The organism is Lacinutrix sp. Bg11-31, assembly GCF_002831665.1.
Classification (GTDB): domain Bacteria; phylum Bacteroidota; class Bacteroidia; order Flavobacteriales; family Flavobacteriaceae; genus Lacinutrix.
In genome coordinates this window covers 2133847-2191517 of the sequence record NZ_CP025118.1, presented here as the reverse complement: position 1 = coordinate 2191517, position 57671 = coordinate 2133847, and the positions used below count along the sequence as shown (strand labels likewise).

The following is a 57671-nucleotide window of genomic DNA, read 5'->3' as shown; positions in this document are numbered from 1 at the left end:
TATCGATTCAAAATTCAGAATTGCTTTAAATCAAACAAAGGATGATTATTTGATTTATGATGCAGACGACGAGGTGATAAATAACTGGTTAAGTGAGAATACTATTCAATCAACATTATTGCCATTTTCATTAGTGAAAAAAATCGAAAATGGTGCGTATTTAGACAAGGAAAATATAAAAATAACAATAGATAATAATCAAATAATTATGCCAACAAAAAATCTAGCTTTAGAGGGGAAACACAATGTTAAAAATGCAATGGCTGCATCAACTGTAGCGCATTTGCTAAAAATTAGAAAGCAAACCATTCGTGAAAGTTTAGAGAATTTTCATGGTGTAGAGCATCGTTTAGAGCAAGTGCTTAAAATTAACAAAGTGCAATATATAAACGATTCTAAGGCTACGAATGTAAATGCGACTTATTACGCATTAGAAAGCATGGATTCGCCAACAGTTTGGATTGTTGGTGGAGTAGATAAAGGAAATGATTATACAGGATTGTTTCCATTTATAAACGAAAAAGTGAAGGCTATTATTTGTTTAGGCATAGACAATGAAAAGCTAATAGAGAGCTTTGGGAATATGGTTGATATTATTGTTGAAACTCAATTTATGAGTGAAGCTGTAAAGATTGCTTATAAAGTTGCTGAAGCAGGTGATAATGTGTTGCTGTCTCCAGCTTGTGCAAGTTTCGATTTGTTCGAAAACTATGAAGATAGAGGAAGGCAATTTAAAGAAGCAGTAAGAAATTTGTAATAAATTATGTCATTCCGAGGAGCTTTTCGCGACGTGGGAATCTCTTGATTTGAAGGAATAGCTAAATAAAAAAATAAAGAAGCATATTGTCACGCCAAAAATAGGCTCGCAATAACGAAATATTTAAAACCAAAAAGTGCAACAAGTATTTAAAAACATAAAAGGAGATCGATTAATCTGGGCAATAGCTGCTTTACTGGCTATTTTCTCATTCCTTCCTGTGTATAGTGCTGCTAGTAATTTGGTAAATATTGGTGGAAACTCTAATACGTTTTCATACTTTATAAAACACTTTATGCATTTGTTTTTAGGATTTTCGATTATGTATGGTGTGCATAAAGTTCCATATCGTTATTTCCGTGGTTTGTCTATGGTCATGATACCAATTGTATTGGTGCTATTAGTGGTTACAATACTTCAGGGCACAACAATTGAAGGTGCAAATGCTAGTCGATGGATTCGTATTCCGTTTGTAAATATGTCTTTTCAAACATCAACGTTGGCATCAGTAGTATTAATGGTTTATGTGGCAAGGTATATGTCGAAAACAAAAGATGAAGAAGTTTCTTTTAAAGAGTCAGTTTTACCGCTTTGGATTCCTGTATTTCTAGTTTTAGCCTTAATTTTGCCTTCTAATTTTTCAACTACAGCATTGATTTTTTTAATGGTTGTAATTTTAGTGTTTTTAGGTGGTTATCCCATTAGGTATTTGGCGGTTATAATAGGTTCAGGGATTTTAGCATTAGTCATGTTTATTTTGGTTGCCAAAGCATTTCCAGATGCTATGCCAAATCGTGTAGATACTTGGATGAATAGAATCGAGAATTTTTCTGGTGAAGGAGATTCCGATGGAGATTATCAAATAGAAAAAGCAAAAATCGCAATAGCCTCGGGAGAATTTTGGGGAGTTGGACCAGGGAAAAGTACACAAAAAAACTTTTTACCTCAATCGTCCTCCGATTTTATTTTCGCAATTATTATTGAGGAATATGGACTTGTTGGAGGTCTGCTTTTATTAGTATTATATATGTGGTTGTTGTTTAGAATTGTAATAGTGGCGCAGAAATCGGATACCATTTTTGGGAAACTGTTAGTGCTTGGTGTTGGGATTCCAATTGTATTTCAGGCCATGATAAATATGGCAGTTGCAGTAGAGTTGTTTCCTGTTACAGGTCAAACTTTACCGTTAATTAGTAGTGGTGGAACATCTATTTGGATGACTTGTTTAGCAATAGGAATTATATTAAGCGTAAGCGCAAAAAGAGAAGAAATAAAAGGTAAAGAAAACGAAGAAGGCGTGGAGCAAAATCCATTAGAAATTCTTTCGGAAGCTATATAAATGAGTCATTATAAAATTATATTATCAGGTGGTGGTACAGGTGGACATATCTATCCTGCAATTGCTATTGCGAACGAGTTAAAAACACGTTACCCAGATGCAGAGTTCCTTTTTGTAGGAGCAAATGATCGTATGGAAATGGAGAAAGTTCCTCAAGCTGGTTATAAAATTAAAGGTTTGTGGATAACTGGAATAGAAAGAAAACTATCACTTAAAAATTTAATGTTTCCATTTAAGCTTGTAAATAGTTTGTGGAATGCAAGAAAAATTGTTAATCAGTTTAAGCCAGATGTTGTAATAGGAACTGGAGGCTTTGCTAGTGGACCATTATTGCAAATGGCCGTTTTTAAAGGAATACCTAGTTTAATACAAGAACAGAATTCGTATCCAGGAATTACAAATAAACTACTGTCTAAAAAAGCGCAAAAAATATGTGTTGCTTATGATGGTTTAGAGCGGTTTTTTCCGAAGAATAAAATGTTAAAAACAGGAAACCCTGTACGTCAAGATTTGTTAGATATTGCATCTAAAAGAGATGAAGCCATAAAATATTTTGGTTTAGTTGAGGGTAAGAAAACACTTTTAGTTTTAGGCGGAAGTTTGGGTGCAAAAGCAATAAACGAATTACTGAAAAGAGAGTTGGATTTTTTACAAACACAACAGGTACAAATTATCTGGCAAACAGGAAAATTGTATTATAAAGATTATAGAATTAATGGAGATATAAAACATGTACAAGTACATGAATATATAAATAATATGGATTTAGCTTACGCAGCTGCAGATATTATTATCTCAAGAGCAGGAGCAGGATCTGTGTCAGAGTTGTGTATTGTTGGAAAGCCTGTGGTTTTTGTGCCTTCACCTTATGTGGCAGAAGATCATCAAACTAAAAACGCAAAAGCAATTGTAGATGAAAATGCTGCTTTAATGATTGCTCAAGAAGATTTGAAAGTTGATTTTAAAAATAAGTTTTCTCAATTGGTGGCTTCAGCTGAAAAGCAAAAACAACTAAGTGATAATATTAAAAAATTAGCATTAGTAAATGCGACAAAAGAAATAGTAGATGAAGTTGAAAAACTTTTGAAGCAATAAGTAGTAAATATAAAATAGTATATGGTCGAGCGCAGTCGAGACCTTGGAGGAATAATAATTATAAAATAGATTTCTGCCTTCGCAGGAATGACAAATGAATTTAAACAACATACATAACATCTACTTTGTGGGTATTGGAGGAATTGGAATGAGTGCTATTGCACGCTATTTCAATGCTACCAATAAGCATGTTGCTGGCTACGATAAAACGAAGACAGTAATAACTGATAGTCTTGATGAGCTAGGTGTTGAAGTGAATTTTGAAGATAGTATTGAGGCAATAGGTAGTTCGTTTTTAGATTCTAAAGAAACACTTGTTGTTTATACACCAGCAATCCCTAAAGATAATAAACAGCTTAATTATTTTAGAAATAATGGATTCGAGGTTTTAAAACGTTCAGAGATATTAGGCTTAATTACAGAAAACACATTTTGTTTAGCTGTTGCAGGAACGCATGGAAAAACGACAACAACGAGTATTTTGGGTCATATTATGATGGAATGTAATGTTCCGTTAACTGCTTTTTTAGGCGGTATTAGCGAGAATTATAATTCTAACTTAATATTAAATGGAGATGAAGTAAGTGTTGTGGAGGCGGATGAGTTTGATCGCTCTTTTTTAACCTTATCTCCAGATTTAGCATGTATTACTTCAATGGATGCAGATCATTTAGATATTTATGGAGATGCTTCAGAGTTAATAAAAACGTTTGAAGATTTTTCGAAAAAATTAAAACCAAACGGAAAACTGTTTATTAAAAATGGTTTGCCTTTAAAAGGAATTACTTACGGGATTGAAGATGATTCAGATTATTCCGCTCAAAATATAAAAATAGAAAATGGCGCTTATGTGTTTGATGTTAAAACACCAAATACAGTGCTAAAACAAGTTCAATTTAACCTACCTGGTAGACATAATTTGTCGAATGCATTAATAGCTTTAGCGATGGCTGTAGAATATGGTGTCCCTACACCGCAGCTCGTTAAAGCATTGGCATCTTACAAAGGTGTGAAACGTCGTTTTACGTATCAAATAAAAACTGATGAGCTTGTTTTTATAGATGATTATGCGCATCACCCAGAAGAAATTAATGCTGTGCATCAGGCGGTTAGAGAAATGTATCCAAAAGATAAAGTATTGGCGATTTTTCAGCCACATTTATTTTCTAGAACTAAAGATTTTGGAGCAGAGTTTGCACAGAGTCTTTCGCAATTCGACGAAGTACTTTTGTTGGATATTTATCCAGCAAGAGAATTGCCAATAGAAGGTGTAACATCTCAATGGTTATTAAGTCAAATAGATAATCCTAAAAAGGAATTAATTAATAAATCTGAAATTATTCAGAAAATAAAAGAAAGTAAAGCTAAGATTATTCTCACTATTGGTGCAGGAGATATTGGTACAGAGGTGATTAAGATTAAAGAAGCTTTGAGTTATGAAAATTAATTGGAACTACATAAAAGGTGCTGTGCTGCTTAGTTTGGTAATGTTTTTGTTTGCTTTTTCATCTGCAAGAAATGGTAGTAGAAAGGTGTTGAAAACAACGATTGAATTTGTAGAAGAAAAGAAGCCATTTATCACGCATGAGACTGTTAGTAAATTGTTAATACAAAATCATGAGCCGCTTACGAGTGTGCCTAAAGAAACTTTAGATTTGAATGTATTAGAATCTGCCCTGAATGCTAATGCAATGATTGAGAAAGCTGAGGTTTTCTTAGATGTAAATGGTGATTTTTTAGCTAAAATTAAACAGAAAGAACCTATAGCAAGAGTCTTGAGTTCAGACTCTTATTACATAGATAATAAAGGTGGTTATATGCCGTTGTCGTCTAATTTTACTGCGCGAGTACCTATGGTAACTGGCGAAGTGTCAAAGAAAAATTTAAATAACGTTTTTGCTATAGCTAGCAGGATTGTTAGTGATGAATTCTTGAAAAAGAACGTTGTCGAAATTATTCAGAATAAAAATATGTCTATTGATTTAAAGTTAAGGCAATGCAACTTTATAGTTAAAATTGGAAAACTTGAACATTTAGATAAAAAAGTAAACAATCTTAAAGCTTTTTTTAAAAAAGCAATTAAAGATAAAAGTTTAGATAAGTATAGTAAAGTGAATTTGCAATTTGAAAATCAAGTTGTTTGCACTAAAGTATAAATTATGGAACAGAATTTAGCAGTTGGATTAGACCTTGGAACCACAAAAATTGTGGCGATGATTGGGCGTAAAAACGAATATGGTAAGGTAGAAATTTTAGGCATTGGTAAGTCTAAAAGTTTGGGCATACATCGTGGTGTTGTAAATAATATTACACAAACAATTCAATCGATTCAATTGGCTGTTCAGGAAGCAGAAGCTGCAGCAGCTACAAAAATTGATGGCGTAACCGTTGGTATTGCAGGACAGCATATTCGTAGTTTGCAGCATAGTGATTATATTACCAGAGCAGATGCGGAAACTGTAATTGATGAAGATGATATTGAGCGCTTAATTAACCAAGTACATAAACTTGTTATGTTGCCTGGCGAAGAAATTATTCATGTTTTACCGCAAGAATATAAAGTTGATGGACAGGCAGAAATAAAAGAACCTATAGGAATGTATGGTGGAAGATTAGAGGCCAATTTTCATGTAGTTGTTGGTCAAGTGTCTTCTATTAGAAATATTGGACGCTGCGTTAAGAGTGCAGGTTTAGAATTAGAAGGGATAACACTTGAGCCTTTAGCATCTGCAAATGCAGTATTAAGTCAAGAAGAAAAAGAAGCTGGTGTTGCATTAATTGATATAGGAGGAGGGACAACGGATTTAGCCATTTTTAGAGATGGAATTATTCGTCATACTGCAGTAATTCCTTTTGGAGGAAATGTAATAACAGAAGATATAAAAGAAGGCTGTTCTATTATAGAAAAGCAAGCCGAATTATTGAAAATAAAGTTCGGTTCTGCATGGCCAGGAGAAAATAAGGATAATGAAATTGTGTCTATTCCAGGTTTACGAGGAAGGGAGCCAAAAGAAATTACACTTAAAAATCTGTCCAAAATTATTCATGCAAGAGTCGTTGAAATAGTGGAACAAGTGTATGTAGAGATTAAAAACTACGGTCACGAAGAACAAAAGAAAAAACTAATTGCAGGTATTGTTTTAACTGGTGGAGGAGCACAATTAAAACATCTAAAACAACTAGTAGAATATATTACAGGAATGGATACTAGGGTTGGTTATCCAAACGAGCATTTAGCTGGAGATAGTGACGATGCTATTACAAGTCCATTGTTTGCTACAGCTGTTGGTTTAGTAATGGATGGTTTAAAACGCCAAGAACGTGTTAAAGCAGAGACAATAGTAGAAGACGTAATAGAAAATGAAGTAGACGAAATTGTTGAAGAAGAAGAAATGCAAGAACCTGTAATAAAACCAAAACGTTCTTTTTTAGATGCGTTAACAGAGCGTGTAAAAGATTTTTTAGACAACGCAGAGTAGAGATGTAGCAATGCTACCTCTGAAGAAACAGACAAAGAAGATGCAAAGCAGCATCTAAACAATAATAAAAATAAAGAAAACCAGAGCCGTAGTATTACTGCGTCTCGACAAAACAGAATTTTATGAGCAACAAAGAATTCGAAAGTATCGCCTTTGATTTACCTAAAAATCAATCTAACGTCATCAAGGTTATTGGTGTTGGAGGAGGTGGTAGCAACGCTATTAACCACATGTTCCAACAAGGTATTAAGGGAGTAGATTTTGTAATCTGTAATACAGATGCGCAAGCTCTTCAAAACAGTGGTGTACCAAATAAAATCCAATTAGGCCTTAACCTTACCGAAGGATTAGGAGCAGGAGCAAACCCAGAAGTTGGTATGCAATCTGCAGTAGAAAGTTTTTCGGAAATTCAGCAAATGCTTGGAACGAATACTAAAATGGTATTCATTACTGCAGGAATGGGTGGAGGAACTGGAACTGGAGCAGCACCTATTATTGCCAAGATGGCCAAAGAAATGGACATTTTAACAGTAGGTATTGTAACCATGCCTTTTCAGTTTGAAGGAAAAATGCGTAACGAACAAGCGCAAATAGGTATCGAAAAATTACGTGCAGAAGTAGATTCGTTAATCGTAATTAATAATAATAAATTAAGAGAAGTTTACGGTAATCTTGGATTTAAAGCCGGATTCTCAAAAGCTGATGAAGTCTTGGCTACAGCATCTCGTGGTATTGCAGAAGTAATTACACATCACTATACACAAAACATTGATTTACGTGACGCAAAAACGGTACTAAGTAATAGTGGAACAGCAATAATGGGTTCTTCTACATCTTCAGGACAAAACCGCGCACACGAAGCCATTTCTAAAGCATTAGATTCACCACTATTAAACGATAATAAGATTACAGGAGCTAAAAACGTATTGTTGCTAATCGTTTCTGGTTCTCAAGAAATTACTATAGATGAAATTGGTGAAATTAACGATCACATTCAAGTAGAAGCTGGACATGGAGCTAACATTATTATGGGTGTTGGTGAAGACGAGTCTTTAGAGGAATCTATTGCAGTAACTATTATTGCTACTGGTTTTAATATAGAACAGCAAGACGAGATCTCTAACACAGAAACTAAAAAGGTTATTCATGCTTTAGAAGAAGACCAAAGTATTGAAAAAGATTTAACGCCTCCAGCTATTATTACGCCAGAAGTTATTTTACAAAAACCAGAACCACCTAAAGTTGTAAAACATACTTTGAATCTAGATGAAGATACCGAAGATTCATTAAGTGTAATGGAAATGAATTTGGTGAACAAGCAGAGAAGTGTTTCTTTAGAAGCGTTAGGTTTAATTCCAACTTCTGAAGTTATCAAAAACATTGATGTTGTTTACGATGAAGTTTTAGCTACTTTTAATACTGAAGAAGAGTTTATTATTACTTCAACCGAAAATAATACTAATAATTTTGTAGCTATCGAAATTGAAGAAGAGGAAGAAAAGAAACAAATTACTTTAAGTTTCGATTTGCCAATAAATGAAGAAAGTGTAGAGGTAGAATTAGAAGCAGAGGAGAGTATCGTTTTCGATTTAAACGAGATAGAAGTAAAGGATCATGTTGAGCTAGTTCCAGTTACCCAAGTCCTTGAAAACGAAGAGGTTCGTTATGTTCTTGATGATTATGACGATAGTCCTGCTATAAATACTAAAAAAGAAGAAGTAAAAGTAGAAGAGATAGTAGATACAGAAGTTGTTTTCGAAAAGAAAGTAATTACTCAAGAAGAAGTTGTTGAAACTCCAGAAGAGGATTTAGATCCAATGAACAGTTCTATTTCAGATATTTTAAAAGATAGAGCAGATGACAGAAGGCTAAAAATGAAGTCTTTCAATCATAAATTTAATGCTTCTAAAATTGATGATATCGAAAAAATACCAGCTTACAAACGTCAAGGTTTAAGTTTGGATGAAGCGCGACATTCATCATCTGAAACTAATGTGTCTAAAACAACATTAAGCATAGATGATAATGACGATATTCAATTAAGAAATAACAATTCATTCTTACACGATAACGTAGATTAAATAGTATTGATTAATAGCATAACAAGATATTTAATCCTTTTAAACCCAAAACGTCCCTCAGCGTTTTGGGTTTTGTTTTTTTAATACCTAGAGGCCTGATCTAATTTCTTACTTTTTCCTATCTTCGTAATCCAAAAACAATAATATTATGAGTTTATCAGTAAATATAATGACAGCCTTAAAAGTGGCTATGAAAAGCAAGAATACAGTTGCATTAACCGCTTTAAGAGCCGTGAAATCTGCAATACTATTAGCACAAACAGAAAGTGGAGCTAAAGAAGAATTAACCGAAGAGCAAGAGCTTAAAATATTACAAAAACAAGTTAAGCAGCGAAAGGATAGTGCAGCTATTTTTCTAGAACAAGGTAGAGAAGATTTGGCAACACCAGAACTAGAAGAAGCAGAAGTTATTTCTCAGTTTTTACCAGAAGCTATGAGCGAAGCCGAAGTAGGGAAGCTGGTAGAAGATGCTATTACAAAAACAGGAGCGCAAGGCATGAAAGATATGGGAAAAGTAATGGGAATAGTTAACCAAGTAGTAGCTGGACGAGCAGATGGTAAAATAATTTCTACAATTGTAAAAAGTAAATTATCATAACATCACATTAACTGGCTGTGTAGCTCAATTGGATAGAGTATTGGATTTCGGCTCCAACGGTTGTAGGTTCGAATCCTATCACAGTCACGAAAAAAGCTGTAATTTATTTAAAGCTTTGTTTTTAATTAACAAGTAAATATAATGAATACCCTTTTTAAAAAAACAAATAATGTAAATTACGTAATTATTTTTTTGTATTTAATAACTCTATTTGTGCCATCACTAGGTGCTTTTGATTTTGCTGCTACTCAGTGGTTTTATATAGGGACATTAAATGTTGTAGTTTTTTTGTATTATTTACTTACACCAGGATATTTGTCTTTTGCTTTTCCAAAATATGTAAAATTATTTTTTGGAATTCAAATATTGACTTTTATTGTGTCTTGTTTATCTATGACTCAGTCAATTATTATTGACGAAAGTATAGTTTATATATCAAGAATATTCACTTTTATATTTTGTATTTTTAATTTATATATAGTTTTTAGGGATAAGAATTCTTTTAGTTATTTAGGATTTAGTCTATTAATTAGTTCAGTTTTATTTATAGAATCTTTTGAGGTTGTATATTATTTTTTTACTAAATCAAGTGCACTAAGAACAACAGAACTATTACAAGGGATTCCTCATCGATATGGTAATCGAAATATTCTTGCTGCAGCAATAGTAATAAAATTACCATTCTTATTATATGTTTTTCAACAATTAAAAGGTTTAAAAAGAATCCTTCCTTTAATAGCTATATTCTTTATAATTGCAAGTCTTTTTCTAATTGGTACACGAACGGCTGCTTTAATTATGGCAATTGTTTTGGTTGTTTTTTCAATCGCCTATTTTATTATTTCAAAATATTCTATTAAGAAAAGTTTTAAAACCATTATGCCGCTACTTATTGTTGCATTAATGGCTTTGGGCTTTTCTATATCTATAAATAAAATTTATAATAATAAAATAAATTCTTACGTAGACTTGTTTTCTACTAAACTAGAAAAGGATTTATATAACCCAAAAGGAAAGTCGAATTTAGTTAATGGCTCAGGAAGAAAAGATATTTGGAACTCTGCTATTAAAGATTTTAAAAAATCACCAATTATTGGTGTAGGGATAGGTAATTGGAGACATAACTCGAGAGCAGATTTAGCAATAAATAGGAGTAATAAACAAGTTATCTTTTCGACACACGTTCATAATGATTATTTACAAGCTTTAGCTGAAACAGGTATTATAGGATTTCTATTATATTTAAGTGTCTACATAATAAGCTTCGTGTTGTTAGTTATCTTTTTTAGAAGTTTAAAAACTAATTTAGACAGGTTTTTCACTATTACCATAGCTCTAGCTTTAATAGGCTACATGATTGATGCCTTTTTTAATTTCCCTCACGACAGAGCACCAATTCAAATTGTGCTCGCATTTATATTGGCAATTATTTTAGGATTCTCAAGTAAAGATAGTCAAGTTAAAGAGAGCCTTGAAATTACTAAAAGAACTAAGGTAATTGGGTTTTCTATAGCTTTTATAATGTTATTGAATGCTGTTAATCTTTATAGAGATTATAGTGCATCAAAAGTTCAGTTTACATTAATGAAAGAATTAAAGACTAAAGATGCCTTTACTCAAAAATATAAATATTCATACAAACAGGTGGTTGCTATGCTACCCGATTACCCATATGTAAATCAAATAGGCACAACAAATGATGACATTAAGGCAATGTTTGCTATTAATAATAAAAAGTATGATATAGCATTAAAGCATTTGGACGCTTCTATTTCAAGAGTTGAGAACGATATGTGGCCACGAACTTTAAAAGCAATGACGTATAATGTTCTTAAAAAGGAGGATAGTGCATTCGTTTATTCTAAAGAAGTTTTTGATGCAGTACCAAGTGTCGAATCTAATTTTTTTATTCTAAAGGGCATATATAAAAAACGTAAAGATACCGTAGCATTGTTCAATTTATATGATAGGCATTTTAAAGTTAGACCTCAAAATATTACAGCATGGCTACATATGTGTAATGATATAAGAAACTATTATAGAGACGATTCTTTAGCTTTAAGTAAAGTTAATTATGCCTTAGAAAGTTATCCATACGACAAAGAGCTTATAAGTTTTAAAAGTGAACTTGTTAAAATAATGTCTACAAAACCTAAGTATGATGCTATAGGAAGTAAGCTAGATAAGAGTGTTGTTGATGAAATGACAGAATACTTTAAAGCAGCTAATAATTATTTTAATCAAAAAGATTATGCTAAAGCAAGAATTCAATTTCTTAAAGTTTTAGAACTAGAACCAAATAACTTGCCTACGCACTTTAAATTAGGTTTATTAGAGAACCTAATAAAAAATTATAAAGATGCAATTCCTTACTTCACTAAAGTGATTAACGATAAGTATTTAAATAATGGGAGACCAGAATACAGTAGAGGAGTTTCTTACTTAAAGCTAAATGATAATAGTAATGCTAAAAAAGATTTTTTAATAAGTAGAAATAAGAAATGGCCAGCAGCTTTAAAGCTTAGTGATGCTTTTTTTAAATAGTGAATAGTGTATAAGAAATCGACGCTAATTAATTTCACTATTAAGATAATCTACATTAAATATTACATTTTACTTTCTAAATTTTTATAGGTTATAAAAAACATAAATGAACAATATTTTAATAAAAATTGCTTTTCTATTTCAAGAAAAGGAAGAGCTATTAATATTTAAAATAGTTATTATAACTTTAAGTGTAATAACGGCTTTACTTGTACTTTTTACCATTCTTCGTGGCTTGTTTCTTTTCTTTGAAATGGCCTTTGTTGAGTATTTTAAAAAGAAACAGTTTTTTACTCATTTTTATTTTAAAAGAAATAAGCTTTCTAAACCTTATAAATTAATACTTAAACAAGAATTTTCTTTTTACAATAAACTAGATCTTGTAGAAAAAAAGAATTTCGATCATCGTATTCAATACTTTATTAAAAACTGGGAGTTTGTTGGTAAAGAAATAGATGTAAATAATGTTATGAAAGTTAAGATTGCAGCTACTGCTACAAAATTAACTTTTGGTTTTAGAAATTACAAGATAGATGTCCTTGATAAAATAATTATATACCCTAACGCTTATTATTCTACAGTTAACAAGCAAATGCATAAAGGCGAATTTAATATGGCTTATAATGCGTTAATTTTCTCTTGGGAAGATTTTGAAGAAGGATACACTATAGAAAACGACAACTTAAATTTGGGAGTCCATGAGTGTATTCATGCCATACATGTTACATTTTTAAAATCCAGAAAATATAGTACAAGTGCAGCTATATTTTTAGATTCATTTCAAGAGCTTACTACGTATTTAGACGCAAATCTGGCATTAAAACAAAGGCTTATTTCCTCTGGGTATTTTAGGGATTACGCTTTCGAAAATCATTTTGAGTTTATCTCTGTTTTAGTCGAGAATTTTATAGAAACTCCCGTAGAGTTTCAATCTCATTTTCCAAAAATATACGAGAAAGTAAAGCAAATGCTCAATTTCAATTTTGCAGGCTATTAACTATTTGCTAAAGTTTTTAAATTCTTAATAGTAGCTGCTTGATCACTACTTTTAAAAACATGACTTCCAGCTACAAAAACATCAGCACCTGCCTCTACTAGTTTTTCTATGTTTTTATCTGTTACACCACCATCAATTTCAATTTTAGTGTCTAAACCTTGTTCAGTTATCATTTTGCGTAATTTCTTTACACGTTGATACGTAATATCTTCAAATTTCTGACCACCAAAACCAGGGTTAATAGACATTAATAAAACCATATAGCATTCTGGTAGAATATCTTCTAAAACAGAAACAGGAGTTGTTAAATTTAAAACAATACCAGCTTTACAGCCAGCATCTTTAATTTGTCTTAATGTTCTATGTAAATGTACTGTAGATTCATGGTGTACAGTAATAATATCTGCGCCAACCTTTGCAAATTCCTCAATATAACGTTCAGGCTTTTCTATCATTAAATGCACGTCTAAAGGTTTTGTAGCGTGTTTTTTAATAGCAGCAATAATTGGCATTCCGTAAGAAATGTTTGGAACAAAGTGTCCATCCATTACGTCAATATGAAACCAATCGGCATCACTATTGTTAACCATTTCTGTATCACGTTGTAAGTTGCCAAAATCGGCAGCAAGCATTGAAGGAGCAATTAGTTTATTAGCCATTATGTAAAATTTTAGTTGTGTTAAACAAAACTAATACTTTTATAGCTCAACACTAAATAGATTTGATATTATCTCCATAAAATATTTTTTTTCAGGTAAATCTTCAGATTCCATGTAGTTGTGGTATTCTTGAAGCCCAAATATGGTATCTAAATCTTCTACATGAGAATAGCCCGTTGTAAAATTATTAAATGTAAAATCACCTATTCTCTGGTTTACTAACTCTTTAATATCCTTATGTCTTTTATCTCCTTTTAATTTAGAAAATAAAGAGTCAATACATTGCTCATCTCCTTCAATTATTTGAAAATAATTAGTATTAGACTTAAACAATAGGCCTTTTATATTAAGGGAGTCGTTGTTTTTTTTACAATTATCAAACAGGGATTCTGTTTCAAGAATAGAAAGCTCCTTGTTTAAGGTGCTTCTATAGCAAATAGATTTTAACATAAAATAGTAGGATTTGGGTATTACCAAATTTGATAAAATTCACTTAAAGCGGACTATCTACACCCTTTATACTATGTTTAATCGATAAAGAGCAGGTATTAACGGTTAAAAGACCATTTTTGCTAAGTTTATTGATTTGTTGTATTAGGTAAGTTTATAAAAAGTGAAACCACGGTAATCAGCCGTGGTTTCTTTCATCAATCAAAAAACGAACAGTTATGAATAACTGTTTGTTACTGTAAAATTCCTTCCAAAATTTTGGGTTCAATAACTAAATCCCAAAAATTACTTTTTGAGATTTAGTTATTGTTTAGGAATTTAAAATTTATCCTAAGTAAGTTTTTAATATTTTACTTCTAGATGTATGTTTTAATCTTCTAATAGCTTTTTCTTTAATTTGTCTTACACGTTCACGTGTTAAGTCAAAAGTTTCGCCAATTTCTTCAAGAGTCATTGGGTGTTGGTTTCCTAAACCAAAGTACAATCTAATAACATCTGCTTCACGAGGCGTTAAAGTTTCAAGAGCACGTTCAATCTCAGTACGTAAAGACTCATGTAATAAGTTACGATCAGGATTTGGCGACTCGCCAGAATTTAATACATCGTATAAGTTAGAATCCTCACCTTCAACTAAAGGAGCATCCATACTTACGTGACGCCCAGAATTCTTCATAGATTCCTTAACGTCGTTAATAGTCATATCTAACTCTTTTGCAATTTCTTCAGCACTTGGAGGTCTCTCGTGTGCTTGCTCTAAAAAGGCAAAAGTTTTGTTTATTTTATTAATAGAACCAATCTTGTTTAACGGTAAACGTACAATACGAGACTGCTCTGCTAACGCTTGTAAAATAGATTGTCTAATCCACCATACAGCATAAGAGATAAATTTAAAACCACGCGTTTCATCAAAACGTTGTGCAGCTTTAATTAAACCTAAATTACCTTCGTTAATTAAATCTGGTAACGTTAAACCTTGGTTTTGGTATTGCTTAGCTACCGATACTACGAAACGTAAATTAGCTTTCGTCAATTTCTCAAGAGCTAACTGGTCGCCAGCCTTAATACGTTGTGCTAATTCTACTTCTTCGTCTGCGGTAATTAAGTCAACTTTTCCAATTTCTTGTAAGTATTTGTCTAATGATGCGGTCTCACGGTTGGTTACCTGCTTGGTAATTTTAAGTTGTCTCATGTATGTAAGTTGAAATTAATTCCTAGTAAATAGGAGTGAATAAATTGCTATCAATAGTTATACGCACAAAAGATACATTTTGTTACAAAAAACTTTAATTATTTTTTTTTGGCGTTCCCTTTTTAAGCCAAAAAAGCTTAAAAACGTCAGGCTGTACATTATATCTTTTTTTAAGAAAAATAAAAAAAGGATGCCATTCCCATCCTTAACGCGCTTACTCATATGGCTTACTCAAAATCTAAAACTTGAGTGGCTTCAATTAAATTATGTAATGCATTAATTTTAGCATAGATTTTATTAAAAAAAGTATTGCGTTCTTTTTCGCCAACAGTATTTAATAGCTTAGAATTCTGTAGCTGTTTGTTTAAAAAAGTTTCTGCTTCATTACAAGTATGTTTATCGCTAGTCTTATAACAAGAGAGTAATGTAAAAGGTGCATTAGCATTTGCGCATTTGGCGTGTTTACCAATACATTATTATTCATTAAGTGTAGTTCGTTGTAATAGAGTTTAAACTCTAAATTCGTATTTCATAGTTTAACAGCAATGGCTTTAATTAGTTTTTTTAATAAGTCGCAAAGCAGTAAAGCTGTTACAGTAGAAATCTGTCCTGCTTGGTAGTATAAATGAATCTGTTTTAAAGTACTATTTATAGAAGGTATATGCCAAATCTCTGTAGTTTATTTTCGTTTAATATTTACGATAATGCCGATGTTAATTTAGATAGAACAGTTCGTTATCAAGGTTCTGTAAATGATTCTAATACAATAAAGGATATTATATTATCACATCCTGATAATACATCAAACAGTAATTTGTTTTCTCTTTCAGAGCAATTACCAGAGAATTAATTTAATTTTAGAATAAATCAGGTAGATTATTTAATACAAAAAAGCCCATCAAATTTTGATGGGCTTTCAAATATATAAGCTAAAAAGAATTAATCTTCTTTTCTTGGAGCTCTAGGTTTTCTGTCATCACGACGGTTGTCTCTACCTCTGTTATCACGTCCACCAGAACGATTGTCATCTCTTGGTGGTCTTGCTACATAACCTTCAGGCTTTTCTAACAATGCTTTACGAGATACTTTTTCTTTACGAGTTCTTGGGTCAAGTCCAAAATACTTCACATTGAAAACGTCACCCATATTAACAACGTCTGTTACACTTTCTGTACGTTCCCATGCTAATTCACTTACGTGTAATAACACTTCGTTTCCTGGAGCATCCATATATTCAACAACAGCACCAAAATCTAACATTTTTATAACTTTGACTTCGTATGTTTCACCTACTTTCGGCTTAAATAAGATAGCATCTATTTTTGCCATAACAGCATCAATACCTGCGCTACCAACACCTAATATCTCTACAATACCTTCTTCAGTTACTGGATCTTCGTTAATAACGATAGTTGTCTCAGTCTCTTTTTGCATCTCTTGGATTACTTTTCCTCCAGGTCCAATTAAAGCACCAATAAATTCGTTTGGTACTCTACGTGTAACCATTGTAGGAGCGTGTTCCTTAACTTCTGCGTTAGGAGTATCAATAGTATCTGTTAATTTACCTAAGATATGTAAACGACCATCTCTAGCTTGTTTTAGTGCATTCACTAAAATCTCGTAGCTTAATCCTTTTACTTTAATATCCATTTGGCAAGCAGTAATACCTTCTGAAGTACCTGTTACTTTAAAATCCATATCTCCTAAGTGATCTTCATCACCTAAAATATCAGATAATACAGCGTACTTTCCAGATTCTGCATCAGAAATTAATCCCATTGCAATACCAGAAACTGGTCTTATCATTTGTACACCAGCATCCATTAATGCCATTGTTCCAGCACAAACTGTTGCCATAGAAGAAGAACCGTTAGATTCTAAAACTTCAGATACAACACGTACTGTGTAAGGGCAATCTTCAGGAATCATTCCTTTTAAACCACGTTGTGCTAAATTACCATGTCCAACTTCTCTACGAGACGTTCCACGAATTGGTCTAGCTTCACCTGTACAAAAAGGAGGGAAGTTATAATGTAAATAGAAATTCTCCTCACCTTCGTAAGATGGCATATCTATTTTGTTTGCATCTCTAGATGTTCCTAAAGTAACTGTTGCTAATGCTTGAGTTTCTCCACGAGTAAATATTGAAGAACCATGTGTTGATGGTAAGTAATCTACCTCACACCAGATTGGTCTAATTTCATCTGTCTTTCTACCATCTAAACGTAAACCTTCATCTAAGGTTAAATCTCTAATGGCAGCTTTTTCAGCTTTACGGTAATAATCAGAAATTAATCCGCCATAATCTGCTGTTTCTTCTTCAGAAAAAGACGCTTTAATATCTTCTTTTATTTCTTTAAATGCAGCAGTTCTTTCATGTTTAGAAGATCCAGCTTTTGCTATAGCATAAACTTTATCATAAGCCATGTCATGAATTTTCTTAGCTAAATCTGCTTCTTCTCTTTCTCCTTCGTATTCACGAACTGGTTTCTTTCCAAATGCTTCAGCTAATCTTAACTGGGCAGCACATTGTACTTTAATAGCTTCGTGTGCAAACTTAATAGCATCTGCCATTTCGTCTTCAGAAATTTCATCCATTTCACCTTCAACCATCATTACAGAATCAGCACTTGCTCCAATCATCATATCGATGTCAGACTCTGCTAATTGAGCTCTAGTTGGGTTGATAATAAATTCTCCATTTATACGTCCAACTCTTGCTTCAGAGATAGCACATTCAAAAGGAAAATCTGATAATTGAATAGCTGCTGATGCTGCTAATCCAGCCATTGCATCTGGCATAACGTTTTCGTCATGAGACATTAACTGTATCATTACTTGCGTTTCTGCTGTGTAATCTTTTGGAAATAATGGACGTAAAACTCTATCCACTAATCGCATTGTTAACACTTCTCCATCACTTGGTCTTGCTTCTCTTTTGAAGAAACCACCAGGATAACGACCTGCAGCTGCAAATTTCTCTCTGTAATCTACCGTTAATGGTAAAAAACCAAGATCTTTTTGTTCGTAATTGGAAACAACTGTACATAACATCATACATTTTCCCGATGTAACAACAACAGAACCGTGTGCCTGTTTTGCTAATTTTCCGGTTTCGATGGTAATTTCTCTTCCATCACCTAGGTCAATGACCTCTTTAAAAACTTTTGGAATCATAAATAAGTTTTAATTCTAATACCGATGATTAGTTTCTCAATCGGAATTTTGGTTAAACATTGGTAGTTGTGTTGTGTAGTAGTAGTGTCCAATGAAAAACTATAATTAGCTTCTTCAATTTTGGTGTTTATACTCTTCCAAATCGAGTTGTTAGATACTAAAAAACCACGCTGTTAGGCGTGGTCTATATATTGAGATTATTTTCTTAATCCTAATTCTTTTACTATAGCACGATATCTTAAGACATCTTTCTTAGTTAAGTAATCTAGTAAGCTTCTTCTTTTTCCTACTAACATTACTAACGAACGCTCTGTATTATAATCTTTACGATTACTTTTTAAGTGTTGTGTTAAGTGCTCAATTCTTTGTGTAAATATTGCAATCTGTCCTTCTGCAGAACCAGTGTCTTTTGCGTCTTTACCGTGTTTCTTAAAGAGTTTCTCTTTTTCTTCTTTTGTTAAATACATTCTAATATTATTGTAAATGATTGTTATGTAAACGAAAGCTTGTCTTTCGAGCCGCAAATATAATAAATAATAATTATTTTAAGTTGTATTTAAGTGAATAACATTTAAAAAAATATTTATGTTATTTAAAATAAGTAGGAGTTATTTCATACTCTTTAGAAGAGTATAAAACGATTTTTTATTAAATGAGGGATATATTATAGATTCAAATCTTTTATTCAATATGCCTAAAGCATAGTTATCATGGAATTGCTATTGTAGGATTGGATGGTAAATGGATATTGGTAAGCAAAAGTATATGTGATATGCTAGGATGCAATGAGGCTGAATTATTGGAAATGACCTTTCAAGAAATTATAATTAAAGAAGATTTAGCTCTTGATTTATATGAATTTAATAATCCTAAATATTTTATTTCCCAGTTACAAGATATTACGGATAGAATTAATGCAATTGAAGCTCAAAAAGTACTTGTAGAAATAATAAAAGAAAAAATGAGTTAACTTCTCTAATATTGTTACGCATAACTTAAGAACCCATTCAGGTGATTTAAAAACGTTGTTAACTTTTGTAGAAGAAGATATTGTTAATTTTAAGTCTTATGAAAATGTTCCAATGCTTTAAGAGGCATTGGATAACTTAGAAAAAACCGTTAACCATTTAAAAGAAATATCTAATGAGACTTGGTATGATAAGTCTAAGTTAAAAGCTATTAATCTTAATAGTTTTGTAAAAAGTGCACTACACAATGTTAGTGTTTTAGCTAAATACTACTTTTAACATTATAGAAAATAAAGTCGATGAATCTCTTTTAGTTATTGGTATCCTGCTTAATTTTCTAACAAATTGTAGAAAGTATAAATCTGATGAAAGACAGTACAAAATAACTCTAAGTGAAAAAGTTAAAAACGAGTTTGTATTATTAACTATTACAGATAGTGGCTTAGGTATAGATCTAGAATTATATGAAGATAGATTGTTTTCTTTATATGAAACATTCCATAACCATATTGATTCTAAGGGTCTAGGTTTGTTTATTACCAAAAATCAAATAGAATCTTTAGGTGGAAAAGTAACAGTTAAAAGTGTGCTTAATCAAGGCACTTCTTTTAATGTTTATTTAAAAGAGGCATAAAAAAACCTCACAAATTTTTTTAAGCTTGTGAGGTTTGTACTTTTTTAATAAATTCTAAGCTCTTAAAGGCTGATTCGTTATTAAATCGATATATAAATTAACTCTATTTTTTAAGTCTTTACGAAGTGTAATAAAATCTAGGAAGCCATGTTCTAATAAAAATTCAGATGTTTGGAATCCTTCTGGTAATTCTTTTCCTGTAGTATCTCTAACAATTCTAGGTCCTGCAAATCCAATTAATGCACCAGGTTCTGCAATATTTATATCTCCTAACATTGCAAAAGAAGCTGTAGTTCCTCCGGTAGTTGGGTCTGTAGAAAGCGAAATGTATGGTAAACCAGCATCTGCAAGTTGTGCTAATTTAACAGATGTTTTTGCTAATTGCATTAAAGACAAAGCTGCTTCCATCATTCTTGCGCCTCCAGATTTTGAAATAATCATGAAAGGTAATTTGTTTTTTAAAGCGTAATCTGCAGCACGAGCAATTTTTTCTCCTACAACAGAGCCCATAGAGCCACCAATAAACGCAAAATCCATAGCTGCAATAACTAAGTCTTTACCTTTAGATTTGCCAACAGCACATCGTACCGCATCTGTTAGTTTAGTTTTTTCTTGAGCCGCTTTTAAACGGTCTGGATATTTTTTGGTGTCCACAAATTTTAAAGGGTCTTTAGAAGACAAATCTTTGTCTAACTCTTTAAATTTGTTGTCGTCAAATAATATTTCGAAGTACTCTTTGCTTCCAATTCTTACGTGGTAGCCATCTTCTGGACTTACGTAGAAATTTTTTGCTAATTCTTCAGAATCTACAACTTTTCCAGTAGGAGACTTATACCATAATCCTTTTGGTATGTCTTTTTTGTCTTCAGTAGAAGTTTGTATTCCTTTATCTTTTCTTTTAAACCAAGCCATATTGATTTACTTTTTTTTAGTTTGTAATTCTAGAATAAACTAGAATAGTTGCTATTAGTTAGTTTTCGGGTTTTGTGATAACACAAGATGACAAAATTACTATTTTTATTGATACAACTCAACATTTGGTATCGCTATATCGTAGTACTTTGCTTTTTAAATGAAAAATCCCAATCTAACAGCGTTAAAATGGGATTTAAAATAATATTTTTATTAATTACAATGTATTCACATTGTTTAAGTCTTCGAAAGCTTTTTTAAGACGCTCTACAAATGTAATTTCTCCTGCTCTTAACCATTTTCTTGGATCGTAATGTTTTTTGTTTGGAGATTCTGGACCATCTGGTGAGCCAATTTGAGATTTAAGATATTCAGATTTTTCTCCCATATAATCGCGAACACCAGTCATAAATGCATATTGCATGTCTGTATCAATATTCATTTTAATAACACCATATCCAATTGCTTCTTGAATTTCTGCTTCTGTAGAACCAGATCCACCATGAAAAACAAAATCGATATGATTGTGCTCAACACCATATTTTTTAGAAATATATTCTTGAGAGTTCTTTAAAATTTTTGGTGTTAATTTTACGTTTCCGGGCTTATAAACACCATGAACGTTTCCAAAAGCTGCTGCAATTGTAAATTGATCGCTTACTTTGCTTAACTCTTCGTATGCATAAGCTACTTCTTCTGGTTGCGTGTATAGCTTAGACTCGTCTACATCACTATTGTCTACACCATCTTCTTCACCACCAGTGATTCCAAGTTCAATTTCTAAAGTCATTCCCATTTTGCTCATGCGCTCAAGGTATGTTTTACAGATTTCTATGTTTTCTTCAAGTGGCTCTTCACTTAAATCAATCATGTGAGAACTATAAAGAGACTTACCAGTTTCAGCAAAATGTTTTTCACTTGCGTCTAACAAACCGTCAATCCAAGGTAATAGTTTTTTTGCTGCATGATCTGTATGTAAAATTACAGGAACTCCATAAGCTTCTGCCATTAAATGTACATGTTTTGCTCCAGCAATAGAACCTGCAATTGCTGCTTTTTGGTTCTCGTTACTTAAACCTTTTCCTGCATTAAAAACGCCTCCTCCATTTGAAAACTGAATAATTACTGGAGCATTTAAAGCTGCTGCAGTTTCTAAAACACCATTAATTGTGTTTGAGCCAACAACATTAACTGCTGGTAAAGCAAAGCCTTTTTCTTTTGCTAATTTAAAAATCGCTTGTACTTCTTTCCCTGTAGCTACTCCTGGTTTTATGTTATGTGACATTTATCTAATGTTTTAGTTGAAAATTGAACATCAAAAGTAAACAAAATTTGAATATTTTTTATTAAAATCATCAATAAAATAGCGAAAACGATGTAGTATAACTCAAGAAATTAAAGTCTAAAAAGGATAGTTAATACCTATGTTGTAGGCTGCATTTGCGAAATTATAATCGTTAAACCAACGGTTATTATCTCCATAAGAAGGATCGTAAGTTTTAAAGCCAATATCTCCTCTTAAGATGAAGAAATTAAAATCGTATCTAAATCCAAATCCAGAACCAATGGCAATATCTTTAATAGAAGAAAGCGAATTAAAAGTTGCAGCATCGTCTTCAACATCGTCAAGTACATTCCAAATGTTTCCAGCGTCTATAAAAAATGCGCCATTTAAAGCTCCAAAAAGATTAAAACGATTTTCGGCACTTAAAGCAATTTTCATGTTTGCTTCGTTAAACTCGTTTACAGATTGTGTACTTCCAGGGCCTAAATTATAAGCAGACCAAGCACGATTGTCGTTTGCTCCACCACTAAAGAAACTTTTAGAAAATGGAATATTTGTAGAGTTTCCATAAGGAATTGCAATTCCAAAAAAGGCGCGCATTGCGATCACATTTTTATTACCAAAATCCCAATACTTAACATAGTCTAGTTCTGTTTTTACGTATTGTGAAAATGCAACGTTAAACAACTCGTATTTATCATTGTTGTTTTTTTGAAGACCTAAAATATTTGAAGTCGCTGAAAAAACATTTCCTGCAAGTTCTAATTTTAACCTGAAAATAGAGAAATCGTTGTCGAATAAATTATCGCGACTGTCTTTAGTAAAACTAAAATTTGTTGCGAGTATAAGGTTGTCTTCGGTTAGTCTTTCTTTCCTTTCTTTTATAGAATTTACAGTTTGAAAGTCGTCTGAACTAACATCATTAGTTCCAGCAATTACATTTGCTATAAATTGGCTGGCTTGTTCTGGAAGTCCTAAACGCTCATCAGTATTTATAAAACCAGAATTTATTGCTATATCATTTAAGGTGTTAAAAGCGCTTTCGTAAACATTAAAATAATTGTCAACATTTAAGTTTTTTACAAACTGAATATTAAACAAATCTAGTTTGTTAGTTACTTTATTGTTGGGAAACCATCTGTAGTTAAATGTTCCTGTAGCTGTTTGCTTATCTAAACCAACATTAGTTTGGCTTGTGGTCGCTAAACTAATTCGTGTTTCGGGAAACATAGAACTTGGGATTATTTTTGTTGTATTGATAGGGGAAAATAATCGCGGAATAGTTAATCTTAAATTGGCACCAATCTCATTAATATCGAAAAACTGATCGCGTTCATTAGATCCATCTTTAGAAGCGCCAATAGAGGCAATTCCAGAAAGCTCTAACGTTTCGGCTCCTTTAAAAACATTACGCATTAAAACACTTGGGTTTAAAGAAAAGCCAATAGTTTGTATGTTGCTTTGGGATGCTTCGGCTCTAAAATCTAAACCAAATTTCTTTAATGGTGTTAAATATACATTAGCAGTTAATGTGGTGTCTGCGTCGTTTACTATATAATCTATTTTTGGATATTTAAAAGTTTTTAGGTTACTAATTCTTCTTGATGTTAATGGTTTGTTTTTATCTCGAAAAAGAGTTTTTGGCTTAATAAAAATGGCATTGGTTAACATTTTAGGGCTGTAGCGTAGCTTTTCTTTGCTATAAATATTAAAACCATTATGAATTGTTGAATCTGTGAAAATTTTGTCTTTATTTTCGAAAGAATTATCAGTATAGATATTTACATCTTTTACCTTATATATTTTAAAAGGCTCGTACAATGTTGTGTCTTCCTGTCTAATTGGTTTCTCACTTATGTATAATTCTATATTTACCTTTTTCGTTTTACCTATACTATCCATTTTAAACAAAACATTGTCTTGAGAAAAATGATAAACTCCAGAATTTCTCAGTGTTTCTGTTATGCGATCTCGCTCTTCTATAAAATCATTAGTACGATATTGAGTATTAGGTTTTATTAGAGATTTACTTAATGTACTTTGGTATAACGAGTCTATAACTGGAGTTATAATATTTGTAGATAAAGAATCTACTATATAAGGTTTGCCAGTGGATATTTTATAAGTAACAGCTGCTCTTTGGTTGTCGTTTCTAGTCGTTTCAAAATCTGCTTTAACTTCAAACCAACCATTATTATAATAATAATTTTCTAGTCTTTTTATAGATTTTTCAGAAAGCGTATCGTTAACAACTACAGGAGCTTCACCTGTTTTTTTAAGCCAATTATTAAAATTGAGCTTGTTTTGTATGCGCTGGTCGAACTGTTTTTTAGAGAAAAATTTAATTTGTCTCGCAGTACGTTTTGGATTGTTTGCAATTCTAGCTTTTAAAATAGAATCTAAATTTGGTCGTGCCAAATTATGAATATAAAGCCTTGTTTTAATATTTGTATAAGGAATACTGTTGTTTGGTTTCTGGTATATAAGGTTAGTTATAGCTTCGCTTTCTTCATTTTTATCGTTTACCTTAATTGCAGTTTTAGTTAATAAATGTGCGTTTTCAGGTATACGTCTAACAGAGTTACAAGCGGTTAGAAAACCAAAAATTAAAATAATAAGTAGTATTTTTGAATCTTGTATTTTCAACTAAACGGTCTTTAAAAGGATTTGTTTCGACTCTAAACTTTTAATTTGAATCACTTAAGATTCAAAAATACATTTTTTAAATGCTATCAAAAAGCCAAATAAAATTAATAACGCGTCTCAAACAAAAAAAATACAGAATTGCTGACGGTTTTTTTGTTGCTGAAGGTATAAAAGTAATTAACGAACTTTTAGATTCTTCTTTAGGGTTACATCTTTTATTTACGACAGAGTCTTTCAAAAGTCATACCGAAAATGAAACATTAATTACAGAAACTGAATTAAAGAAAATTAGTTTTCTAACGACACCAAATAAAGCGTTGGCTGTTTTTAAAATACCAGTACAAAAAAATAGTGAATATCAAGGTTTAATAGTGGCTTTAGATAGCATTCGTGATCCTGGAAATTTGGGTACTATTATTAGATTATGCGATTGGTTTGGTATTAAAGAGTTGGTATGTAGTAAAGAAACGGTAGATTGTTATAACCCAAAAGTTGTGCAAGCCACAATGGGATCTATTACTAGAGTAAATATTAGTTATTTAGATTTAAATACTTTTTTAGCTGAAGCTGAAATGCCAATATTTGGTGCTTTTATGGATGGTAAAAATGTTTATAAAAGTGAATTGCCAAAAGCAGGTATTATAGTTTTAGGAAATGAAGCGAATGGAATTTCTGAAGCTATAGAAAAACAAGTAACAAGCCGAATTGCTATTCCGCGTTTTGGCGATTTACAAGCCACTGAAAGTTTAAATGTAGCGACAGCTACTGCTATTTTGTTAAGTGAGTTTAGAAGGAATTAATTTAAAAAGCACTTAAAGTTGGTTTACTCGAAGCGTCATTGCGAAAAGTGATGCAGGAACGATGTGGCAATCTCTTGAGTTATACACTGAATATAGATTACTAAAATCTACCTAAAAGTGAAATTAATAAAAATCCCACGCGTTTTCATAGAATTAATATTTCCTGTCCAAGGACTGTTAGGATCAACATCTTTTACCAGCTCATCGTTTAAAGCAAAAATACCACGAATAGATGGTGTGAATTTAAACCATTCTAAATAAAAATCGATACCAAAACCAATATCATAAAACTGTGTGCTTTTTGTGGTTCTAAATTCGCCACCACTATTATCTTCAGGGTTTTGTTCGTTACTCGATAAATTTAAAGACGTCGCAATACCTAAAGTAATAAATGGTTTAAAATTATTAATACGGTCTGTAGAAAGCCTCATTAATAAAGGGATATAGATGTAAGTAGACTTTACTTCACGTAGAAAATCTGATTTATTTAAATCATCTGCAGGAATACCTTCAAAAAAGTTTTCAGGATAATTTAATGTTCGTGCAGAAATAATTAAACCTGGTTCAAGTCTAAAATTAATATTATCGTTTACACGAATATCTCCAACCAAACCAACATTAAAACCAAAGGATTTTACTGTTTCTATATCACCTTTGTTGTCGTTATAATCTATTTTGTAATCTAAATTATTTGTACCAAAGTAATATCCCCAACTTAAGGATTGCTTATCCATGTTTTGGTTATTCTGTACTTTTTCTCTAGTAAATAGCTGTGCTGAGCACACAGTACTTGTTGTAATACATATAAATAGGGCAATTAGTTTCCTCATGTTACTGTTTTGATGCTGTATAAATTGTGGCCACTCCAAAAGTTTGTGGTAAATCTTTCACATTTATAAACCCAATATTACGTAAAATATTGTTTAGTGCTTCACCATAAGGAAAAATAGAGGCACTTTCACTTAAATATTTATAAGCAGTTTTGTCTTTAGAAAACAAACGTCCAACAGTTGGTAATATAATTTTAGAATGAAACATATAACCTTGTTTAAAAGGAAACTTTGTTGGAACAGAGGTTTCAAGAATAACAAAAGTACCGCCTGGTTTTAAAACACGTAAAATATCTTTTAATCCTTTTTCTAGTGTTTCAAAATTACGAACACCAAAGGCAACAGTAATAGCATCGAACGCATTATCTTCAAAAGGCATATTTTCACTGTCTCCAATAATCATTTTAATTTTATTGTCAAGATTTTTAGCCGTTATTTTAGTTTTTCCAACTTCAAGCATACCACTACTAATATCTAAACCAATAATTTTTGTGGCACTAGTTTCGGCAAGGTTAATAGCTAAATCTCCAGTTCCAGTAGCAATATCTAAAACACTTTCTGGTTTGGTAGCTTTCACTATTTCAACTACTTTTTTTCTCCATTTAATATCTATTCCAAAAGAGATTACACGATTTAAACCATCGTACTCTCCAGAAATGGTATCGAACATTTTTGTAACCTGCTCTTTTTTACCAAGACTACTGTCTTTATAGGGATTTACTTTTTTCAAAATAATTTTTTTTCAAAGATAATACATTGTATATGCTTTAAGAAACATGAAAACAATTAATTAATTACCTTTGCTATTCCTTTCATATAAAATAAAGAATGAAAATAATTATTGCTGGAGCTGGTGAAGTAGGATTTCATTTAGCAAAATTATTGTCCTACGAATCTCAGGAAATTACGTTAATAGATACTGATAGAGCGAGTCTCTCGTATGCAGACAATCATTTAGATATAAAAGTTTTAAAAGGAGATGCTACTTCTATTGCCATATTAAAAGAGGCAAGAGTAGAAGGTAGTGACCTTGTTATTGCAGTTACTGCATCTGAGACTACAAACATTACGGTTTGTGTTTTAGCCAAGCAATTGGGTTCTAAGCGTACTATTGCACGTATCTCTAATACCGAATTTATTACACATAAAGAGGAAGTTGGTTTTACGCGTTTAGGTATCGACGAACTTATTTCTCCCGAGGCACTTGCTGCGTCGGAAATTCAGTTACTGTTAAATCAGTCTGCTTTTAATGAAAGTTACGAGTTTGAAGGTGGAGCACTAACAATGGTAAGTTTAAACTTATCTAAAACAGCCTCTTTTGTCGGAAAATCTGTAAAAGAAGCAGCTCAATATTTTCCAGAAATTCACTTTGTGCCTATTGCAATTCAGCGTTTTGGAACTCAATACACTACTATTCCAAGAGGAGATACTCAATTTCAAGTAGGTGATACAGTTGTGTTTATTACTTGTGCAGGAGGAGGAGATGAATTATGTAAAATGACAGGTAAAGCCAATACAACTATTAAGGATGTTATGATTCTTGGAGGTAGTAAAATTGGTTATAAAACAGCTCGAGATTTAAGCTCAAAGCATTTTAATATTAAGTTAATAGAAAGTAATAGAGATGTTGCTTTTGATCTTGCAGATGAATTAGAAAAAATATTAGTTATTAATGGAGATGGAAGAAATGTTGAATTGTTAGAGGAAGAAAACATAAGCGATATGGATGCTTTTATTTCGGTTACTGGTAATTCTGAAACTAATATTATGTCTTGTCTCGTTGCTAAATCTAAAGGCGTAAAAAAGACAATTGCTTTAGTAGAGAACATGGATTATTTTGAGTTATCTCAGTCTATAGGTATCGATACTTTAGTAAATAAAAAACTACTTGCTGCAAACAATATATTTAGATACATACGTAAGGGTGAGGTTGTAGCTATGACTAAGCTTAACAACATGAATGCAGAGTTGTTAGAGTTTAGAGTTAAGAGCGATTCTAAAATATGTAATCAACAAATTAAATCTATTTCATTTCCACGTTCTGCTATTATTGGAGGTGTTATTAGAGATGGTAAAGGTTTAATTGCTTTAGGAGATTTTATTGTTGAAGAAGGCGATTATATAGTAGTTTGTTGTTTGCCGAAGTCTATAAAAGAAGTGGAGAAATTATTTTTATAATTTATTATGTACAAAAGGATAAAGCTTAACTATAAAATTATTTTTCATTTCTTCGGATTGCTGTTCCTTTTTAATGGAGGTTTCATGCTTTTGTCGACTTTGGTAAGTTTAATCTATAATGATGGCGTTACTTTAAAGCTGTTTTTGTCTGGAATAATTACTGTTGGAATTGGTGTTTCGGTTATGTTTTATACCAGGAACCATAAAAAAGTATTGAACAAACGAGAAGGTTATATTGTTGTGGCTTTCGGATGGATAGTAATGACTTTGTCAGGAGCGTTACCTTATGTTTTTACAGAAGCTATACCAAATTTTACAGATGCCTTTTTCGAAACAATGTCTGGCTATACAACCACAGGAGCTACTATTTTAAATGATATTGAAGTTGTGCCTGAAGGTATATTGTTTTGGAGAAGTTTAACGCATTGGATTGGAGGAATGGGTATTATTGTTCTTGCAGTAGCTATTTTGCCACTATTAGGAATTGGTGGTATGCAGCTTTTTGCAGCTGAAGCGCCTGGACCAAGTGCAGATAAATTACATCCAAGAATTACAGATACTGCTAAGCGTTTATGGTTAATATACTTTGGGTATACTGCTGCCGAAACAATACTGCTTAAAGTAGCTGGAATGTCTTTTTTTGATGCCATAAACCACTCGATGACTACATTGTCTACAGGTGGATTTTCTACAAAAAATGCAAGTGTTGCTTATTGGAATGATAAACCTTTAATACAATACATAATTATTGTATTTATGTTTTTGGCAGGTACAAACTTTGTATTAAGTTACTTTGCTTTTAAAGGAAAGATATCTAAAGTTTATAAAGACGAAGAGTTTAAACTCTATTTTAAGTTTATCGCTATTTTCACTCTTGTAGCAGCTGTTATTATTTATTTTAATGCAGATATGAGTATTTCTACAATAGAACACCCACAGGTTTGGGGAGCTGCAGAGAGTGCTTTTCGACATAGTTTATTCCAAGTATTAACAATAATTACAACCACAGGTTTTATTTCTGCGGATTATACACTTTGGACACCTTTTTTAACGATATTTTTCTTCGGAATGATGTTTCTTGGTGGCTCAGCCGGAAGTACATCAGGTGGAATAAAAGTTGTACGACATTTAATTACCATTAAAAATGGTTTTTATGAGTTTAAACGTGCTTTGCATCCTAACGCTATATTACCTGTGCGCTATAATAAAAGATCGGTTTCTGGAGATATTGTATTTAATATTCTTGGATTTTTTATATTGTATCTTTTGGCTTTTATTGCCGGAACATTAGGTTTCTCTATGATGGAAATAGATTTTGAATCTTCTATTGGGCTAGCAGCTTCAAGTCTAGGTAATGTTGGCCCTGCATTGGGCGATTTTGGTCCTGTTAATAACTATGATGCTTTACCTGCTGTTGGTAAATGGTGGTCTTCTTTTTTAATGCTTATTGGTAGATTAGAGCTGTTTACTGTGTTGATATTGTTGACACCATTTTTCTGGAGGAATAGGTAACTGCGTCTCTTTTTTTAGTTGTTTTGTATTGATAATTAAGTGATTGTCTGTAACATTTTTGATTGTGCTTCGTCGTAATTATATAACCACAATACATCAATCATTATGGAATCAATCACAATTACTTCAAATTTAGTTTCAAACTCAAATGTTCAAACGTCAAAAATTAACACCTATTTAGGGTTGTTAAATTCAGATTATAAAAATATTGTAAAAGCTAATTTTAAAAATTTTAAATCGTCTTCTATTTATAGTATAAAGCAACGTGTAAAGAGTAATCAATTTCAAACGTGTTGTTCTGTAGGAACTAGTTTAAAAGTCTTGATTTTCTTTATCGCAACTATTATTGCTTTTATATAAGCCTCTTTTTTTTCAAGTAAGTATTTAATATTTTTATTCAAAACTGTAACTTTTTTATAGAAAGTGTTACTTATAGTTAAAGCAGCTTTCCTTTTAGTAGATGTGTTTTATTTCTGCTAAAGCTAATAGGTATTTAGAATTTGCAAGTTCTTCATTAATATATCTATTCATTTAACTTATTGTTTAATGCCGAAATTTTCGGAATAATACTTAGAACTTATGGGAGGAGGAGGATCTATGGCAGCAGCAAATCAATCTTTAAATGCTAATAGAAAATTAGTAGGTAAACGTAAAGGGAGCCGATTTAGCTTTGTACATACTAGTAAAGAAAAAATAGAATATAATTTACCAAAATCTACACCTGAAAAATTAAAACGCATTCAGGTAAAATTCGCACATGAAAATAAACTAAGAAAACAAAAACGGTTAGTTTTAATAGGAGTATTTACTGTATTACTAATTAGCGTTTTTGTATATGTTATGTTATAAAAAAAAGCCTCTGAATAATTTCAGAGGCTTTAGTATTTTATAAATAATGTGGCTTTAAACTAAAGCTGCTTTAATTCTTTTTACAGCTTCTTTAATTTGATCTTGTGAAGCAGCATAACTAATTCTAATACAATCTGGATTTCCAAAAGCATCACCAGTTACGGTAGCAACAAGAGCTTCTTCTAGTAAATATAGAGAGAAATCTGTAGCATTGTTTATTGTTTTTCCACGTAACGTTTTTCCGAAGAAAAAAGAAACATCTGGAAATACATAAAAAGCACCTTCTGGAGTATTTGTTTTAAAACCTTCAATACCATCAAGCAGGCCTAAAACCATATCACGACGCACTTTAAACTCGTCAATCATATAATTGACAACACTTGGGTCTGCGTTTAAAGCGGTTATAACAGCGCGTTGTGCTATACAGTTTGTTCCGCTAGTTACTTGTCCTTGCATTTTGTTACAAGCACGAGCAATCCAATCTGGAGCACCAATAAATCCAACTCTCCAACCAGTCATAGCGAAAGCTTTAGACACACCGTTTACGGTAATGGTATTGTTAAACATACCATCTACTCCTGCCATACTTGCGTGTGGTTTTCCTGTGTAATTTATGTGTTCGTAAATTTCGTCTGAAACTACATAAATATTAGGATGTTTTACTAAAACTGAAGCTAAAGCTTCTAGTTCTTTTTTACTATATAAAGAACCACTTGGGTTACAAGGAGAACTAAACCATAGCATTTTTGTTTTTGGTGTAATGGCTGCTTCCAATTGTGAAGCAGTCATTTTAAAATCTGTATCGATAGATGTTTTTACTTCTACAGGAACTCCTTCTGCAACTTTAACAATATCACTGTAACTTACCCAATAAGGACAAGGTAATATTACCTCGTCTCCTTTGTTTAACATTACTTGCGCAACGTTGTATAAAGATTGTTTTGCTCCTGTGGAAACTACTACTTGCGGTAATGTATACGTTAAGTTGTTGTCGCGTTTAAACTTTGTAATTACAGCTTCTTTTAAATCTACATAGCCATCTACTGGAGAATAACCATTGTAGTTTTGATTAATAGCTTCAATAGCTGCATTTTTAATAAAATCGGGAGTGTTAAAGTCTGGTTCTCCCAAACTTAATCCTATAATATCTTTGCCTTCGGCTCTAAGTTCTCTTGCTTTTGCTGCCATCGCTAAAGTAGCAGACGTAGACATATTTGTTATTCTATCTGAAAGTTGATTCATTTATGAAATATTATTTTGAAATGCAAAATTGTTGTTAAGCCATATTAGGTTTCATACCTAATACTTTTAGCTGTTGGTAGTGTTCTCCTATAGCTTTCCACATAGTATTGTATTCGTTATATGGTAAGCTAAACTCATGAGCAGTATCTTTAACAATTTTTGCTATATTTTTGTAATGAACATGGCTAATATGTGCAAATAAGTGGTGTTCTACTTGTCTATTTAAGCCACCTGTGTAAAATTCTACTAACCAATTTTTAGGCGAAAAATTAGACGTAGTAAATAATTGATGGATTGCCCAAGTATTTTTCATGTTTCCAGCTTCATCAGGAATAGGCATATCTGTATTAGGCATTACATGTGCTAATTGAAAAACAACACTTAAGATGATTCCAGCAGTATAATGCATGATTAAAAACCCTATTAAAACTTGCCACCAAGCGTAGCCCATAGATAAAGGTAAAACCACCCAAATAGAGTAGTATAATATCTTACCAATAATTAATTTGGTCCATTGTGTAGCAGGTTTAGGGAATTCACCATAAGATAATTTTCTTTTTAAGTAAATATAAGTTTGTTTAAAATCGGTAGTAATAGCCCAATTTACAGTTAATAAACCATATAATAAAAAGGCATAATATTTTTGATATTGATGGATTTTTAACCATTTAGAATGTTTCGAAAAACGAATAATTCTTCCAGCATCAATGTCTTCATCATGACCTTGAATGTTGGTGTAAGTATGGTGTAAAACATTATGTTGTACCTTCCAGTTGTAATCGTTACCAGCTAAAATATGTATGCTGCTTCCCATTAATCTATTTACCCATTTTTTACTAGAAAAAGAGCCATGATTTGCATCGTGCATTACATTCATTCCTACTCCAGCCATTCCAACACCTATAATCATCATAGATATAATTTGTAGCCAAGCAGGTAAATCGACTGTTAATATAAGTGCTAAAGGACCAAGTAATAATGTAAACATTACTAGAGCTTTAATATATAATTTCCAGTTGCCTGTTTTTTTTATTTTATTTTCTTTAAAGTAATTGTTAACACGTTTATTTAGTGTCTTGAAAAACTTTGCAGAGTCTGTTCTTGAAAAAGTTATTGTTTGTTTTGCCATGTTGTTATTTTTTTTTCTATTTAAAACTGTATAATTCCAAGTGTTAAATATGATAACAAAGATAAATAATAATGACGTGTATCTTAATAAATTTTTCATAAAAGTGCACAATAATTTATCTACTTTTGTTGAAAATTTAAAAACTATGCAGCTACTTCTTAAGTATTTCCCTAACCTTACTGAAGATCAGATTGATAAATTCACAAAGCTTGAAGCTTTGTATCAAGATTGGAACTTAAAAATAAACGTAGTATCTAGAAAGGATATAGACGAGTTGTATTTGCGCCATGTATTGCATTCTCTTGCTATTGCTAAGGTTATAGATTTTAAAGTAGATACAAAAATTATGGACGTTGGTACAGGAGGAGGTTTTCCAGGAATTCCATTAGCTATATTATATCCAGAATGTAATTTCCATTTAGTAGATAGTATTGCAAAAAAATTAAAAGTCGTTAATGAAGTCGTTGAAGGTTTAGGTCTTGATAACGTAAAAACAACACATTCTAGAGTTGAAGAAATTAAAGATAGTTACGATTTTATAATAAGTAGAGCAGTAGCAGCAATGCCAACTTTTGTGCATTGGATTAAAGGAAAAGTTTCTAAGCATCAACGCAACGATCTTAAAAATGGAATATTATATCTTAAAGGAGGTGATTTATCTGAAGAACTCCAAGATTATAAAACTGCTAAGATTTACAATATTTCAGATTTCTATTCTGAAGATTTCTACGAAACAAAAAAAATTGTGCACTTACCAGTTAAATATAAAGTTTAATTAAAACAATTTTGTTCTCTGCAATATTTAGTATTACTAAATTGTTATCTAGCTGCATTTTACTTGTAGAAAGCTAAATAATCTTGTACTTTTGCATCCCGAAAAACGGATAATTTTTTAATATGAAAAATATTCGTTTTACAGAGTTTTAAAAATTAGGAAATAAAAAAATAGAGTATGAGTCCAGCAGGAAAATTAACGTTCGACGTTTTAATAGAAATACCAAAAGGAAGTAGAAATAAATATGAATACGATTTCGAGTTGAATAAAATTCGTTTCGATCGTATGTTGTTTTCATCTATGATGTATCCTGGAGATTACGGTTTTATTCCAGAAACTTTAGCATTAGATGGTGATCCATTAGATGTTTTAGTAATGGGAACTGAGCCTACATTTCCAAATTGTGTTATGGAAGTAAAGCCAATTGGTGTTTTCCACATGGCAGATGAAAAGGGACCAGACGAGAAAATAATTTGTGTACCAGTTACAGATCCTATTTGGAATAGTTGTAATGACCTAGAAGATTTAAATCCGCATAGAATAAAAGAAATTACACACTTTTTTCAAGTGTATAAGGACTTAGAAAAGAAGAAAGTAGATGTTGGTGGTTGGGGAGACGCAAAAGAAGCTTACGATATTTTAAATAAATGTATCGAACGTTATGAAAACAGCGAACATAAAACGAATGGCGATTTTAAAATTTAAAATTTGCTATTGAATATAAAAAAGACTTAACATTACTAATGTTAAGTCTTTTTTGTGTTTATATACTCTCTAAGTGATATTATTTCAAACTAGCTAAACTTGTTTTTAAAGTTTCAATTTTTGCCAAAGCATCTGCTTCTTTCTTCTTCTCACTAGCAATAACTTGTTCTGGAGCTCCTGCAACAAAACGCTCATTAGATAGTTTCTTCTGTGCTATTTTTAAAGAACCTTCTGTATATTCTAATTCTTTAGTTAACTTTATAATTTCAGCTTCTACATCTATATTGCCATCCATTGGTATAAAATACTCGTTAGATTTTACTCTAAAGGTTAAAGCACCTTCTACAGCTTCATTAACATAGTCTATACTTTCAAGATTTCCTAATTTAGATATTACTTCGTCGAAAGTAGTATCTGACTTTTCATTATTTATTACAGAAAAACCTATCGCATCTTTAAACGCAATATTCTTTTCTTTTCTAACGGTTCTAATTCCTGAAATTACTTCTGAAGCAAATTCAAATTGAGAAATCAATTTTTTATTTATAGGTCTTGCTTCTGGCCATTTTGCAATAATTAAAGCTTCTTCAGGAGTACGCTCTGCAATATATTGCCAGATATCCTCGGTTAAGAATGGCATAAAAGGATGCAATATTATCAAGTTCTCCTCAAATATCGACATTACTCTATTGTACGTTTTAGCATCTATAGGTTGTTGATAAGCTGGCTTAACTATTTCTAATAACCAACCACAAAAATCATCATAAATCAATTTGTAAATAGACATTAAAGCATCGCTTAAACGGTATTTACTAAAGTGATCTTCAATTTCTACTAAAGCGGTTTGAAACTTAGCTTCGTACCAATCTAAAGCAATTTCACTAGAGTTAGGCTGTGGTATTGTATCATTAACTTCCCATAAATTTGTTAAGTTAAAAGCATTCCAAACCTTGTTTCCAAAACCTTTTCCTTGTTGGCAAAGTGCCTCGTCGAACATTAAGTCGTTTCCAGCCGCACTACTAAATAGCATACCAACACGTACACCATCTGCACTATATTCTTCTATAAGCTTTAAAGCATCAGGAGAGTTTCCTAAAGATTTAGACATTTTACGTCTTTGCTTATCACGAACTAAACCTGTTAAGTATACGTTGTTAAAAGGTTTCTCGCCTTTATACTCGTAACCTGCAATTATCATACGTGCTACCCAAAAGAATAAAATATCTGGCCCTGTTACTAAATCGTTAGTAGGGTAATAATATTTAATTTCTTCGTTTTCTGGATTTCTAATACCATCGAAAACACTCATTGGCCATAACCAAGAAGAGAACCATGTATCTAAAGCATCTGTATCTTGTTTTAAGTCTTCAGTTTTTAAATCTGATTTACCAGTAACTTTTTGAGCTTTTTCTAATGCAGCTTCAATAGTTTCTGCAACTACAAAATCTTCTTTTCCATCTCCATAGAAATACGCAGGAATTTGTTGTCCCCAAAGTAATTGTCTCGAAATATTCCAATCGCGAATATTCTCTAACCAGTGACGGTATGTGTTTTCAAACTTTTTAGGAAATAATTTAATTTCAGCATCTTCACCTAAAACAGCTTCTATTGCTGGCTTAACTAATTCTTCCATTTTTAAGAACCACTGGTCGCTTAATCTTGGTTCGATAACTGCTTTTGTTCTTTCGGAAGTTCCTACTTTATTAATATGCGTTTCAGTTTTAACTAAAACACCTGTTTCTTCTAATAATTTAGCGACATTTTTTCTTGCTACAAAACGATCTTGACCTTGAAATTGAAGTCCGAAACTATTTAAAGAAGCATCATCATTAAAAATGTCAATAACTTCTAATTTATGCTTGTCTCCTAAAACTTTATCATTTTCATCGTGAGCAGGTGTTACTTTTAAACAACCTGTACCAAATTCTAAATCTACGTATTCGTCTTCTATAATAGGAATAACTCTTCCGCAGATAGGCACAATTGCTTTCTTTCCTTTTAAATGAGTAAAACGCTCATCTTCTGGATTGATACATATTGCCGAATCTCCAAAAATAGTTTCTGGTCTTGTAGTAGCAATGGTTAAAGTATCGTCGCTTCCTTCAATTTTATAATTAATATAGTATAGGTTTCCTTGACGCTCTTCGTGTATTACTTCTTCGTCAGATAATGTTGTCTTAGCTTCAGGATCCCAGTTTACCATACGGTAACCTCTATATATTAATCCTTTTTCGTGTAAATCGACAAAAACCTTAATTACAGCTTCAGACATATCGTCGTCCATTGTAAATTTTGTGCGTTCCCAATCGCAAGAACAACCTAATTTTTTAAGCTGATCTAAGATTACACCTCCATATTCTTCGGTCCATTCCCAAGCGTGTGCTAAAAACTCATCTCTTGTCAGGTCGTTTTTATCAATACCTTGTTCTTTTAAACGTGCAACAACTTTTGCTTCTGTAGCAATAGAAGCGTGATCTGTTCCTGGTACCCAACATGCATTTTTACCTTGTAAACGTGCACGACGAATTAACACATCTTGAATTGTGTTATTAAGCATATGTCCCATGTGCAGTACACCTGTGACGTTTGGTGGAGGAATTACAATGGTGTAAGGTTCTCTTTCGTCTGGTGTAGAATGAAAATAATTATGCTCTGTCCAGTAGCTGTACCACTTGTCTTCTACGTTCTTTGCATCATATTTAGATGGAATGCTCATACTTTGGAATAGTTTTTGAATATTGATTAGCAAAAATACTTATATTTCTGTTTCTGCGAAATATTAACTAGTATTAATGTATAGTTAAATATGTCGAATGTACTTGCAAGATTGTATTACATCTAATTATTTTTGCAGAAGGGTTAAAAAGTACTAAATTTACAAACCATTAAAAATCAAAATAAAATGAAAAATTTAATAACATTATTATTTGTCGGATTAATTACCTTTTCAATTAATGCTCAAGAAAAAGTAGCAAAAATTGAGTTTAAAGAAACAACAATAGATTACGGAACAATAGAAAAAGGCGCAGATGGCGTTAGAACTTTTGAGTTTACTAACACTGGAGATGCTCCATTAATTGTATCTAAAGTAAGTTCTAGTTGTGGATGTACAGTGCCTAAAAAGCCGAAAGATCCAATTATGCCAGGAATGACTGGGGAAATTGAAGTTAAATATGATACTAAACGTGTTATGCCAATAAGAAAAACAATTACTGTTTTATCTAATGCAGCTACACCAACAGTTTCGCTTAAAATTAAAGGAGAGGTTATCGACCCTTCTAAAACAAGCGTACTTACTAAAACAAAAGGAAAAAGTGTTATGGAGCAATAGCCCATTCTCTTAAATATTTTAAAAAAGCCAAAAACAATTGTTTTTGGCTTTTTTATTTTATTAGAGACTCTAGTATAAAAGTCGCCTTTATTTTTCTACCTAATCTTTCTACTTCCAAAGTGATTTTGTCACCTTCATTTCCGTAGAATTTATAAATTAATTGTTGTAAGCTATATTTTAAAGTGTCATTATTATTTATTTTTAAAATTACATCTCCTTTTTTAAGCCCTGCTTTAGCGGCTGGAGAATTATCTCTTACTGAAGAAATGGTGTAAGCCTTCTTTATTATATATTTTCTAGTGTTAGCAAAAACGGCTCTAACGTTAACACTATTGGTATTTATAACATTAGGACTGTCTCTGTCTGAAATTGCATTTTGTCCGTACTCAGTAACAAGTCTTATTCCTTCATTTTCAACTTCGATACCACTTTTATTATAACTAAAACGTTGGTTGAAATTTGAATTACGTTTTAATACCATTCGCGCTTTTCTATAATCCATAGTAATATTAAAGCGTTTTAAAATTTCACCTCCAACACTACCTCTTCTTCCTTTTATTTGTCTTAATATAGAAGTGTAAGACGAGTCTGGATAGGCCACCAAAGGCCTGTTTAATGTAAAAGACTTTAATTTAAAGGCATCAATTTTAGAACGCTTGCCATGAACACTTCCGCTTAAGCCATGACCTAAAAAGTCATCGAAATAATTGTTTTTACTTGTTAAGCCTAAACTATCATTTTCGAAAAGCCATAAAGCATCACTACTACCAGTATCTATTAATAGTTTTACAGGAATGTTTTTATTATTAATAGCAACCGAAGCATTAAAATATGGTTTGCTATTGTAAAATTCTAGATTAAAAGTCTCACATTTTTTACAAGCTTTGTATTTGTGTTTTTCAGGATTAGTTAATTTTATTTTCTTTTTTGTGTAGCTAATATCAACTACTAAATCTTTAAATAAATCGTATCCAATAATACCATGAATAGGCACGCCTAATTTAGGTGCGAAATTTATTGAAGAATCGAAAATAACATAGAAATCTTGATTGTTATTTACGGCATCACCTACTTTAAAAGTATTTCCAGAAGATTTTAAGGCAGCTATTTTTCCATTATTACCTAAACCTTTTAGGTAAATAGTTTCGGTATTTAAAATTTTTAAGGAGTCTGATGCTTTTAAAAAATTAAAGACAATAGGTTTACTAACACCAGAATCTAAAAGGAAAGAGAGTTTAACATCATTAACTTCAACAGGAATAATAATAACATTATTAAGTAACTTAAAATTAATTTTATCGACTCCTTTTTTGTTTTTTACAACATATTTTCCTTGTGTAAAACAGAATACAGGTATAAATAAGAGGAGAAAAAAGAAGCTGTTTTTAATTTTCATGGCAACTGAAGTTAAGAAAAATTTTAACATAGATTAGACTTTTTTTTTGCAACTTTGTTTTTAAAAATAAACTCTATGCCATCGATTTCTAAAAAAGGGCAATCAATGCCTCAGTCTCCAATAAGAAAACTTGTACCATTTGCCGAAAAAGCAACTAAACAAGGTAAAACCATATACCATTTAAATATTGGGCAACCAGATATTAAAACACCTCAAGTAGCCTTAGATGCTGTAAAAAATAACACTTTAGAGATTTTAGCCTACAGTAGGTCTGAAGGCTCTGAAACTTACAGGCAAAAAATAGCAAACTATTATGCTAAAAATGATATTCATGTAAAGCATGACGATATTATTGTAACCACAGGAGGAAGTGAAGCGCTTTTATTTGCCTTTGGAAGTATTATGGATGTGGATGATGAAGTTATTATTCCAGAGCCTTTTTACGCAAACTACAACGGGTTCTCAACAGCTTCTGGTGTAAAAGTAGTTCCAGTTATTTCTAAAATTGAAGATAATTTTGCATTACCTCCAATCGAAGAATTCGAAAAGTTAATTACACCTAAAACAAAAGCTATTTTAATTTGTAATCCAGGAAACCCAACAGGTTACTTGTATTCTAAAGAAGAAATTAAAAAGCTAGCAAATATTGTAAAAAAACACGATTTGTTTTTAATAGCAGACGAAGTTTATAGAGAGTTCGCTTACGATGGTGCAAAACACTATTCTATTTTACAAGAAGAAGGTTTAGACGATTTCGCAATAGTTATAGATTCTGTTTCTAAACGTTACAGTATGTGTGGCGCAAGAATTGGATGTTTAGTCTCTAAAAACAAACAAGTAATTCAAACGGCATTAAAGTTTGCTCAAGCAAGATTAAGTCCGCCAACATTAGCACAAATTGCAAGTGAAGCAGCCTTAGATACACCACAGAGTTATTTTGATGATGTTATTGAAGAGTATGTAGAAAGAAGAAATACATTAATTGCCGAATTAAATAAAATTGAAGGTGTTAAAGTGGGTAACCCAAAAGGTGCTTTTTATTGTATTGCAGAGCTACCTATTAAAAACAGTGATAAATTTGCACAATGGCTTTTAGAAGATTTTGATGTAGATGGAGAAACAATAATGGTTGCTCCAGCAGCAGGATTTTATTCTACTCCAGGTGTTGGTTTAAACCAAATTAGAATTGCTTATGTCCTTAATAAAGAGAGTTTAATAAAGTCTGTAAGCATTCTTAAAGAAGCTTTAAAAGTTTATAAAGACTAGTGCGCATTCAACACAACATATCTTTAAAAAACTATAATACTTTTGGTATTGATGTTAAAGCGCGATATTTTATTTCGGTAAGCACCTTACTTGAATTAACTTCTGTTTTGCAACTTGAAGACTATCCAAATAAATTAATGCTTGGTGGAGGAAGTAATATGCTTCTAACTAAAGATTTAGATGCGCTTGTAATCCATATTAATTTAAAAGGAGCTAAAATTATTAACGAGGATGCCAATCATGCATTTGTTAGGGCAAGTGCAGGAGAAAATTGGCACGAGTTTGTGCTTTGGTGTTTAGATAATAATTTTGGAGGCTTAGAAAACATGTCTTTAATTCCTGGTAATGTTGGCACCTCTCCAATACAAAATATTGGAGCTTATGGAGTTGAGTTAAAAGATAATTTTGAGTCTTGCGAAGCATTAAATCGCGATACGTTAGAAATGGAAGTTTTTAAAAATGAAGACTGCCATTTTGGGTATAGAAATTCAATTTTTAAAAATGAAGTAAAAGGTAAATACATAATTATAAGTGTTGTTTTTAAACTAACCAAACACACACATCAATTGCATACTAATTATGGAGCTATTACTTCACAATTAGAATATATGCAAATTGAAAATCCAACTATTCAAGATGTGTCTCACGCAGTTATAGCAATAAGGCAAAGTAAACTTCCAGATCCAAAGAAAATTGGAAATAGTGGGAGTTTCTTTAAAAATCCAGTGATCTCTATTGAGGCTTTCGAGCAATTAAAACAAAATTTTCCTAAAGCACCAAGTTATCCAATTTCAGACAGCGAAGTTAAAGTTCCAGCAGGTTGGCTTATTGAAACAGCAGGTTTTAAAGGGAAAACTTTTGGTAATTATGGTGTTCATAATTTACAAGCACTTGTTCTTGTAAATTATGGAGGAGCTAAAGGTCAAGATATTCTAGCGCTCTCAAAATTAATTCAAAAAACAATTTATCGTATCTTTAATATCTCGATTGAAGCCGAAGTAAATATCCTTTAAGCAATAAATTTCCAATCGTAAAGTTTAACTAACTAAAGACACCAATAGAGTTTGAGTACTTCAATTGAACAAGACATAATAGAATTATTAGAAAATGGTGACAAAAAAGCCATTTCGCTTCTGTATGAGCACTATTCTGGTGCGCTTTTAGGTGTTGTTAAAAAGGTGATTTCAGATGATGATATCGCTCAAGACGTCCTTCAAGAAAGTTTTATAAAAGTTTGGAAAAAAGGAAAGACTTACGATGCTTCTAAAGCAAAGCTATTTACATGGTTGTATCGTATTTTTTATAATTCTGCAATCGATAAAGTGCGCTCTCTAAATAATAAGATAAAGAAAGAAGTCCAAATAGAAGATTCCAACGTATATAAATTGACAACCAATAGTTTAAATCAAGACACTTTAGACATACAAAAGCACTTAAGTGGTTTAGAATTAAAATATCAGGTGGTTTTGAATGCGCTGTTTTTTGAAGGAATGACCCAGCAAGAAGCAAGTGAAGAACTAAATATTCCGTTAGGAACAATTAAATCTAGATTAAAAATAGGTTTACGAGAATTAAAAAAAATTTACAACCCTTAATTGTAAAAACTACAAAATGATGACTGTTGATAAAGACACATTTTTAAAATCTGATTTGCTAGAAAGATATCTAACAGGTCTAACTAATACTCAAGAAAACCTTGAGGTAGAAGGCTATATAGATAACTTCCCAGAAGTTAAAGAAGTCTACAATGTACTTCAAAATAAATTAGAGTTAGTAGCCTTTGCAAATGCAGAAGAAGCTCCAGTACATTTACTAGGTAGTATCTTAGAAACTTTAGACGAGAAACCAGTTGTTTCTTTAAATGAAAAGCCTAGAAAACCATGGTTTAATTTCGGTATTGCGGCTAGCGTTGCAGCATTAGTATTTGCTGGAAGTTCTTTGTTTTTTTATATTCAGAATCAAGATTTATTAAATGAAAATCAAGTAATTGTAGATGAATTATACGATTTAAGAAGCGACATAAACCAAAACAATTCTAAGCTTGATGCATTAGCTCAACAGTTTTCTCAACTAAATAATCCTGAAACCGAAAAGTATATTTTAAAAGGCAACCGTCGCGCTAAAAACCTAAAGACTGTAGCTTATATAAACCCTAAAGAAAAAACATCAATGATAGATGTTGTTTCTCTACCAATTTTACCAGATGGCCAAGAATATCAAATTTGGGCAGAGTTACAAGATAAACAAGTTAATTTGGGTATTCTAAGTGTTAAAGACAGGCGCTTACAACAGATACCATATACTAAAGATGCTCTAGGTTTAAGTATTACAATCGAGCAAAAAGGTATTAAACCAAATAACAATTCTACAGATACTCCTGTTGCAGAAATAGAGTTGAAATTAGAAGATTAGTATTTCTATATCATTAAGAATAAAAAGAGCCTCATAAATATTTAGGAGGCTCTTTTTTCTATAAAAATGTTATGTAATTTAATCGTTATTTGGAGCCATAAATTTATAAACAATACCTGCTAAAATAGCACCAACAATAGGAGCCACCCAAAACAACCATAACTGTCCCATTCTTCTGCTCCTGCAAATATTGCAACAGCTGTACTTCTTGCTGGATTAACAGATGTATTTGTAACAGGAATACTAATTAAATGTATTAGTGTTAACGCTAAACCAATAGCCATGCCTCCAAATCCTGGAGAAGCATTTTTATGAGTTGCACCAAGAATAACAATTAAAAACATAAAAGTCATTACAACTTTGGTTACTAATGCTCCAACTAATCCAAAGTTTACACCATAAACATTAGCATCGTAAAAATTAGTTGCAAAAGCACCAGGATTTGAATCAATACCAGTAAAATCTACCGAGCTACTTACAATTAAATATAAAACAACTGCGCCAACTGCGCCACCAATTACTTGAGCTACAATATATCCTGGTAAATCTTTACCATCAAATCTCCCACCCATAAATAAACCAATAGAGACTGCTGGATTAAAATGACCTCCCGAAATATGACCCAATGCATAAGCACCTGTAAGAACTGTAAGACCAAAGGTAAGAGATACTCCAATAAGGCCAATTCCAACATCTGCAACACCAACTGTTAGTACTGCGCTTCCACAGCCACCAAGCACTAGCCAAAAAGTTCCAATAAATTCTGATAATAGTTTTTTATAATGTTAATTTATTTAAAGTTTTGACAGTCAATTTTTTTTATATTACTTACTTGTAAAATAAAAGAAATGTGTGTTTTTTATAAAACACGTTTAAACACATAAATATCTGCTATAAAACCGAATCTACATCGTGCTATAAAATGATATAAAACTATTATCTTTGCATTATTATATTTTTAAATAAAAAATAACGTGAAACTTTTACTACTTACTTTAGCATTATTAGGAATTGCAGTTGCAGGAATCGCAATAAAAATTTGGGCAAAAAAAGACGGTAAATTTGCCGGAACTTGCGCTAGCCAGAATCCAATGTTAAATAAAGATGGAGACGCATGTGGCTTTTGCGGAAAAACTCCAGACCAATTCGAAAACTGCGACGATACTCAACACTCGTAATATTTTATGATGTTACTTGACGTTATATTCTACAGCTTTGTTGTTGTAGCATCTATTCAAGTAGTTTACTATGGTGTGCTTTTTGGTAGTTTCTCTTTTAAGGATTCAGAAAAGCGAAAAACAAAAAACAGTCCTATTTCTGTACTAATATGTGCTAAAAATGAAGCCAAAAACTTAAAGCGCTTTCTACCCTCTATTCTCAGTCAAAGCTATTCTAATTTTGAAATCGTTTTAATAAACGATGCTTCCATTGATAATACACTAGAAATCATGGAAGATTTTGCAGGAAAACATGACAAGATAAAAATTGTTAATGTAAAAAATATTGAAGCCTTTTGGGCAAATAAAAAGTACGCGCTCACATTAGGTATAAAAGCTGCAAAATACAACCATTTATTGTTTACAGATGCAGATTGTAAACCTGTTTCTAACCATTGGATTAGTGAAATGTCTTCTCATTTCAATAATAAAAGCACCATCGTTTTAGGTTATGGAGCTTACCATAAAATTAAGAATTCGTTTTTAAATAAGTTAATACGATACGAAACATTATTAACTGCTATTCAATATTTTTCGTTCGCAAATCTAGGCATCCCTTTTATGGGTGTTGGTCGTAATTTAGCGTACAATAGAGAAGAATTTTTTAAAACTAATGGCTTTATAAGCCATATTGATGTTCGTTCTGGTGACGACGATTTATTTATTAACGAAGCTGCCAATTCTAAAAACACATCAATTTGTTACACAAAGGAAAGTTTTACAACATCTAATCCTGAAACAAATATTAATCAGTGGTTTAGGCAAAAGCGTCGCCATGTTTCTACTGCCAATAGGTATCAGTTTAAGCACAAAGCACTATTAGCTTTGTTTTATATCTCACAAGTTTTGTTTTGGGTGCTTTCAATTCTATTGTTAAGCATTCAATTTTATTGGCAATTTGTTATAGGCTTAGTTCTATTTAGATTAGTAATTCAGTATTTATCTGTAGGCTCTTCAGCAAAAAAATTAAACGAAATGGATCTTATTTATTTACTTCCTTTTCTCGAACTGTTTTTAATTGGCTTCCAATTAACTATATTTATCGCAAATCTTATATCAAAACCTAAGCATTGGAAATAAAAGAAGCTATCACAAAAGCAAAACAGAACAACCAAAAAGCATTCAATTTTTTACTTGATGAATATTGGGATTACGTTTATGGGTTTCAGTTAAAGCGTGTCACAAACGAGCATGATGCTGAAGACATAACCATACAAACCTTCTCAAAAGCTTTTGATAAAATCGATAAGTTTGATGAGAAATATGCTTTTAAAACATGGCTGATTACCATTTCTAAAAATATTCAAATTGATTTACAACGAAGAGAAAAAAGCTCTATCTATTCTAAAATTATAGATCATGAAGACGATAAAGTCTATCGCGTTATGGACGACTCGCCTTCACCAGAGGACAAGTTAATTACAGAGCAAAATCTTGCAAAGTTACTTCGCGATATAAAAAAGCTAAAACCACATTATCAAGAGGTGATTAATCTTCGTTATTTTCAAGAATTAAGCTACACAGAAATTAGTAAAGAACTTAATGAACCAATGAATAATGTTAAAGTTAAGCTGCTTAGAGCTAAAAAATTATTGACAGAAATTATTAAAAGATAGTGCTTTTACTTAAAAAACCTGGTCTAGGCTTGTTTTTTCAGGAGCAGCTGGAGCATTATAATTAGTATTTACGAAGCATTTTAGGTGTTGTTTCTCTTATTGGGTTTAGTGTGTGGTATCTTATAATTTTATAGAATACTTTGTATCTTTGTAGTTCGAAAGAAAAACTTATGAGCACAGAAACTCCTTCAACTATAGCACCAAAAGAAAGACAGCCAAAACCAAAATGGTTACGTGTAAAATTACCCACGGGAAAAAAATATACTGAACTTCGTGGTTTAGTAGATAAGTATAAATTAAATACTATTTGTGCTTCTGGTAGTTGCCCAAATATGGGAGAATGTTGGGGAGAAGGTACAGCAACCTTCATGATTTTAGGTAATGTTTGCACACGTTCTTGCGGTTTTTGTGGTGTAAAAACCGGTAGACCAGAAACGGTAGACTGGGATGAGCCAGAAAAAGTATCGCGCTCAATTAAGATCATGAAAATTAAACATGCAGTATTGACTAGTGTTGATAGAGACGATTTAAAAGACATGGGAAGCATTATGTGGGCAGAAACCGTAAAAGCGGTTCGTAGAATGAATCCTGAAACCACACTAGAAACTCTAATTCCAGATTTTCAAGGTATAGAGAAACACATAGATAGAATTATTGAAGTAGCTCCAGAAGTAGTATCACACAATATCGAAACTGTAAAACGTTTAACACGAGAAGTTAGAATTCAAGCTAAATACGAACGTAGTTTAGGTGTTTTAAAATATTTAAAACAGCAAGGACAACGTAGAACAAAATCTGGTATTATGTTAGGTTTAGGCGAAACACGTGAAGAAGTGATTGAGACCTTACACGATTTACGTGCTAACGATGTAGATGTTGTTACCATTGGTCAATATCTTCAGCCAAGTAAAAAACATTTACCTGTAAAAGAATTTATTACTCCAGATCAATTTAAAGAGTACGAAGAAATTGGACTAAGCTTAGGTTTCCGTCATGTAGAAAGTAGTGCATTAGTGCGCTCATCTTACAAGGCTCAAAAGCACATAAATTAAATGATTACGGTTGCAATAAATGGTTTTGGTCGCATAGGACGTCGCGTTTTTAGGCTGCTACAACACAACAAAAGCATAAAAGTTGTTGCTATTAATGATTTAGCAGACGCTAGAACTTTAAGTCACTTGCTAAAATACGATAGTATTCACGGTGTTAATAAAGATGAAATTTCCTATACTGAAAATAGTATTTTAGTCAATAAAAATGAAGTTGCCCTTATAAACGAAAAGCATCCTAAAAACATAAATTGGAAACCTTTTAATCCAGACTTTGTTATTGAAGCTACAGGGAAATTTAAAGCGACTAAAGATTTAGAATTTCATTTAAAAAATGGTGCTAAACGCGTTATTTTAAGTGTTCCACCAATTGATGATGATATAAAAACAATTGTTTTAGGAACCAACGAGGACATTTTAGATGGAACCGAAACAATAATTTCTAACGCCTCATGTACTACAAATAATGCAGCACCAATGATTGCTATTATTAACGAACTTTGCGGTATTAATCAAGCATATATTACAACTATTCACTCCTACACCACAGATCAAAGTTTACACGATCAACCACATAGAGATTTACGTCGTGCACGAGCAGCAGGACAATCCATAGTGCCAACAACAACAGGAGCAGCAAAAGCTTTAACCAAAATTTTTCCAGAATTGGCAAACGTTATTGGTGGTTGTGGTATTCGAGTTCCTGTTGCTAATGGTTCACTAACCGATATTACTTTTAATGTAAAAAAAACAGCTTCAATAGAAACTATAAACGCGGCTTTTAAAAAAGCTTCTGAAGGCAAATACAAAGGTGTTTTAGAATATACTGAAGATCCAATTGTATCTATTGATATTGTTGGAAATTCGCATTCTTGTATTTTCGACTCTCAAATGACTTCGGTTATAGGAAATATGGTTAAAATTATTGGGTGGTACGATAATGAAACAGGTTACTCTAGCCGTATTATTGACTTGATTGTCAATTTATCGAAAAAAAAACCACCTATGTCGGTTAAATAATTATATTTGTTTTTGAAAAATTATGCAATAATGTCACAATTTCGCAATATACTTTATATAATATTTTTGTTTTTTGGAGTACTTGCAAACGCGCAAGAGCTTACATCAAAGGAACTTGATGCGCTTCAAGCAAAAGTAAATGTAGATCTTTCTTTTGCTCAAGAAAGCATTGAAAATTCTCATTATTTTCAAGCTAAAGGCAATTTGGAAAACGCTTTAGAAAACGTTAAAACTCTTAATGATAAAAAGAGTTTAGGATTAGTGTATTCTAAACTAGGGAAAATTCAATATCTACTAGAAGAGTATAATCAAGCGACTGCCACGCTTATTAAAGCAATGGAGTTACAGCGTTTAGCAAAAGATAATATTAATATTGCAGAGACCTATAAAACGCTTGGAGATGTTTATATGATAACAGCTAAGCACGAAAAAGCTTTGGATTATTATAAATCTGCTGAAACACTATTTAACCAAGAAGACCTACAGCAATACGAAACAGAAGCTATTTTAAAAAAAGGACAAGCCTATTTAGCTTTAGAAGATTTTAAAAATGCCGAAAACACCTTTAATAATGCTATTTCATTATCTCGACGCTTAAAATTAAATAAATTATTAAGTAGTAGTTTAATACATTTAGGTGAAGCACAAGCAAAAAACGGAAGCTTAGGTTTGGCTCTAAAAAATGCCAACGAAGGTTTCACTATTGCAAAGGAAAATAAAATGTTTGATGTTCTAAGTACAGGATATTTAACATTAAGTATGTTACATGAAGCAGATGGAGGCTACAAACTTGCAAATAAATATTTGAAATCGCATTTAAAATTATCCGACTCATTAATTAATGCAAAAAGAGTTTTGGTTTCTCCAGAAAGGAGAAGCGAATTTATAGTTGCAAATGGAATCGAGTATCAGAAAGATAGCAAGGTAGATTTAAAAGAAGAGGCTGGTACAAGTACATTTACTCAATTAATTACAATTTTAAGTATTGCACTTATTACTATCCTTTCTCTACTGACTTTATCGTTGTACAAAAACAATAATATTAGACTAAAATCTAACAACGTTTTACATAAAAAAAATAGCGAATTAATAGTTAGTAAAGAGAAAGCTGAATTAGCCTCTAAAACAAAAGCCAACTTTTTATCTACAGTAACCCACGAATTACGGACACCTCTATATGCTGTTACAGGATTAACAAATATGCTTTTAGACGAAGATCCAAAACCTGAGCAAATACAACACTTAAAGTCATTAAAATTTTCTGGAGATTACCTTTTAACTTTTATTAACGACATCCTTCAAATTAATAAAATTGAAGCCAATAAAGTTGAAGTTGAAAACGAAGTTTTTAATTTAAAAAAGAAAATAGCCAATGTTATTTCTGCCTTAAATAATTCTGCCGTTGGAAACAATATTAAAATGCATTTCGAGTTTGATGACAGTTTACCTAATAATTACAATGCAGATCAACTTAAAATTTCTCAAATATTAATTAACCTTATTGGTAACTCTATTAAATTTACTAAAGATGGAGATATTTGGGTTCGTGCTGTGAAAATTAACGAAAACAAAGGACTCTATAATGTTCGTTTTGAAGTTCAGGATAATGGTATTGGAATTAGTAAAGAAAAGCAAGAGCACATGTTCGAGAGTTTTTCTCAAGGCTCAATTCAAATAAACAGAAAATATGGAGGAACTGGTTTAGGGCTTTCTATTGTAAAAGGCTTAATAGACATATTAAAAGGTAAAATATATCTTAAAAGTGAGCTTGGGCAAGGTTCTTCTTTTTTCTTCGAATTACCTCTTGAATTTGCAGAAGAAGCTATAGAAAAAGAACAAATAAGTTACTTTAAAGGCATAAGTGATGTGGAGCTAAGCGATATTAAGATTCTTGTGGTTGAAGATAATAAAATTAACCAAATGATTACCAAGAAGATCTTAAACAAAATGAAGCTTAATTGTGAGGTTGTAGAAAATGGAGAAGATGCAGTAGAAAAAGTAAAAGCCAACAAATATGATGTTGTGTTAATGGATATTCATATGCCAGGAATTAGTGGTATCGAAGCTACTAAAATCATTAGAGCCTTTAATGAAAATCTAACTATTTTTGCACTTACAGCTGTAACTATCGAAGATAAAATGGTGGAATTTGAAGAGGCTGGTTTTACAGATATTATTAGTAAACCGTTTAAACAAGAAGATTTCGAAAAGAAACTGTTTGATGCTTTAATACTTAAAGAAAACGCTTAATCTTCAATTTTAGTTTTTACTAATTCATTGAAAATGTTTTGATTATCTATTACTATTTCTATTGGTAAATAATAGAGTTTACTACTTAAATTATCCTCTGTAATTAATCTTACGTAATCTTTTTCAGTAGTAATAATTAAATCGTTTTTAGATAATGTTTCAATCTCTTTTTTAGAAAAATCGTGATGATCGCTATATTCTAAATGATTAAAACTTAATCCTTCATTTCTTAAAAAATCAACCAAAGGCTTTGCAGTAGCAATTCCGGTAACAAGCGTAAAATCTTTTAAATCTTTTAAAGCAATAGTGTTATTTAATCCAATAACTTCATTAGCATAAGTAATGCTGCTAAAAAAAACACTTTGATGTGTTTTAGGCTTCAATTTAGACTCAATATTATTTTTTTCTTCTTTAGATAAATCACTTGGACATTTGGTAACTACAATAATTTGCGCACGTTTTGCACCTTGTCTTGGCTCACGTAAATTACCTGTTGGTAAAACAATATCCTTGTAGTATAAATTAGAATAAGTAGTCAATAAAATATTAAGTTTTGCTTTTACTTTTCTATGCTGAAAAGCATCATCCAAAACAATTAAATTGGGCTGTTTATTAAGGCCTCTAAGATTATAAATACCGTTTTGTCTGTCTTCATCTACCGAAACCTGAATGCATTCTTTAAATTTAGTATAAAACTGAAAAGGTTCATCCCCTAATGTTTTAGCCGAAGATTCTTGGGAAGCTAACATGAAACCTTTGGTTTTTCTGCCATAACCTCTGCTTAAAGTAGCCAAGCTATAGTGGTCTTTTAATAACCGTATTAAAGACTCTACCATTGGAGTCTTTCCTGTACCTCCAGCGCTTAAATTTCCAACGCAAATAACTGGGAAATCGTAAGATTTGGAAGTCTTTATACCTAAATCGTATAACTTATTACGTAACCAAGTAATAACGTAGTAAAAGGGAACAATAGGGAATAATAAGACTCTAATAAATTTCATTAATAAGGTTTAAGCTTAACGAAAGTAAAAATTTTATATTTGTTAAACTGAAATTCAATTAACCAATTCCTGAAAATATATGATAATTCAAGATGTTATTAATCATTTAGAAGATTTTGCACCTTTGGCTTATGCCGAAGATTTCGATAATGTAGGCTTGCTTGTAGGAGATAAAAACACTAAACTTATCGGAGTTTTAGTAACCTTAGACACTCTCGAAGCTGTTATAGATGAGGCTATCGAGAATAATTGCAACCTTATTGTAAGTTTTCATCCTATAATTTTCAAAGGCTTAAAAAAGCTTACAGGTAAAACGTATGTAGAGCGCACTGTACAAAAAGCGATAAAAAACGACATTGCTATTTATGCCATTCATACAGCATTAGACAATCATATAAATGGTGTAAACGACATGATTTGTGACCAACTAGGACTTTTAAATCGAAAAATATTAATTCCAAAAGCTGAAACTATAAAAAAACTAACCACTTATGTTCCAAAAGTTGAAGCTGAAAACTTAAGACAAGCCGTTTTTAATATTGGAGCAGGAAATATTGGTAATTATAGCAACTGTAGTTTTAATATTGAAGGCGTAGGTACTTATAAAGGCAACCAAAACTCTAATCCAACAAAAGGAAATAAAGGAAAGACTCATTATGAAGAGGAAACCCAGATTAGTGTCACCTTTACCAAACATTTAGAAACAAAAGTTCTAGACACATTATTTAAAAATCATTCTTACGAAGAAGTAGCTTACGAAATTACAACCTTAGAGAATAAAAATCAGAATATTGGAATGGGAATGGTTGGGAATTTAACAAAACCAATGTCCGAAACTGATTTTTTCACCTTTTTAAAAGATAAAATGAAAACAGGAAGTATTCGTCATTCAGAATTTAGAAATAAACCCATTCAAAGTGTTGCAGTCTTAGGTGGCTCTGGTAGTTTTGCAATTGAAGCAGCAAAGTCACTAAAGGCCGATGTTTATGTTACTTCCGATCTAAAATATCACGACTTCTTTTCTGCAGAAAATACTATTGTTTTAGCAGACATTGGGCATTATGAAAGTGAGCAATACACAAAAAACGGTTTAGTAGCGCATCTTACAAAAAAAATTAGTAATTTTGCAATCGTTTTATCGACGACAAACACCAATCCTGTTAAGTATTTTTAAAATATGGCAAAGAGTAAAGAAATAAGTGTAGAACAACGTTTAAGAGCTTTATACGATTTACAACTAATCGATTCTAGAATCGACGAAATAAGAAATGTTCGTGGAGAACTACCTCTTGAAGTTAGCGATTTAGAAGATGAAGTTACTGGGTTAAAAACAAGATTAGCTAAACTTGAAGACAATTTAGCATCTACAGATTCTCAAATTAGTGATAAAAAGAACCTAATTGAGGAAGCTAAAACTTTAATAAAAAAGTATAGCGAGCAACAAAAAAATGTTAGAAATAACAGAGAATTTAACTCGATAACTAAAGAAGTAGAGTATCAAGAACTAGAAATTGAGCTTGCTGAAAAACACATTAGAGAGTTTAAGGCGCAAATTGATCAGAAAAAAGAAGTTGTTGACAAAACTAAAGCACATGCAAAGGAACGTGAAACACACCTTAAGCATAAGAAAAGTGAGTTAGACGCTATTTTATCTGAAACTGAAAAAGAAGAAGAAGCGCTAATTAAAAAATCTGAAGATTACAAAAAGAAAATTGAAGAGCGTTTAGTAAAAGCGTATCATCGTATTCGTACTAATGTAAAGAACGGTTTAGCTGTTGTGCCAATAGAAAGAGGTGCAGCTGGTGGTTCTTACTTTACTATTCCGCCACAAGTACAAATGGAAATCGCTGCTCGTAAAAAAATTATTACAGATGAGCATTCTGGACGTATTTTGGTTGACGAAGTTTTAGCTGATGAACAAAAAGCAAAAATGGAGAAAATGTTTAAAAAACTATAATCCCATCTTAAATTATATTAAAAAGCCTTCATGAAAATGAAGGCTTTTTTTGCTTTATATCCAATTGAGTAACGCCATTATTTAACAAAATTTTAAATAACTCTCTGTAATACCTATGAGGTTTTTTCGACTAATTTTAGAACATTTTTATTAAAATAGCTTATGAAAAAGATAATACTGTTAGTTATAATAAGTTTAGTGTTTAGTTGTGAAAACACTGCTCAAAACAAAGAAAGCAAAACAAATAAGCAATCTGTAAAAATAGCTAAACCCATAAAAGTCCCTTTAGAAAACGCAATGGCTAAAGCTTATTTTGCAAGCGGTTGTTTTTGGTGTGTAGAAGCAGTTTACGAAAGTGTTAAAGGTGTAGAAGAATCTATTAGTGGTTATGCAGGTGGACACACTAAAAACCCAACATACCAAGCGAGTAACACTGGTAGAACAGGTCATGCAGAAGCTGTGGAAATAATTTACAGCCCTAAAATTGTAAGTTTCGAAACCTTAGTAGATGTGTATTTTGCTTCACAAAACCCAACACAAGTTAATGGTCAAGGTGGAGATAGAGGCTCGCAATATCGTTCTATTATTTTCTATCAAAACGAAGAGCAGAAACAAATTATTGAAACTAAAAAAGCAACATTAGCTAAAACTTTAAATGCTATAATTGCAGCAGAAGTATATCCTTTTCAGAAATTTTGGATTGGTGAGGATTATCATCAAAATTACGAAAAGCGTCACCCAAATAATTCTTACATACAAAATGTTTCTATTCCCAGATTGAAGCGTTTTCAAGCTAAAATGCCTGAGGTTTTAAAAGATAAGCATTAATATTTTTTGTGTTTCATCGGTTAAATAAGTTGTTTTGTCGAGAAGAGTAATCTGGAATTGAACAAATGATCGTTTTGTTTTTAGTAAAAGTATTTTTGTTTTACTACTTGTTTAAACCCAGATTAAAATGAAAAAAATATTACTATTAACTATAGTTTCAGCTTTTAATACTATAGCATTTGCACAGAATGCAGACTTAATTCTTACTGTAGATTGGCCACAATGGTCAACAGAAAATAAGGTAGAACTATACAGTCCAGACAACACGTTATTGCAAACAATAGACAATGGTTATGATGGAAGTGGAGCTGCTGCAAACCCATATAATGAAAGCACTATACCTGTAAGTTATTCTATTGATGCATCAACAACTACTGGGTATTATGTGATTGTTTACGATACTTATGGAGATGGATGGAATGGAAGTGGAACTTTAAATATAACTTCAGATGGTGTAAGCGCATTAGTATTTGATGGAAATTTTGATACAAGCGCATCCAGTTCAGAAATAACTCAAACTATATATTTTGCTGTCGTAAACCCAATACTTCCTCAACCAGGAGACTCAGTGTTTGACGAAAGCGGTAATAATTATATAGAATACATAAAAGGAAATCTACCAATTATTATATCTGCACCTCATGGAGGAACAATTACTTCTGGCTCATTACCTAACAGAAGTTGTGGTACTGTAGAACCAGATGATAATACAGTAATATTAATTAGAGCTGTACAAGACGAAATTTTTGCACAAACTGGTGGTTATGCTCATGTTATAATTAACAATCTAAATAGAATAAAATTAGATCCTAATAGAGAGCAAAATGAAGCAACTTGCAATAACCTAGCTGCCGGAACAAACAATCCATTATATTATTGGAATGCTTGGCATAGTTTTATTGATGAAGCTAGTGCTTCTGTTGAAGCTAATTGGGGAAAAGGACTATACATCGATTTACATGGTAAAAGCCATGACGAACCAAGAATAGAAATTGGTTATGCTATTTCTAGAACTGATATTAATAATACAACATCTGGATACTTAAATACTGTAATTGAATCAACAATTACCAGTTTAGTTAACGATAATATTGGCAACTTAACACAAGAGGATATCGTTACAGGAGTTAGTAGTTTGGGAGCGCTATTTCATAATGCGCCAGGGACTTACTATGCTAGTCAAAATTATCCAGGTTGTGGTAGAAATGGGACAAATGGCTATAGAGCAACACCTAGCAATTTTAATAATGGAGGAGCGAGTTGTAATGATAGACGACCAAACAATACCAATTATTTTTCTGGATTCTATTATAATAACGAAAGACATGGTTCAGGTGCAGGAGCAAATGATGGACTTGGTGGTGGTGGAACTGTAGACGGAATAATGACTGAGGTAAACCGTCGCGTTCGAGATGTAGGAAGTACTTTGGAGCCGTTTGGCATTGATTATGCAAATGTAGTTCTTGAGTTTATTGATACACATTATAACGATTTTACTGGTTTTGCTTATAGTAATACAACTTATAATAATATTGTAGATTCAAATCCAACACCTGCTTTAACTACAGGAGTGTCTGGAGGATTATATACTAGTTCACCAGTAGGGTTGTCTATAGATACAGCAACAGGAACTATAGATTTAATGGCGTCTACACCTGGTAACTATGCAGTAGTTTATTCTGTAGGACCAAGTTCTGCGGCAAGTGCGCCAAATAGATATTACAAGTCATCACAAACTTTGGAAATCACGAGTAGTACTTTAAATATAGTCGACTTTTATATAGAAGATTTTAAATTATTTCCAAATCCAACAACGAACACAATACAATACCAAGCCAATAGAGAAATTTCTAAAGTAAAAGTGTTTAATTTATTAGGTCAGGAAATGGATTCTGTAAATACTAACGCAAGACAAGCGACATTAGATTTGTCAGATTTAGCTTCAGGCTCATATATGCTATCGTTCTTTATAGAAGGTCAATTAGTGAGCTCAAAACTAGTTGTTAAAAACTAAAATTTATTCGCTTTAATTTCAAAAATAAGAGGATATAATTTATCCTTTGTAACATAATTACCCGATTTGGTTTCGACTAATTCGGGCAATACGTTATAAGGACTTTCGTTATGCTCATTTAAATATTCAATTTTCAGACCAGCTCCGGTTAAAGCGTTTATTACTTCGCTTAAACCATGATTCCAGCCATATTCTTTACTCATCATTTTTGAGTTTTCGTTTGCATAAGTACCTTCATACTCCTCATAGATTACTTCATCTTGCATATAGCCATATTTCATAATTGGTTTACCTTCTAAATAATCGAACATCCAAACAATAGGATGAAATTCTGCCATGTAAAACACACCTCCTTTTTTAAGTTTTTTTGCAATCATTTTTCCCCAAGGCTTTAAATCTGGCAACCAACCAATAACACCGTAACTAGCAAAAACAATATCGAAAGTATCTTTAACGTACTTTGCTGTATCAAGTACATTACAACAAACAAAATCAGCATCTAAATCAAGTTCTTTATTAAGTTGCTGCGCTAATTTTATGCCTTCATCACTCAAATCTATTCCTGTACATTTTGCTCCTAATCTGGTCCAACTTAAAGTATCTTGACCAAAATGACATTGTAAATGCAACAAAGATTTTCCGTTAACATCTCCTAAAGCATCAAGTTCGTATTGCATTAAGGACGTTTTTCCCTTTTTAAAAGCTTCCATTGCGTACATATCGCTTTTGGCATGTACTTTTACTTTGTCATTCCAGGTCGCTTTATTGGCGCTAAAATATTCTGAATTATTACTCATAATCTCACAGTTGATTTGTTTCATGTGTTTATATTTATTCCTTTTATGGTCACATGTTGTTCGCTATTAATCATTTCTTTTTACAATCAAATTTTAACCAAGCTCGTTTCAAAACTAATTAATATTTCTTAGCTTTGAAAGAAAACCAAAAACCATGTACAGATTATTAATTATTTGCTTGCTTATTTTTTCGTCTTGTAAAAAAGAAACGCCTCAAAAAGAATATACGTTAGCCCAAAAAATAGCTAATGCACATGGTTTCGAGAATTGGGATAAAGTAAAAGAATTTTATTTTTCATTTAACGTAGATAAGGATAGTTCTCATTTTGGCCGCTCATGGATTTGGAAACCAAAAGCTAATGAAGTAACGATGCTTACCCAAAAAGATACGATTACTTACAAGACCTATAAAATTGAACAAGAAAGTTTAGAAGCAGATCGTGCTTTTGTAAATGATAAATATTGGGCATTATTCCCTTTTCAATTAGTTTGGGATACTAGTGCAACTCTTGGAGAAACTTCTAAAGCAGCAGCTCCAATTAGTGAAAAACAACTTAATAAAGTTACATTAACTTATCCAGCTGATGGTGGTTATACTCCAGGAGATGCTTACGATATTTTTTATGATGACGATTACACTATTCAAGAATGGACTTTTAGAGAAGCTAATGGAAAGGAAGCTTCTAT

The 57671-nt window shown here is 31.8% G+C and carries 52 protein-coding genes, 1 tRNA gene and 1 pseudogene (2 of these 54 only partly in view); 37 read left to right on the top strand and 17 right to left on the bottom strand.

Features of this window, described 5'->3' with window-relative positions:
- The 11 genes from murD to CW733_RS09835 all read left to right on the top strand — a co-directional run.
- Positions 1–757, top strand: the 3' portion of a protein-coding gene (gene murD, locus CW733_RS09885; protein ID WP_100997028.1) for a UDP-N-acetylmuramoyl-L-alanine--D-glutamate ligase. The gene continues 581 nt to the left of window position 1, outside the view; the window shows 757 of its 1338 coding nt (coding positions 582–1338); the start codon falls outside the window, past its left edge; its stop codon occupies positions 755–757.
- Between the two features lie 136 nt (positions 758–893).
- Positions 894–2096, top strand: coding sequence for an FtsW/RodA/SpoVE family cell cycle protein (locus CW733_RS09880; protein WP_100997027.1), 1203 nt, complete (start codon positions 894–896; stop codon positions 2094–2096).
- Positions 2097–3191, top strand: a complete 1095-nt coding sequence (gene murG, locus CW733_RS09875; RefSeq protein WP_100997026.1) for an undecaprenyldiphospho-muramoylpentapeptide beta-N-acetylglucosaminyltransferase — start codon at positions 2097–2099, stop codon at positions 3189–3191.
- 94 nt (positions 3192–3285) lie between these two features.
- Positions 3286–4638 carry a UDP-N-acetylmuramate--L-alanine ligase gene (murC, locus tag CW733_RS09870; protein ID WP_100997025.1) on the top strand — a complete coding sequence of 451 codons (1353 nt, stop codon included), beginning with the start codon at positions 3286–3288 and terminating at the stop codon, positions 4636–4638.
- Entirely contained in the window at positions 4628–5347 is a 720-nt protein-coding gene (locus CW733_RS09865; RefSeq protein WP_100997024.1) for a cell division protein FtsQ/DivIB, read from the top strand. The genes murC and CW733_RS09865 overlap by 11 nt, the downstream gene beginning before the upstream one ends.
- A gap of 3 nt (positions 5348–5350) precedes the next feature.
- A complete protein-coding gene (gene ftsA / locus CW733_RS09860) occupies positions 5351–6670 on the top strand; it encodes a cell division protein FtsA (RefSeq protein ID WP_100997023.1) in 1320 nt (439 codons plus the stop codon).
- Positions 6671–6792: 122 nt separating this feature from the next.
- Positions 6793–8751 (top strand): cell division protein FtsZ, encoded by a 1959-nt coding sequence (gene ftsZ / locus CW733_RS09855; protein WP_100997022.1) that lies wholly within the window; start codon positions 6793–6795, stop codon positions 8749–8751.
- 148 nt (positions 8752–8899) lie between these two features.
- Complete coding sequence (locus CW733_RS09850; RefSeq protein ID WP_100997021.1) at positions 8900–9349, top strand: GatB/YqeY domain-containing protein; 450 nt, start codon at positions 8900–8902, stop codon at positions 9347–9349.
- Positions 9350–9362: 13 nt separating this feature from the next.
- Positions 9363–9436, top strand: a tRNA-Arg gene (locus CW733_RS09845).
- Between the two features lie 54 nt (positions 9437–9490).
- Complete coding sequence (locus CW733_RS09840; RefSeq protein ID WP_100997020.1) at positions 9491–11893, top strand: O-antigen ligase; 2403 nt, start codon at positions 9491–9493, stop codon at positions 11891–11893.
- Between the two features lie 106 nt (positions 11894–11999).
- Complete coding sequence (locus tag CW733_RS09835) at positions 12000–12890, top strand: zinc-dependent peptidase (RefSeq protein WP_100997019.1); 891 nt, start codon at positions 12000–12002, stop codon at positions 12888–12890.
- Here CW733_RS09835 and rpe read toward each other — a convergent pair.
- The 3 genes from rpe to CW733_RS09820 form a co-directional block, all read right to left on the bottom strand.
- Entirely contained in the window at positions 12887–13549 is a 663-nt protein-coding gene (rpe, locus tag CW733_RS09830) for a ribulose-phosphate 3-epimerase (RefSeq protein WP_100997018.1), read from the bottom strand. The genes CW733_RS09835 and rpe overlap by 4 nt on opposite strands.
- A gap of 39 nt (positions 13550–13588) precedes the next feature.
- Positions 13589–13999, bottom strand: coding sequence for a BLUF domain-containing protein (locus tag CW733_RS09825; protein WP_100997017.1), 411 nt, complete (start codon positions 13997–13999; stop codon positions 13589–13591).
- Positions 14000–14324: 325 nt separating this feature from the next.
- Positions 14325–15188, bottom strand: a complete 864-nt coding sequence (locus tag CW733_RS09820; RefSeq protein WP_034062287.1) for an RNA polymerase sigma factor RpoD/SigA — start codon at positions 15186–15188, stop codon at positions 14325–14327.
- A gap of 661 nt (positions 15189–15849) precedes the next feature.
- On the opposite strand from CW733_RS09820, the gene CW733_RS09815 reads away from it, so the two are divergent.
- Complete coding sequence (locus CW733_RS09815) at positions 15850–16038, top strand: hypothetical protein (protein WP_100997016.1); 189 nt, start codon at positions 15850–15852, stop codon at positions 16036–16038.
- A gap of 89 nt (positions 16039–16127) precedes the next feature.
- Here the strand turns inward: CW733_RS09815 and CW733_RS09810 are convergent, their stop codons facing one another.
- Positions 16128–18365 carry a polyribonucleotide nucleotidyltransferase gene (locus CW733_RS09810; RefSeq protein WP_100997015.1) on the bottom strand — a complete coding sequence of 746 codons (2238 nt, stop codon included), beginning with the start codon at positions 18363–18365 and terminating at the stop codon, positions 16128–16130.
- 197 nt (positions 18366–18562) lie between these two features.
- Positions 18563–18832, bottom strand: a complete 270-nt coding sequence (rpsO, locus tag CW733_RS09805; protein ID WP_100997014.1) for a 30S ribosomal protein S15 — start codon at positions 18830–18832, stop codon at positions 18563–18565.
- Positions 18833–19095: 263 nt separating this feature from the next.
- Between rpsO and CW733_RS09800 the strand changes: the two genes are divergently transcribed.
- Positions 19096–19335, top strand: a complete 240-nt coding sequence (locus CW733_RS09800; protein WP_232730346.1) for a hypothetical protein — start codon at positions 19096–19098, stop codon at positions 19333–19335.
- Positions 19336–19613: 278 nt separating this feature from the next.
- The gene (locus tag CW733_RS16780) at positions 19614–19967 is read left to right on the top strand and encodes an ATP-binding protein (RefSeq protein ID WP_100997012.1); all 354 of its coding nucleotides are present in this window, start codon (positions 19614–19616) and stop codon (positions 19965–19967) included.
- Between the two features lie 54 nt (positions 19968–20021).
- On the opposite strand, the gene accD is transcribed toward CW733_RS16780, so the two are convergent.
- The 3 genes from accD to CW733_RS09780 form a co-directional block, all read right to left on the bottom strand.
- Positions 20022–20879, bottom strand: a complete 858-nt coding sequence (gene accD / locus CW733_RS09790; protein WP_100997011.1) for an acetyl-CoA carboxylase, carboxyltransferase subunit beta — start codon at positions 20877–20879, stop codon at positions 20022–20024.
- A 217-nt stretch (positions 20880–21096) separates the two neighbouring features.
- Complete coding sequence (gene fbaA, locus CW733_RS09785; protein ID WP_100997010.1) at positions 21097–22164, bottom strand: class II fructose-bisphosphate aldolase; 1068 nt, start codon at positions 22162–22164, stop codon at positions 21097–21099.
- 117 nt (positions 22165–22281) lie between these two features.
- The gene (locus tag CW733_RS09780) at positions 22282–24810 is read right to left on the bottom strand and encodes a POTRA domain-containing protein (protein WP_100997009.1); all 2529 of its coding nucleotides are present in this window, start codon (positions 24808–24810) and stop codon (positions 22282–22284) included.
- Positions 24811–24890: 80 nt separating this feature from the next.
- On the opposite strand from CW733_RS09780, the gene CW733_RS09775 reads away from it, so the two are divergent.
- Positions 24891–25610 carry an RNA methyltransferase gene (locus CW733_RS09775; RefSeq protein ID WP_100997008.1) on the top strand — a complete coding sequence of 240 codons (720 nt, stop codon included), beginning with the start codon at positions 24891–24893 and terminating at the stop codon, positions 25608–25610.
- Between the two features lie 107 nt (positions 25611–25717).
- Here CW733_RS09775 and CW733_RS09770 read toward each other — a convergent pair whose 3' ends face one another.
- Together CW733_RS09770 and ubiE are read right to left on the bottom strand one after the other, a co-directional pair.
- Positions 25718–26440 (bottom strand): porin family protein, encoded by a 723-nt coding sequence (locus tag CW733_RS09770; protein WP_100997007.1) that lies wholly within the window; start codon positions 26438–26440, stop codon positions 25718–25720.
- Between the two features lies 1 nt (position 26441).
- The gene (gene ubiE / locus CW733_RS09765; RefSeq protein WP_100997006.1) at positions 26442–27170 is read right to left on the bottom strand and encodes a bifunctional demethylmenaquinone methyltransferase/2-methoxy-6-polyprenyl-1,4-benzoquinol methylase UbiE; all 729 of its coding nucleotides are present in this window, start codon (positions 27168–27170) and stop codon (positions 26442–26444) included.
- 98 nt (positions 27171–27268) lie between these two features.
- Between ubiE and trkA the strand changes: the two genes are divergently transcribed.
- The 4 genes from trkA to CW733_RS09745 all read left to right on the top strand — a co-directional run bounded on the left by trkA (position 27269) and on the right by CW733_RS09745 (position 30979).
- Positions 27269–28618 carry a Trk system potassium transporter TrkA gene (gene trkA, locus CW733_RS09760; protein ID WP_100997005.1) on the top strand — a complete coding sequence of 450 codons (1350 nt, stop codon included), beginning with the start codon at positions 27269–27271 and terminating at the stop codon, positions 28616–28618.
- Positions 28619–28624: 6 nt separating this feature from the next.
- A complete protein-coding gene (locus CW733_RS09755) occupies positions 28625–30130 on the top strand; it encodes a TrkH family potassium uptake protein (protein WP_100997004.1) in 1506 nt (501 codons plus the stop codon).
- Between the two features lie 105 nt (positions 30131–30235).
- The gene (locus tag CW733_RS09750; RefSeq protein WP_100997003.1) at positions 30236–30490 is read left to right on the top strand and encodes a hypothetical protein; all 255 of its coding nucleotides are present in this window, start codon (positions 30236–30238) and stop codon (positions 30488–30490) included.
- A gap of 219 nt (positions 30491–30709) precedes the next feature.
- On the top strand, positions 30710–30979 hold the full coding sequence (locus CW733_RS09745) for a hypothetical protein (protein ID WP_100997002.1): 270 nt from the start codon (positions 30710–30712) through the stop codon (positions 30977–30979).
- 54 nt (positions 30980–31033) lie between these two features.
- Here CW733_RS09745 and CW733_RS09740 read toward each other — a convergent pair whose 3' ends face one another.
- Positions 31034–32221 carry a pyridoxal phosphate-dependent aminotransferase gene (locus tag CW733_RS09740; RefSeq protein ID WP_100997001.1) on the bottom strand — a complete coding sequence of 396 codons (1188 nt, stop codon included), beginning with the start codon at positions 32219–32221 and terminating at the stop codon, positions 31034–31036.
- Positions 32222–32255: 34 nt separating this feature from the next.
- Positions 32256–33350, bottom strand: a complete 1095-nt coding sequence (locus tag CW733_RS09735) for an acyl-CoA desaturase (protein WP_100998764.1) — start codon at positions 33348–33350, stop codon at positions 32256–32258.
- A gap of 145 nt (positions 33351–33495) precedes the next feature.
- Between CW733_RS09735 and rsmG the strand changes: the two genes are divergently transcribed.
- Positions 33496–34125 carry a 16S rRNA (guanine(527)-N(7))-methyltransferase RsmG gene (rsmG, locus tag CW733_RS09730; RefSeq protein WP_100998762.1) on the top strand — a complete coding sequence of 210 codons (630 nt, stop codon included), beginning with the start codon at positions 33496–33498 and terminating at the stop codon, positions 34123–34125.
- A 177-nt stretch (positions 34126–34302) separates the two neighbouring features.
- Positions 34303–34830: an inorganic diphosphatase gene (locus CW733_RS09725; RefSeq protein WP_100997000.1), complete on the top strand. Its 528-nt coding sequence runs from the start codon at positions 34303–34305 to the stop codon at positions 34828–34830.
- Positions 34831–34909: 79 nt separating this feature from the next.
- On the opposite strand, the gene CW733_RS09720 is transcribed toward CW733_RS09725, so the two are convergent.
- Positions 34910–37546 carry a valine--tRNA ligase gene (locus CW733_RS09720; RefSeq protein WP_100996999.1) on the bottom strand — a complete coding sequence of 879 codons (2637 nt, stop codon included), beginning with the start codon at positions 37544–37546 and terminating at the stop codon, positions 34910–34912.
- Positions 37547–37732: 186 nt separating this feature from the next.
- Between CW733_RS09720 and CW733_RS09715 the strand changes: the two genes are divergently transcribed.
- Positions 37733–38161, top strand: a complete 429-nt coding sequence (locus tag CW733_RS09715) for a DUF1573 domain-containing protein (RefSeq protein WP_100996998.1) — start codon at positions 37733–37735, stop codon at positions 38159–38161.
- Between the two features lie 52 nt (positions 38162–38213).
- On the opposite strand, the gene CW733_RS09710 is transcribed toward CW733_RS09715, so the two are convergent.
- Complete coding sequence (locus CW733_RS09710) at positions 38214–39587, bottom strand: aspartyl protease family protein (protein WP_232730345.1); 1374 nt, start codon at positions 39585–39587, stop codon at positions 38214–38216.
- 45 nt (positions 39588–39632) lie between these two features.
- Here CW733_RS09710 and CW733_RS09705 point away from each other — a divergent pair, with 45 nt between their 5' ends.
- From CW733_RS09705 to CW733_RS09690, 4 genes are read left to right on the top strand one after another with little or no spacing between them, the layout of a single operon-like run.
- Complete coding sequence (locus CW733_RS09705; protein ID WP_100996997.1) at positions 39633–40823, top strand: pyridoxal phosphate-dependent aminotransferase; 1191 nt, start codon at positions 39633–39635, stop codon at positions 40821–40823.
- Positions 40823–41836, top strand: coding sequence for a UDP-N-acetylmuramate dehydrogenase (gene murB, locus CW733_RS09700; RefSeq protein ID WP_100996996.1), 1014 nt, complete (start codon positions 40823–40825; stop codon positions 41834–41836). Before CW733_RS09705 ends, murB begins: the two co-directional genes overlap by 1 nt.
- 51 nt (positions 41837–41887) lie before the next feature.
- A complete protein-coding gene (locus CW733_RS09695; RefSeq protein WP_100996995.1) occupies positions 41888–42418 on the top strand; it encodes an RNA polymerase sigma factor in 531 nt (176 codons plus the stop codon).
- Positions 42419–42434: 16 nt separating this feature from the next.
- A complete protein-coding gene (locus CW733_RS09690; protein WP_232730344.1) occupies positions 42435–43235 on the top strand; it encodes an anti-sigma factor in 801 nt (266 codons plus the stop codon).
- Between the two features lie 78 nt (positions 43236–43313).
- Here the strand turns inward: CW733_RS09690 and aqpZ are convergent.
- Positions 43314–43993 (bottom strand): annotated as a pseudogene (gene aqpZ / locus CW733_RS09685) (aquaporin Z).
- Positions 43994–44209: 216 nt separating this feature from the next.
- Between aqpZ and CW733_RS09680 the strand changes: the two are divergent.
- The 6 genes from CW733_RS09680 (at position 44210) to CW733_RS09655 (ending at position 50387) form a co-directional block, all read left to right on the top strand.
- Complete coding sequence (locus tag CW733_RS09680) at positions 44210–44413, top strand: membrane or secreted protein (protein ID WP_100996993.1); 204 nt, start codon at positions 44210–44212, stop codon at positions 44411–44413.
- A 6-nt stretch (positions 44414–44419) separates the two neighbouring features.
- Positions 44420–45532 carry a glycosyltransferase gene (locus CW733_RS09675; protein ID WP_100996992.1) on the top strand — a complete coding sequence of 371 codons (1113 nt, stop codon included), beginning with the start codon at positions 44420–44422 and terminating at the stop codon, positions 45530–45532.
- Entirely contained in the window at positions 45523–46068 is a 546-nt protein-coding gene (locus CW733_RS09670) for an RNA polymerase sigma factor (RefSeq protein ID WP_100996991.1), read from the top strand. The genes CW733_RS09675 and CW733_RS09670 overlap by 10 nt, the downstream gene beginning before the upstream one ends.
- 170 nt (positions 46069–46238) lie before the next feature.
- Positions 46239–47120, top strand: coding sequence for a lipoyl synthase (lipA, locus tag CW733_RS09665; RefSeq protein WP_100996990.1), 882 nt, complete (start codon positions 46239–46241; stop codon positions 47118–47120).
- Positions 47121–48137 carry a type I glyceraldehyde-3-phosphate dehydrogenase gene (gene gap / locus CW733_RS09660; protein ID WP_100996989.1) on the top strand — a complete coding sequence of 339 codons (1017 nt, stop codon included), beginning with the start codon at positions 47121–47123 and terminating at the stop codon, positions 48135–48137.
- A gap of 30 nt (positions 48138–48167) precedes the next feature.
- Positions 48168–50387 carry an ATP-binding protein gene (locus CW733_RS09655; protein WP_100996988.1) on the top strand — a complete coding sequence of 740 codons (2220 nt, stop codon included), beginning with the start codon at positions 48168–48170 and terminating at the stop codon, positions 50385–50387.
- Here CW733_RS09655 and lpxK read toward each other — a convergent pair.
- Positions 50384–51388, bottom strand: coding sequence for a tetraacyldisaccharide 4'-kinase (lpxK, locus tag CW733_RS09650; protein WP_100996987.1), 1005 nt, complete (start codon positions 51386–51388; stop codon positions 50384–50386). The two genes, CW733_RS09655 and lpxK, sit on opposite strands and share 4 nt — an antisense overlap.
- Positions 51389–51467: 79 nt before the next feature.
- On the opposite strand from lpxK, the gene CW733_RS09645 reads away from it, so the two are divergent.
- From CW733_RS09645 to CW733_RS09630, 4 genes are all read left to right on the top strand, one after another.
- Positions 51468–52562: a Nif3-like dinuclear metal center hexameric protein gene (locus CW733_RS09645; RefSeq protein ID WP_100996986.1), complete on the top strand. Its 1095-nt coding sequence runs from the start codon at positions 51468–51470 to the stop codon at positions 52560–52562.
- A 3-nt stretch (positions 52563–52565) separates the two neighbouring features.
- On the top strand, positions 52566–53345 hold the full coding sequence (locus CW733_RS09640; protein ID WP_100996985.1) for a zinc ribbon domain-containing protein: 780 nt from the start codon (positions 52566–52568) through the stop codon (positions 53343–53345).
- A 162-nt stretch (positions 53346–53507) separates the two neighbouring features.
- Positions 53508–54173: a peptide-methionine (S)-S-oxide reductase MsrA gene (msrA, locus tag CW733_RS09635; protein WP_100996984.1), complete on the top strand. Its 666-nt coding sequence runs from the start codon at positions 53508–53510 to the stop codon at positions 54171–54173.
- A gap of 127 nt (positions 54174–54300) precedes the next feature.
- Positions 54301–56187 (top strand): T9SS type A sorting domain-containing protein, encoded by a 1887-nt coding sequence (locus tag CW733_RS09630; protein ID WP_100996983.1) that lies wholly within the window; start codon positions 54301–54303, stop codon positions 56185–56187.
- On the opposite strand, the gene CW733_RS09625 is transcribed toward CW733_RS09630, so the two are convergent.
- Positions 56184–56984: a bifunctional 2-polyprenyl-6-hydroxyphenol methylase/3-demethylubiquinol 3-O-methyltransferase UbiG gene (locus CW733_RS09625; RefSeq protein WP_100996982.1), complete on the bottom strand. Its 801-nt coding sequence runs from the start codon at positions 56982–56984 to the stop codon at positions 56184–56186. The two genes, CW733_RS09630 and CW733_RS09625, sit on opposite strands and share 4 nt — an antisense overlap.
- 154 nt (positions 56985–57138) lie before the next feature.
- Between CW733_RS09625 and CW733_RS09620 the strand changes: the two genes are divergently transcribed.
- A protein-coding gene (locus CW733_RS09620; protein ID WP_100996981.1) for a hypothetical protein crosses the window boundary here: on the top strand, positions 57139–57671 show its 5' portion. 118 nt of this gene lie beyond the right edge of the window; 533 of the gene's 651 nt are visible here — the first part of the coding sequence; its start codon is at positions 57139–57141; the stop codon falls past the right edge of the window.

Bases quoted from the DNA above. Each gene is read 5' to 3' on its own strand.
- rsmG (WP_100998762.1), top strand. From the start codon at position 33,496: ATGCAGCTACTTCTTAAGTATTTCCCTAACCTTACTGAAGATCAGATT.
- CW733_RS09715 (WP_100996998.1), top strand. From the start codon at position 37,733: ATGAAAAATTTAATAACATTATTATTTGTCGGATTAATTACCTTTTCA.
- CW733_RS09775 (WP_100997008.1), top strand. From the start codon at position 24,891: ATGCTATCAAAAAGCCAAATAAAATTAATAACGCGTCTCAAACAAAAA.
- CW733_RS09675 (WP_100996992.1), top strand. From the start codon at position 44,420: ATGATGTTACTTGACGTTATATTCTACAGCTTTGTTGTTGTAGCATCT.
- lpxK (WP_100996987.1), bottom strand. From the start codon at position 51,388: ATGAAATTTATTAGAGTCTTATTATTCCCTATTGTTCCCTTTTACTAC.
- CW733_RS09835 (WP_100997019.1), top strand. From the start codon at position 12,000: ATGAACAATATTTTAATAAAAATTGCTTTTCTATTTCAAGAAAAGGAA.
- CW733_RS09705 (WP_100996997.1), top strand. From the start codon at position 39,633: ATGCCATCGATTTCTAAAAAAGGGCAATCAATGCCTCAGTCTCCAATA.
- CW733_RS09810 (WP_100997015.1), bottom strand. From the start codon at position 18,365: ATGATTCCAAAAGTTTTTAAAGAGGTCATTGACCTAGGTGATGGAAGA.
- CW733_RS09840 (WP_100997020.1), top strand. From the start codon at position 9,491: ATGAATACCCTTTTTAAAAAAACAAATAATGTAAATTACGTAATTATT.
- CW733_RS09750 (WP_100997003.1), top strand. From the start codon at position 30,236: ATGGAATCAATCACAATTACTTCAAATTTAGTTTCAAACTCAAATGTT.
- CW733_RS09655 (WP_100996988.1), top strand. From the start codon at position 48,168: ATGTCACAATTTCGCAATATACTTTATATAATATTTTTGTTTTTTGGA.
- ftsZ (WP_100997022.1), top strand. From the start codon at position 6,793: ATGAGCAACAAAGAATTCGAAAGTATCGCCTTTGATTTACCTAAAAAT.
- CW733_RS09815 (WP_100997016.1), top strand. From the start codon at position 15,850: ATGCCAAATCTCTGTAGTTTATTTTCGTTTAATATTTACGATAATGCC.
- CW733_RS09850 (WP_100997021.1), top strand. From the start codon at position 8,900: ATGAGTTTATCAGTAAATATAATGACAGCCTTAAAAGTGGCTATGAAA.
- CW733_RS09640 (WP_100996985.1), top strand. From the start codon at position 52,566: ATGGCAAAGAGTAAAGAAATAAGTGTAGAACAACGTTTAAGAGCTTTA.
- gap (WP_100996989.1), top strand. From the start codon at position 47,121: ATGATTACGGTTGCAATAAATGGTTTTGGTCGCATAGGACGTCGCGTT.
- rpe (WP_100997018.1), bottom strand. From the start codon at position 13,549: ATGGCTAATAAACTAATTGCTCCTTCAATGCTTGCTGCCGATTTTGGC.
- CW733_RS09770 (WP_100997007.1), bottom strand. From the start codon at position 26,440: ATGAGGAAACTAATTGCCCTATTTATATGTATTACAACAAGTACTGTG.
- ftsA (WP_100997023.1), top strand. From the start codon at position 5,351: ATGGAACAGAATTTAGCAGTTGGATTAGACCTTGGAACCACAAAAATT.
- accD (WP_100997011.1), bottom strand. From the start codon at position 20,879: ATGGCTTGGTTTAAAAGAAAAGATAAAGGAATACAAACTTCTACTGAA.
- CW733_RS09710 (WP_232730345.1), bottom strand. From the start codon at position 39,587: ATGTTAAAATTTTTCTTAACTTCAGTTGCCATGAAAATTAAAAACAGC.
- CW733_RS09720 (WP_100996999.1), bottom strand. From the start codon at position 37,546: ATGAGCATTCCATCTAAATATGATGCAAAGAACGTAGAAGACAAGTGG.
- CW733_RS09745 (WP_100997002.1), top strand. From the start codon at position 30,710: ATGGGAGGAGGAGGATCTATGGCAGCAGCAAATCAATCTTTAAATGCT.
- CW733_RS09625 (WP_100996982.1), bottom strand. From the start codon at position 56,984: ATGAGTAATAATTCAGAATATTTTAGCGCCAATAAAGCGACCTGGAAT.
- CW733_RS09865 (WP_100997024.1), top strand. From the start codon at position 4,628: ATGAAAATTAATTGGAACTACATAAAAGGTGCTGTGCTGCTTAGTTTG.
- CW733_RS09735 (WP_100998764.1), bottom strand. From the start codon at position 33,350: ATGGCAAAACAAACAATAACTTTTTCAAGAACAGACTCTGCAAAGTTT.
- CW733_RS09820 (WP_034062287.1), bottom strand. From the start codon at position 15,188: ATGAGACAACTTAAAATTACCAAGCAGGTAACCAACCGTGAGACCGCA.
- CW733_RS09740 (WP_100997001.1), bottom strand. From the start codon at position 32,221: ATGAATCAACTTTCAGATAGAATAACAAATATGTCTACGTCTGCTACT.
- CW733_RS09645 (WP_100996986.1), top strand. From the start codon at position 51,468: ATGATAATTCAAGATGTTATTAATCATTTAGAAGATTTTGCACCTTTG.
- rpsO (WP_100997014.1), bottom strand. From the start codon at position 18,832: ATGTATTTAACAAAAGAAGAAAAAGAGAAACTCTTTAAGAAACACGGT.
- CW733_RS09690 (WP_232730344.1), top strand. From the start codon at position 42,435: ATGATGACTGTTGATAAAGACACATTTTTAAAATCTGATTTGCTAGAA.
- CW733_RS09725 (WP_100997000.1), top strand. From the start codon at position 34,303: ATGAGTCCAGCAGGAAAATTAACGTTCGACGTTTTAATAGAAATACCA.
- CW733_RS09630 (WP_100996983.1), top strand. From the start codon at position 54,301: ATGAAAAAAATATTACTATTAACTATAGTTTCAGCTTTTAATACTATA.
- murG (WP_100997026.1), top strand. From the start codon at position 2,097: ATGAGTCATTATAAAATTATATTATCAGGTGGTGGTACAGGTGGACAT.
- CW733_RS09825 (WP_100997017.1), bottom strand. From the start codon at position 13,999: ATGTTAAAATCTATTTGCTATAGAAGCACCTTAAACAAGGAGCTTTCT.
- lipA (WP_100996990.1), top strand. From the start codon at position 46,239: ATGAGCACAGAAACTCCTTCAACTATAGCACCAAAAGAAAGACAGCCA.
- msrA (WP_100996984.1), top strand. From the start codon at position 53,508: ATGAAAAAGATAATACTGTTAGTTATAATAAGTTTAGTGTTTAGTTGT.
- trkA (WP_100997005.1), top strand. From the start codon at position 27,269: ATGAAAATAATTATTGCTGGAGCTGGTGAAGTAGGATTTCATTTAGCA.
- fbaA (WP_100997010.1), bottom strand. From the start codon at position 22,164: ATGTCACATAACATAAAACCAGGAGTAGCTACAGGGAAAGAAGTACAA.
- murC (WP_100997025.1), top strand. From the start codon at position 3,286: ATGAATTTAAACAACATACATAACATCTACTTTGTGGGTATTGGAGGA.
- CW733_RS09755 (WP_100997004.1), top strand. From the start codon at position 28,625: ATGTACAAAAGGATAAAGCTTAACTATAAAATTATTTTTCATTTCTTC.